52 protein-coding genes and 2 tRNA genes are annotated in these 57,671 nt (G+C 45.6%); 21 read left to right on the top strand and 33 right to left on the bottom strand.

Features of this window, described 5'->3' with window-relative positions; translation table 11 throughout:
* Positions 1-67 precede the first annotated feature (67 nt).
* Complete coding sequence (locus tag QUA57_RS12470) at positions 68-1,264, top strand: Rid family detoxifying hydrolase (RefSeq protein WP_333061159.1); 1,197 nt, start codon at positions 68-70, stop codon at positions 1,262-1,264.
* Positions 1,265-1,623: 359 nt separating this feature from the next.
* On the opposite strand, the gene QUA57_RS12475 is transcribed toward QUA57_RS12470, so the two are convergent.
* Both QUA57_RS12475 and QUA57_RS12480 read right to left on the bottom strand, forming a co-directional pair.
* Positions 1,624-3,777 (bottom strand): polyribonucleotide nucleotidyltransferase, encoded by a 2,154-nt coding sequence (locus QUA57_RS12475; protein ID WP_333037503.1) that lies wholly within the window; start codon positions 3,775-3,777, stop codon positions 1,624-1,626.
* A 51-nt stretch (positions 3,778-3,828) separates the two neighbouring features.
* Complete coding sequence (locus QUA57_RS12480; protein ID WP_333061160.1) at positions 3,829-3,996, bottom strand: hypothetical protein; 168 nt, start codon at positions 3,994-3,996, stop codon at positions 3,829-3,831.
* A gap of 239 nt (positions 3,997-4,235) precedes the next feature.
* Here QUA57_RS12480 and QUA57_RS12485 point away from each other — a divergent pair, with 239 nt between their 5' ends.
* Together QUA57_RS12485 and QUA57_RS12490 are read left to right on the top strand one after the other, a co-directional pair.
* On the top strand, positions 4,236-8,981 hold the full coding sequence (locus tag QUA57_RS12485) for an SNF2-related protein (protein ID WP_333061163.1): 4,746 nt from the start codon (positions 4,236-4,238) through the stop codon (positions 8,979-8,981).
* 219 nt (positions 8,982-9,200) lie between these two features.
* Positions 9,201-10,028: an SWIM zinc finger family protein gene (locus QUA57_RS12490; RefSeq protein ID WP_333061164.1), complete on the top strand. Its 828-nt coding sequence runs from the start codon at positions 9,201-9,203 to the stop codon at positions 10,026-10,028.
* Positions 10,029-10,179: 151 nt separating this feature from the next.
* Here the strand turns inward: QUA57_RS12490 and QUA57_RS12495 are convergent, their stop codons facing one another.
* A complete protein-coding gene (locus QUA57_RS12495) occupies positions 10,180-10,818 on the bottom strand; it encodes an HAD-IA family hydrolase (RefSeq protein WP_333061165.1) in 639 nt (212 codons plus the stop codon).
* Positions 10,819-10,992: 174 nt separating this feature from the next.
* On the bottom strand, positions 10,993-11,958 hold the full coding sequence (gene queG, locus QUA57_RS12500; protein WP_333061167.1) for a tRNA epoxyqueuosine(34) reductase QueG: 966 nt from the start codon (positions 11,956-11,958) through the stop codon (positions 10,993-10,995).
* A 279-nt stretch (positions 11,959-12,237) separates the two neighbouring features.
* On the opposite strand from queG, the gene QUA57_RS12505 reads away from it, so the two are divergent.
* Complete coding sequence (locus tag QUA57_RS12505) at positions 12,238-13,200, top strand: orange carotenoid protein N-terminal domain-containing protein (RefSeq protein WP_333061169.1); 963 nt, start codon at positions 12,238-12,240, stop codon at positions 13,198-13,200.
* Between the two features lie 102 nt (positions 13,201-13,302).
* Here QUA57_RS12505 and QUA57_RS12510 read toward each other — a convergent pair whose 3' ends face one another.
* Positions 13,303-13,530 (bottom strand): hypothetical protein, encoded by a 228-nt coding sequence (locus QUA57_RS12510; RefSeq protein WP_333061171.1) that lies wholly within the window; start codon positions 13,528-13,530, stop codon positions 13,303-13,305.
* A gap of 17 nt (positions 13,531-13,547) precedes the next feature.
* On the opposite strand from QUA57_RS12510, the gene QUA57_RS12515 reads away from it, so the two are divergent.
* Entirely contained in the window at positions 13,548-13,982 is a 435-nt protein-coding gene (locus QUA57_RS12515; protein ID WP_333061173.1) for a nuclear transport factor 2 family protein, read from the top strand.
* A 347-nt stretch (positions 13,983-14,329) separates the two neighbouring features.
* Here the strand turns inward: QUA57_RS12515 and QUA57_RS12520 are convergent, their stop codons facing one another.
* The 3 genes from QUA57_RS12520 to rsmH all read right to left on the bottom strand — a co-directional run bounded on the left by QUA57_RS12520 (position 14,330) and on the right by rsmH (position 18,387).
* A complete protein-coding gene (locus tag QUA57_RS12520; protein WP_006633914.1) occupies positions 14,330-14,752 on the bottom strand; it encodes an ATP-binding protein in 423 nt (140 codons plus the stop codon).
* 496 nt (positions 14,753-15,248) lie between these two features.
* A complete protein-coding gene (locus QUA57_RS12525; protein WP_333061175.1) occupies positions 15,249-16,922 on the bottom strand; it encodes a SpoIIE family protein phosphatase in 1,674 nt (557 codons plus the stop codon).
* A 562-nt stretch (positions 16,923-17,484) separates the two neighbouring features.
* Positions 17,485-18,387, bottom strand: a complete 903-nt coding sequence (rsmH, locus tag QUA57_RS12530) for a 16S rRNA (cytosine(1402)-N(4))-methyltransferase RsmH (protein ID WP_333037517.1) — start codon at positions 18,385-18,387, stop codon at positions 17,485-17,487.
* A gap of 57 nt (positions 18,388-18,444) precedes the next feature.
* Here rsmH and QUA57_RS12535 point away from each other — a divergent pair, with 57 nt between their 5' ends.
* The 4 genes from QUA57_RS12535 (at position 18,445) to QUA57_RS12550 (ending at position 22,122) form a co-directional block, all read left to right on the top strand.
* A complete protein-coding gene (locus QUA57_RS12535) occupies positions 18,445-19,629 on the top strand; it encodes an NAD(P)H-quinone oxidoreductase subunit H (RefSeq protein WP_333037518.1) in 1,185 nt (394 codons plus the stop codon).
* A 232-nt stretch (positions 19,630-19,861) separates the two neighbouring features.
* Positions 19,862-21,076 carry a class I SAM-dependent methyltransferase gene (locus tag QUA57_RS12540; protein ID WP_333061177.1) on the top strand — a complete coding sequence of 405 codons (1,215 nt, stop codon included), beginning with the start codon at positions 19,862-19,864 and terminating at the stop codon, positions 21,074-21,076.
* Positions 21,077-21,317: 241 nt separating this feature from the next.
* Complete coding sequence (locus tag QUA57_RS12545; RefSeq protein ID WP_333061178.1) at positions 21,318-21,650, top strand: DUF6766 family protein; 333 nt, start codon at positions 21,318-21,320, stop codon at positions 21,648-21,650.
* A gap of 238 nt (positions 21,651-21,888) precedes the next feature.
* The gene (locus QUA57_RS12550) at positions 21,889-22,122 is read left to right on the top strand and encodes a KGG domain-containing protein (protein WP_333061180.1); all 234 of its coding nucleotides are present in this window, start codon (positions 21,889-21,891) and stop codon (positions 22,120-22,122) included.
* A 205-nt stretch (positions 22,123-22,327) separates the two neighbouring features.
* Here QUA57_RS12550 and QUA57_RS12555 read toward each other — a convergent pair whose 3' ends face one another.
* The 7 genes from QUA57_RS12555 to QUA57_RS12580 form a co-directional block, all read right to left on the bottom strand.
* A complete protein-coding gene (locus QUA57_RS12555; protein ID WP_333061181.1) occupies positions 22,328-22,975 on the bottom strand; it encodes a hypothetical protein in 648 nt (215 codons plus the stop codon).
* Positions 22,976-23,115: 140 nt separating this feature from the next.
* Positions 23,116-23,724, bottom strand: a complete 609-nt coding sequence (locus QUA57_RS28695) for a deaminase domain-containing protein (RefSeq protein WP_445304473.1) — start codon at positions 23,722-23,724, stop codon at positions 23,116-23,118.
* Positions 23,725-23,733: 9 nt separating this feature from the next.
* Complete coding sequence (locus tag QUA57_RS12560; protein ID WP_333061183.1) at positions 23,734-24,867, bottom strand: DNA cytosine methyltransferase; 1,134 nt, start codon at positions 24,865-24,867, stop codon at positions 23,734-23,736.
* 96 nt (positions 24,868-24,963) lie between these two features.
* Positions 24,964-25,713, bottom strand: coding sequence for a Uma2 family endonuclease (locus QUA57_RS12565; protein WP_333061185.1), 750 nt, complete (start codon positions 25,711-25,713; stop codon positions 24,964-24,966).
* A gap of 273 nt (positions 25,714-25,986) precedes the next feature.
* Entirely contained in the window at positions 25,987-27,264 is a 1,278-nt protein-coding gene (gene hisS / locus QUA57_RS12570; protein WP_333061187.1) for a histidine--tRNA ligase, read from the bottom strand.
* A gap of 144 nt (positions 27,265-27,408) precedes the next feature.
* A complete protein-coding gene (locus QUA57_RS12575) occupies positions 27,409-27,690 on the bottom strand; it encodes a hypothetical protein (protein ID WP_333061263.1) in 282 nt (93 codons plus the stop codon).
* 34 nt (positions 27,691-27,724) lie between these two features.
* A complete protein-coding gene (locus QUA57_RS12580) occupies positions 27,725-28,000 on the bottom strand; it encodes a photosynthetic electron transport-dependent transcriptional regulator PedR (RefSeq protein WP_006633901.1) in 276 nt (91 codons plus the stop codon).
* 443 nt (positions 28,001-28,443) lie between these two features.
* Here QUA57_RS12580 and QUA57_RS12585 point away from each other — a divergent pair, with 443 nt between their 5' ends.
* Positions 28,444-29,421, top strand: coding sequence for a carbohydrate kinase (locus QUA57_RS12585; RefSeq protein WP_333061189.1), 978 nt, complete (start codon positions 28,444-28,446; stop codon positions 29,419-29,421).
* A gap of 325 nt (positions 29,422-29,746) precedes the next feature.
* On the opposite strand, the gene QUA57_RS12590 is transcribed toward QUA57_RS12585, so the two are convergent.
* The 5 genes from QUA57_RS12590 to QUA57_RS12610 all read right to left on the bottom strand — a co-directional run bounded on the left by QUA57_RS12590 (position 29,747) and on the right by QUA57_RS12610 (position 34,464).
* Positions 29,747-30,235 carry a gluconokinase gene (locus QUA57_RS12590; RefSeq protein WP_333037532.1) on the bottom strand — a complete coding sequence of 163 codons (489 nt, stop codon included), beginning with the start codon at positions 30,233-30,235 and terminating at the stop codon, positions 29,747-29,749.
* A gap of 128 nt (positions 30,236-30,363) precedes the next feature.
* The gene (aqpZ, locus tag QUA57_RS12595; RefSeq protein WP_333061191.1) at positions 30,364-31,062 is read right to left on the bottom strand and encodes an aquaporin Z; all 699 of its coding nucleotides are present in this window, start codon (positions 31,060-31,062) and stop codon (positions 30,364-30,366) included.
* A 345-nt stretch (positions 31,063-31,407) separates the two neighbouring features.
* The gene (locus QUA57_RS12600) at positions 31,408-32,166 is read right to left on the bottom strand and encodes a DNA-binding protein (protein WP_333061192.1); all 759 of its coding nucleotides are present in this window, start codon (positions 32,164-32,166) and stop codon (positions 31,408-31,410) included.
* A 553-nt stretch (positions 32,167-32,719) separates the two neighbouring features.
* Positions 32,720-32,860: a hypothetical protein gene (locus QUA57_RS12605; protein ID WP_333061193.1), complete on the bottom strand. Its 141-nt coding sequence runs from the start codon at positions 32,858-32,860 to the stop codon at positions 32,720-32,722.
* 281 nt (positions 32,861-33,141) lie between these two features.
* A complete protein-coding gene (locus QUA57_RS12610; RefSeq protein WP_333061195.1) occupies positions 33,142-34,464 on the bottom strand; it encodes a 3-isopropylmalate dehydratase large subunit in 1,323 nt (440 codons plus the stop codon).
* Between the two features lie 411 nt (positions 34,465-34,875).
* On the opposite strand from QUA57_RS12610, the gene QUA57_RS12615 reads away from it, so the two are divergent.
* The 7 genes from QUA57_RS12615 (at position 34,876) to QUA57_RS12645 (ending at position 40,121) form a co-directional block, all read left to right on the top strand.
* Positions 34,876-35,607, top strand: a complete 732-nt coding sequence (locus QUA57_RS12615; RefSeq protein ID WP_333061197.1) for a helix-turn-helix transcriptional regulator — start codon at positions 34,876-34,878, stop codon at positions 35,605-35,607.
* 113 nt (positions 35,608-35,720) lie between these two features.
* Positions 35,721-36,101, top strand: a complete 381-nt coding sequence (locus QUA57_RS12620) for a hypothetical protein (protein ID WP_333061199.1) — start codon at positions 35,721-35,723, stop codon at positions 36,099-36,101.
* A 41-nt stretch (positions 36,102-36,142) separates the two neighbouring features.
* Positions 36,143-36,490, top strand: coding sequence for a DUF1036 domain-containing protein (locus QUA57_RS12625; RefSeq protein WP_333037567.1), 348 nt, complete (start codon positions 36,143-36,145; stop codon positions 36,488-36,490).
* Positions 36,491-36,896: 406 nt separating this feature from the next.
* Complete coding sequence (locus QUA57_RS12630; RefSeq protein WP_333061201.1) at positions 36,897-37,820, top strand: hypothetical protein; 924 nt, start codon at positions 36,897-36,899, stop codon at positions 37,818-37,820.
* 49 nt (positions 37,821-37,869) lie between these two features.
* Positions 37,870-38,334: a hypothetical protein gene (locus QUA57_RS12635; RefSeq protein WP_333061204.1), complete on the top strand. Its 465-nt coding sequence runs from the start codon at positions 37,870-37,872 to the stop codon at positions 38,332-38,334.
* A 185-nt stretch (positions 38,335-38,519) separates the two neighbouring features.
* A complete protein-coding gene (locus tag QUA57_RS12640) occupies positions 38,520-39,797 on the top strand; it encodes a S8 family serine peptidase (protein WP_333061207.1) in 1,278 nt (425 codons plus the stop codon).
* A 96-nt stretch (positions 39,798-39,893) separates the two neighbouring features.
* Positions 39,894-40,121 carry a hypothetical protein gene (locus QUA57_RS12645; RefSeq protein WP_333061210.1) on the top strand — a complete coding sequence of 76 codons (228 nt, stop codon included), beginning with the start codon at positions 39,894-39,896 and terminating at the stop codon, positions 40,119-40,121.
* Position 40,122: 1 nt separating this feature from the next.
* Here the strand turns inward: QUA57_RS12645 and sfsA are convergent, their stop codons facing one another.
* Positions 40,123-40,860: a DNA/RNA nuclease SfsA gene (gene sfsA, locus QUA57_RS12650; RefSeq protein ID WP_333061212.1), complete on the bottom strand. Its 738-nt coding sequence runs from the start codon at positions 40,858-40,860 to the stop codon at positions 40,123-40,125.
* 422 nt (positions 40,861-41,282) lie between these two features.
* Here sfsA and murJ point away from each other — a divergent pair, with 422 nt between their 5' ends.
* Positions 41,283-42,896 (top strand): murein biosynthesis integral membrane protein MurJ, encoded by a 1,614-nt coding sequence (gene murJ, locus QUA57_RS12655; RefSeq protein WP_333061215.1) that lies wholly within the window; start codon positions 41,283-41,285, stop codon positions 42,894-42,896.
* 78 nt (positions 42,897-42,974) lie between these two features.
* Here murJ and QUA57_RS12660 read toward each other — a convergent pair whose 3' ends face one another.
* The 3 genes from QUA57_RS12660 to moaC all read right to left on the bottom strand — a co-directional run bounded on the left by QUA57_RS12660 (position 42,975) and on the right by moaC (position 44,209).
* The gene (locus QUA57_RS12660) at positions 42,975-43,277 is read right to left on the bottom strand and encodes a DUF3181 family protein (RefSeq protein ID WP_333061218.1); all 303 of its coding nucleotides are present in this window, start codon (positions 43,275-43,277) and stop codon (positions 42,975-42,977) included.
* A gap of 64 nt (positions 43,278-43,341) precedes the next feature.
* Positions 43,342-43,599 (bottom strand): 2TM domain-containing protein, encoded by a 258-nt coding sequence (locus tag QUA57_RS12665; protein ID WP_006633890.1) that lies wholly within the window; start codon positions 43,597-43,599, stop codon positions 43,342-43,344.
* A gap of 88 nt (positions 43,600-43,687) precedes the next feature.
* The gene (gene moaC / locus QUA57_RS12670) at positions 43,688-44,209 is read right to left on the bottom strand and encodes a cyclic pyranopterin monophosphate synthase MoaC (protein WP_333061219.1); all 522 of its coding nucleotides are present in this window, start codon (positions 44,207-44,209) and stop codon (positions 43,688-43,690) included.
* A gap of 78 nt (positions 44,210-44,287) precedes the next feature.
* On the opposite strand from moaC, the gene QUA57_RS12675 reads away from it, so the two are divergent.
* Positions 44,288-44,361, top strand: a tRNA-Arg gene (locus tag QUA57_RS12675).
* Positions 44,362-44,470: 109 nt separating this feature from the next.
* On the opposite strand, the gene QUA57_RS12680 is transcribed toward QUA57_RS12675, so the two are convergent.
* From QUA57_RS12680 to QUA57_RS12690, 3 genes are all read right to left on the bottom strand, one after another.
* A complete protein-coding gene (locus QUA57_RS12680; RefSeq protein ID WP_333061220.1) occupies positions 44,471-45,715 on the bottom strand; it encodes an MFS transporter in 1,245 nt (414 codons plus the stop codon).
* A 179-nt stretch (positions 45,716-45,894) separates the two neighbouring features.
* Entirely contained in the window at positions 45,895-47,082 is a 1,188-nt protein-coding gene (locus QUA57_RS12685) for a glycosyltransferase family 4 protein (protein WP_333061222.1), read from the bottom strand.
* Positions 47,083-47,332: 250 nt separating this feature from the next.
* Positions 47,333-49,057, bottom strand: a complete 1,725-nt coding sequence (locus tag QUA57_RS12690; RefSeq protein WP_333061225.1) for a DUF2079 domain-containing protein — start codon at positions 49,055-49,057, stop codon at positions 47,333-47,335.
* A 53-nt stretch (positions 49,058-49,110) separates the two neighbouring features.
* On the opposite strand from QUA57_RS12690, the gene QUA57_RS12695 reads away from it, so the two are divergent.
* Positions 49,111-50,349, top strand: a complete 1,239-nt coding sequence (locus QUA57_RS12695; protein ID WP_333061228.1) for a histidine kinase — start codon at positions 49,111-49,113, stop codon at positions 50,347-50,349.
* Positions 50,350-50,403: 54 nt separating this feature from the next.
* Here QUA57_RS12695 and mutT read toward each other — a convergent pair whose 3' ends face one another.
* The 6 genes from mutT to ald form a co-directional block, all read right to left on the bottom strand.
* Positions 50,404-50,808, bottom strand: coding sequence for an 8-oxo-dGTP diphosphatase MutT (gene mutT / locus QUA57_RS12700; protein WP_333037605.1), 405 nt, complete (start codon positions 50,806-50,808; stop codon positions 50,404-50,406).
* Between the two features lie 177 nt (positions 50,809-50,985).
* Positions 50,986-51,327, bottom strand: coding sequence for a DUF760 domain-containing protein (locus QUA57_RS12705; RefSeq protein WP_015174476.1), 342 nt, complete (start codon positions 51,325-51,327; stop codon positions 50,986-50,988).
* A 221-nt stretch (positions 51,328-51,548) separates the two neighbouring features.
* The gene (locus QUA57_RS12710) at positions 51,549-52,508 is read right to left on the bottom strand and encodes an RNA polymerase sigma factor, RpoD/SigA family (protein ID WP_333037606.1); all 960 of its coding nucleotides are present in this window, start codon (positions 52,506-52,508) and stop codon (positions 51,549-51,551) included.
* A gap of 542 nt (positions 52,509-53,050) precedes the next feature.
* Positions 53,051-53,827, bottom strand: a complete 777-nt coding sequence (locus QUA57_RS12715; protein ID WP_333061231.1) for an RNA methyltransferase — start codon at positions 53,825-53,827, stop codon at positions 53,051-53,053.
* 73 nt (positions 53,828-53,900) lie between these two features.
* Positions 53,901-53,982: transfer RNA gene (locus QUA57_RS12720), tRNA-Leu, on the bottom strand.
* 263 nt (positions 53,983-54,245) lie between these two features.
* Positions 54,246-55,334: an alanine dehydrogenase gene (gene ald, locus QUA57_RS12725; protein ID WP_333061235.1), complete on the bottom strand. Its 1,089-nt coding sequence runs from the start codon at positions 55,332-55,334 to the stop codon at positions 54,246-54,248.
* Between the two features lie 698 nt (positions 55,335-56,032).
* Between ald and QUA57_RS12730 the strand changes: the two genes are divergently transcribed.
* On the top strand, positions 56,033-57,571 hold the full coding sequence (locus tag QUA57_RS12730) for a DEAD/DEAH box helicase family protein (protein ID WP_333061238.1): 1,539 nt from the start codon (positions 56,033-56,035) through the stop codon (positions 57,569-57,571).
* The last annotated feature ends 100 nt before the right edge of the window (positions 57,572-57,671 follow it).

The following is a 57,671-nucleotide window of genomic DNA, read 5'->3' on the forward strand; positions in this document are numbered from 1 at the left end:
CTGGCACATCTCTTGATGAAGTTATTCGTGCTTATTGTGCAGAAAGAGTGTCTCATACTTATTTGAAATGACTATAAGTGGGGTAGACCTTAAAGGTGCTGACCTGAGTGGGATAGACCTACAAAGTGCTGATTTGACTGGGGCTGATTTGAGTGGCACAAACCTAACAAATGCGATTTTTTACGCTGTTAATTTGAGTCGGGCATCCTTGACAAGTGCAAACATGAGTGGAATACGTTGTGATTCAGCTAATCTAAGTTTAGCAGAACTCAACGGTGCAAATTTGAGTAAAGCAAATCTGAGTAGTTCCAACTTGACTAATGCTAATCTTGACAAGGCAAATCTGAGTGGTGCAAATCTAACCGCTACTAACTTAAGTAGAGCCTCCTTGTTTCACGCAGACTTAAATAGAGCGGACTTGACTAACGCTAATCTGACTGAAGCCAACATAATTCAAGCAGATTTAACTTCTGCAATTTTAAGTGGTGTAAAACTCTTAGAGGCAAAAAATATCAACGGTTCTAAACTTAGGGCAGTCAAATTGCCCGAAAAGAATTTGTCAGGAATGAAGTTGATAAATGTAGATTTAAGTGTGGCAAACTTGGCAAAAGCTAACCTTAAAAAAGCTTGTTTGCAAGGATCGAATCTAGAAAGAGCTAATCTACGAGGAGCAAATTTAAGTAGAGCAGATTTAAGTAGAGCTAACTTGAAAAGGACCGACTTAACTGACGCAATAACCTATGGCTGGAATATTGAAAATGCCGACTTAACTGGTGCTATAATGCCCGATGGAGAAATCTACGAGCCAGAAACCTCTGACGCAGAAATCTACCAGCCCGAAACTTTGGAAAAATTATCCCAAACAGTAATATCTATGACGCGCAAAATTATTCGTACTGACAAAGCACCCGCACCCGTGGGCCCTTACAATCAAGCCATTGCCGCTACGGGCACTATGCTGTTTGTAGCTGGCCAAATTGCGATCGACATTAGACTAAACGATATTGTCTACACCGACGACGTGGCAAAACAAACCGAACAAGTTATGGCAAATCTCGAAGCCATTCTCACAGAAGCCGGCGCTACTTGGTTGGATGTCGTAAAAACTACGGTTTTCCTCAAAGATATGAATGATTTTGCCGCTGTGAATGCGGTTTATGCGAAATATTTTGATGCGGAAACAGCACCGGCGCGCGCTTGTGTGGAGGTTTCGCGTTTGCCGAAAGATGTGTTAGTTGAAATTGACTGCATTGCTGTGATTTGATTTGAGCTTCTTTGAGAAACCAGGCTTTTTAAATAAGTCTGGTTTCTGGATAGTTTGTTTTTTTTAATATTTATGAGTGATTTAACCGCAGAGGGCGCAGAGGGCGCTGAGAAAGAGGGGAGAGAGATGAATAATTTGAAAGTTTATTTATAGCAACCGCCGAGGGTAAAGTGCGCGACTTTATTAACTTCTACAGCCGATCGCACTTTTGTCGATCTGTCGCTGTCGCGCACCTACTCCCAAATCAATCTGAAACAATCAGATTTAATCTCAATTAGCAATTAGCAATTACTAATCACCAGTTAGCAATTAGCAATTAGCAATTACTCTACAAGTAATTACCAATTACCAACCGTAAACTATTTATTCAGCGCTTCGCGGGCGGCTACCGCTTCGTCGGGATGAATATTCAAGCGGGTCAAATTAATTCGACCTTTATTGTCAATTTCTCGCACTTTGACAATCACTTCATCGTTCACAGCTAACTCGTCTTCCACTTTGCCAACGCGGTAGTCCGCTAACTGGGAAATGTGAATCATTCCTTCTTTTCCGGGCAAAATTTCCACAAAAGCGCCGATCGGAATAATTCGAGTTACGCGGCCGACATACACGTCTCCTGCATTCAACTTGCGCGTCATGCCTTGGACAATGTTGTAAGCCCGCTGAGCTTTTTCGCTGTCGTTGCCAGCAATTGTCACGGTTCCGTCGTCTTCGATGTCAATTTTGACACCGGTTTCTTCGGTGATGGCTTTGATCGTTTTGCCACCAGGCCCAATTACCAAACCAATAAATTCTGGATCGATTTTCAGGGTTAGCAAACGCGGTGCAAACGGCGACATTTCCTTGCGGGGAGTGTCGATGGTTGCCAGCATTCTTTCTAAAATGTGCAGTCTGGCTGGTTTTGCTTGGCGGATGGCGGTGGCAATCACATCTAAGGGCAAACCTTTGATTTTCATGTCCATCTGCAAAGCAGTAATCCCGGTGTCGGTACCGGCTACTTTAAAGTCCATGTCGCCTAAAAAGTCTTCAATTGCCTGAATGTCAGTCAAAATTCGGACTTCATCGCCTTCTTTAATTAAGCCCATTGCCGCGCCGCTGACGGGTTGGGAAAGGGGAACGCCTGCATCCATTAATGCTAGCGTTGAGGCGCAAACTGAACCCATTGAGGTGGAACCGTCGGAAGAAAGGATTTCTGAAACTACGCGAATCACGTAGGGGAAATCTTCTTTGGATGGCAAAACTGGCAGCAAAGCGCGTTCTGCGAGGGCTCCGTGACCGATTTCTCGGCGTCCGGGCGATCGCATCGGCTTGGTTTCTCCTACCGAAAACGGCGGGAAATTGTAGTGATGCAAGTAGCGTTTGTCTTGCTGCGGGTGCAAGTCGTCTCCTAAGTCTTGGGCATCGCCTGGGGTTCCCAGGGTAGCTGCGGACAAGACTTGGGTTAACCCCCGATTAAACAACGCACAGCCGTGTACTCGCGACGGCAGCACGCCTACGCGACAAGAAACGGGTCGCACCTCGTCTAGCTTGCGACCGTCTACGCGGATGCCATCTTCGAGGATCTGCTTCCGCATCATTTTTTTGGTAACGTCTTTGAAAACGTTGCCGATCGCCTTGCTGTTGGCAGTGGCGGCTACTTTTACCGGGTCCTCTTCCGGGAGTTCGGCGATCGCAGCTTCGACTTCATTTGCCTTAACTTCGTCCAATGCTGCATTCCGTATTGTTTTGTCTTTTTCAAATCTTGACAAAATGATGCGGATGGGTTCTTGGGCGCGATCGCGAATGAAGGTTTCCAGGGCCGAATCTTGCGATGGGCGTTCCTCTACCACCAAATCGATGCCCAATTCCGCCATAATTTCGCGCTGGGCTTGAATCAAGTCACAGGCTGCTTCATAGCCGAAGTCGATCGCCTCGATGATATCCTGTTCCGGCAATTGGTTGGCGCCGGCTTCTACCATGATTACTCCATCAGGAGAACCAGCTACCACGAGATCCAACTCGCCTTCTTTGATTTCGCTGTAGGTGGGGTTGATGATGAAATCGTCCCCTACCAAACCGACTCGCACCGCGGCCATCGGCCCGTAAAACGGCATTTTCGCCAGCAGTATCGCTACGGAAGCGCCAGTCACCGCCAAAACGTCCGGTGGCACTTGTTCGTCCATCGAAACCGTTGTGGCTACAACTTGGATGTCATCTCGCAGCCAGCTTGGAAATAGCGGACGCAGCGGTCGATCGATCAAACGGCCAGTCAAAGTCACTTTTTCTGGGGGACGCCCTTCCCTTCGCAAAAATCCACCGGGAATTTTACCGCCAGCGTAGAGTCTCTCTTCGTAATCCACCAACAAGGGCAGGAAATCAATTCCTTCTCTCCCCTGCGATCGAGTCGCTGTCACCAAAACCGCCGTGTCACCCGACTGAATCAAAACTGCACCGCCTGCTTGAGGCGCTAGTAAACCAATCTTCAGTCTAATATCCCGTCCATCGAAGGATATTGACTTGTCTATCTCTACCATGTAGCACTGCTTCCTTATCTACCACATTCTTTCTCTGTCGGGATCGTAACATTACCACAGGATGTTTGAGAGTCCGACGCCAAAAGACAGGGATAATCGCCTCGCGATCGACTGTCCCCGCCTCAATTGTAAGCATTTATACTCGATAATTATTTTTTGCAGTCTGGGGTCGATTCTCCGATCGATTCTCCGGTCGATCGCCCGCCAAACGCCTTCCATAGATGGTACGATGAATTTTCGTTTGGGAATTGGGACGTTGAAGGAAAAAGGAAGAGGGATTTAGTTATCTAGGACAGGGAATAAGCCGTAAGGTGCTTATGGCGCACCCTACATATACAGGTTTTACCTAATTCATGTCTGGCTCAAAATCTCCTCGGTTTGTTTTAAATAAAGTTTTCATAAATTCCATATAAATGTAGTCAACATTCCACTTAAATAAAAATATCAGGATTTTAAAAATGGCAATTTTACACGGCAGTTGGCTCCTAGACAATGAAAAAAGTGGCTTATTTATTTGGGGAGAAACTTGGCGAAAAGTTGGGGCAATTGACACCATAGAATCGGGGAGCAATCTACCGCATCCCTTAGCAATGACCGAAGCTGAATTTAAGAGTTTCCTAAATTCCTTACAGCAGTCAGGAAAACTGGATTGGCAATTACCGGAAACCGCAGAAACTCCACCGGAAAAAAGCAAAAAAACTAGGCGATCGCCCAAAACTCAAAACGCAGCAGAAATTAGCCCACCCAACTCCTCAATTAAAAGGGAAATTCGGGCGCTCGCACTTCCCACCCAAATCTCAGAATCGAATACAAATCTGATGCCGCAGCACTCAGCAGCAGCACTTGAGGAACCAGCCAAAATCGAGGAAATTTACCTTTATCCCTGGCAAGTCGAGGGTTTTTGTCTCAACCCTCAAGCAGCTTTTGTGTTCTTGCAATCACTACCGCTTAACAGCACGGAACCAGACTCTTTTGTCGGCTCAGATTTGCGTTTTTGGTCTCATATTGCTAGGTGGAGTTTGGATTTGTTGGCAAGATGCAAATTTTTGCCTGGATTGGAGAAACAGTCCGACGGTTCTGCTATTGCCAAATGGCAACCGTTGTTAGATAGTTCTACAGATACACTCCGCCTTGCCACTTTTGTCAAGCAAATGCCGACGGCTTGCAGAACATATCAATCGAAGGAAGAAGGAAGAAGGAAGAAGGAAGAAGGAAGAGGGAAGAAGGAAGAAGGAAGAGGGGAAAAAGAAGAAGGAAGAGGGGAAAAGGAAGGAGAATCCAGTCAATTGCCTTTAGCGGTGGATTTGCCTATGGGGGCGGAGGAATTGGTGTTAGGTTTTTTGAGTAGTATTGTAGATAGTCAAGTGCGATCGGCTGGTAGCTCTACTTTAGAGATCAAAACAGTCTCTCCTGTGCGCGAATGGCTGCAAGCTTTGCAGCAGGAATCGGGGATTGTGCAAGTAGAAACAGCAGCATTGGAAAACTTGGCAACCAAGCTGAGTGCTTGGACTGCACCGCTGCAAAACCAATTATCTCAACAAAGTCAATTTCGCACTTGCTTTCAACTCATACCGCCAGCGCCCGGTAAAGCCAACTGGAATTTAAATTATTGCTTGCAAGCAGCAGATGAAACCGAATTTTTGGTGGACGCGACAACTGTTTGGAACAACTCAGTCGAGCGTTTGGCTTATGCGGGGCGGACAATAGAATTGCCTCAAGAAACTTTGCTCAGCGGCTTGGGTTTAGCCTCGAAACTTTATCCGTTAATTGAACCGAGTTTGCAAGCACAGCGGCCTCAATCTTGCCAATTAAATCCGCTGCAAGCTTACGAGTTTATTAAGTCTGTAGCTTGGCGGTTTGCTGATAGCGGGTTGGGCGTAGTTTTGCCGCCGAGTTTGACAAAGAGTGAGGGTTGGGCGAGTCGTTTGGGTTTGAGCATTCAAGCGGAAACTCCGAAAGTGACTCCGGCGAAAGGTGGGGTGGGATTACAAAGTCTGCTAAATTTTAAGTGGGAATTGACGATCGGCGGACAGCGCATTTCTAAGGCAGAATTTGACAGATTGACTGCGTTGAATTCGCCTTTGGTGGAAATTAACGGCGAGTGGGTGGAGTTGCGCGCGCCGGATGTGAAAGCGGCTCAAACTTTTTTTGCCAGTCGCAAAGAGCAAATGACTCTTTCTTTGGAGGATGCTTTGCGTTTGGCGTCGGGCGATACTCAGATGATCGAAAAATTGCCTGTGGTGAATTTTGAGGCTACGGGTCAACTTCAGGAATTGTTGAATACTTTGAGCGATAATCAAGCGGTAAGTGCGATCGCAACTCCGGCTAGTTTCCGAGGACAATTGCGGCCTTATCAAGCCCTAGGAGCAGGCTGGTTAGCATTTTTAGAACGCTGGGGTTTGGGTGCTTGTCTCGCGGACGATATGGGATTAGGGAAGTGCATTTTACCACATTCTTTGCTTTTTCTTAATGGTTTTTTACAAAAAGCTGAAAAAATATGGGAAGCTTATGCCGGAAAAACAGAATTCGACGGTGAGGGCTTTTGGTCTGAACCTAACGAGCAATTACTGGTAAATTCCATAAATCAGGAAACAGGCAAAATTGTACAGGCTACTGTTCGACGGCTTTACCGCCAGCAAGTGCAAGAAAAGTTGCGAACCATCAAACTACAAGACGGTAGCAGCATCACAATTACCCGCCGCCACAAGTTGTTAGGACGCGATGGCTGGACAAATGAGTTCAAGGTTGGAGATTATGTTTGCGTTCCTGCTAAATTGTATTGGGAAGGAAAGCCGGAAGATCCCGATTTGGTCAAGTTTCTGGCTTGGCAGATTGCTGAGGGATATGAGCAGCGCGATCGAGCAATCCTCACAATAACGCAGAAAGATGTGGCAGTTCTTGAAGAATTGCGTCTCACACTTCACCGTTTAAGCAAAAAGTATGGGATAGAAATAAATAATCCTGCTGTTCGTACTCCCGGTAAGCAAAGAGCAGCATATTTAGCTGTGTGCAGTCGATCGTACCAAAGCTTTCTTGAGGCTAAAGGCTACCAGTGGGGGAAGCTGTCAGCCGAAAAAAGCTTCCCGCAATTCATCATGCAAGCCAATCTTGATAGCATTCGGATTTTTCTCAGAAACTACTTTGATGCTGAAGGTTCTGTCATTCCTAAAATGCGGACTATCGAAATTAGCACCGCTTCGCCTTTAATCATCCAACAACTTTCTACATTGCTGCGGCGCTTTGGAATTTGGCTGCGTATCGCCACCAGACAGAAATGCGCCACCAATGGCAGCGGGATTTTTCGCACCTATTATATCGGTACTTTCGGCGGTAACTCAGCGCGCATATTTTTGCAGGAAATTGGCTTCGCTTCTCCCGAAAAACAGCGTAAATTAGAGCAGATTTGCGAATCGGCTTGCAACACCAATGTTGAGGGAATTCCTGCTTCCGATATCGTCGCTCGTGCAGTGGAAATTACAAAATTACCATTGCGCCATTTTGGAATGCACAACCCCGTTTACATCAACGGTTCTCAGGAGTTTTCCCACAGGAGCCTGGCAAGGGTAGTCGCTGGGATGGAAAATATTTTAAATGGGTCTGCCGAACAAGAATACCGTCAGCTAAAGCCTTCAAAGTGGACGAATCAGACTCTAGAAGCTTATGCAAATTTAGACACACAACAGCTAGATACAATCAGAGAAGGCTTACAACTTTTTCTAGACCAAGAAGTCTTTTATTGCCGGATAGAGCAAATTGAGGATTTTGAGTACAGCGGGTGGGTTTATGATTTTGAGGTGAGCAAGTATCACAATTTTGTTGCCAATAATATCTTGTGCCACAATACTATTCAGCTAATTACTTTTCTCCTGCATTTACAAGAACAAAATTCTCTAGAAGCGCCAACATTACTGGTTTGTCCAACATCAGTATTGGGCAATTGGGAGCGGGAAGTCAAGAAATTTGGTCCGACGCTAAAAGTGTTAGTTCATCACGGAGACAAACGCGCTAAAGCCAAAGCATTTGCGACGGCAATTAAAGGAAAGGATTTAATCATTACCAGTTACGCGCTGGTGTTTCGCGATGCGAAGGAATTTCAAGGCATTAAATGGCAAGGATTGGTTTTGGATGAAGCGCAAAATATTAAAAATTCCGAGGCTAAGCAGTCGCAAGCGGTGCGACAAATCGAGGCATCTTTTAGAATTGCGCTGACAGGAACTCCGGTGGAAAATAGACTGCAAGAATTGTGGTCAATTTTGGAGTTTCTCAATCCTGGCTATTTGGGGCCGCGCAATTTCTTTCAGCGCCGATTTGCAATTCCGATTGAGAAATACGGAGATAGAGAATCATTGCAGACTTTGCGATCGCTCGTTCGGCCTTTCATCCTCCGCCGCCTGAAAACTGACAAAGAAATCATCCAAGATTTGCCCGAAAAACAGGAGATGACTGTATTTTGTGGGCTGGCGGCTCAACAGGCAGCATTATATCAGAAAATAGTCGAAGAGTCAATAGCGGAATTAGAGTCAGCCGAAGGCATTCAGCGCCGGGGAATGATTCTGGCTTTGCTGGTAAAACTCAAGCAGCTTTGCAACCATCCGGCTCTTGTGAAAGCAGAAGCTAAGCCGAAAGAATTGGAGATTAAGAGTCAGGAATCGGGGAAATTGCAGCGGTTGGTGGAAATGTTAGAAGAGGTGATCGCTGAGGGCGATCGGGCTTTAATTTTTACTCAATTTGCTGAATGGGGAAAACTCCTGAAACCGCATCTAGAACAGCATTTAGGGCGAGAAGTTTTGTTCTTGTACGGAGGAATTCGGCAACAGCAGCGGGAAGAAATGATCGATCGCTTCCAGCACGACCCCCAAGGCCCGCCAATTATGATTTTATCTTTAAAAGCAGGCGGCACAGGTTTGAACTTAACCAGAGCAACCCACGTTTTTCACTATGACAGATGGTGGAATCCCGCAGTAGAAAATCAGGCAACTGACCGCGTATTTCGCATCGGTCAAACTCGTAACGTGCAAGTCCACAAATTTGTCTGCACTGGTACGTTAGAGGAGAAAATACACGATATGATCGAAAGTAAGAAAGCTCTAGCCGAACAAGTAGTCAGCGCCGGCGAAAACTGGCTCACCGAACTCGATACAGACCAACTTCGGAATTTACTAATCCTCGATCGCAATGCTATTATAGAAAACGAAGAAGAATAATATAGCATTTCTCAGAAAGATGAGGTGCTATCGGTCATAGGGCATAGGGCATAGGGCATACCTCACCACGCTTGAGAACCGCTATATGACCCATTCCCAACAGCATGACACGGAAGTCAAGAATACACGGATAGCTGTTTTTTTCTTTCTGAAGTCAACATCCCAATTACCAATGCCCGATGCCCAATGCCCGATGCCCAATTCCCAATTCCCAAATAAATGATTGACAGAGAATGGTGGACACAACAGTGGTTAGATTTAATCAATACCTACCGCTTCAAAAAGCGCTTAGAACGTGGCTGGCAGTATGCGCGCGAAGGTAAAGTTCTCAGCATTAAATTTCCCAATCAAGAAGTAATTGCCATAGTTCAAGGAACCGATCCAAAACCATATCAAGTTTCTTTAGGACTTGATACCTTAAGCGATGAAGATTGGGATTATGTGATTGAAAATATGTCGCAAAGAGCAGTTTTTTCAGCTAAATTACTAGCAGGAGAAATGCCGCACAATATTGAAGATGTATTTGCAGCAGCAGGCAAAACACTATTTCCGTTAAGCTTATCTGATATTCGATCGCGCTGTAGCTGTCCTGACCCCAAAAACCCTTGCAAACACATCAGTGCAGTATACTACTTATTGGGCGATCGCTTCAGCGAAGACCCCTTCGTACTCTTTCAATTGCGGGGGAGAACCAAAGAGCAAATCTTGACAGCGCTCCGTCAGAGACGAGGTACGCAAGGAGAGGAAAATTCCCAAATCAACTCCGGCGAAAATTCTCCCACTACGAATCCTAAATTGCCAAAGGTCGATCGCTTTTGGGAATATAACCAACAGCTAGAATCATCTTTAGTAGTTATTGTACCGCCGCCCAGCAGCGAAACAGTATTAGATATCTTAGGTCCAATTCCGCTAGCAACCGACGGAAAAGGAACCGCTAGCAAATCCTCCCCCGCATCTGACGCACTCAAGCAGCATTTTAGCAAAATCTACCAAGCAGTTAGCCAGCAAGCAGTTCTAGCAGCACTGAAACGGGGCGAAGGAGATTAACATAATTTACTCGCAGAGATGATACTACGGACTCTGGCTGATAACAAATCAGGCTTTCATACCTCTTTTATGCTTTAGTCTCTCTCTGCTGGAACGAGAGTTTGTCTAGAATAGATGTCAACCGACGAGTCTTACTTTTTGCAATTTCAGTTTACACTTCCTGCAAATTACTCATAATCTCTATCAATTCGTGGGGGCGTTTAATCAAAAAATCGGGATTGTGTGCAGCCAAAACCTCCTGAGAATTAAAACCCCAAGCTACAGCCATTACCTTAATTCCTGTTTTTCGAGCAGCGTCTATATCTCTAATCTCATCTCCCACATAAACGACTTGTTTAGGATTTATATTTTCTCTTTTTAGCCAGCTATTAATAACTTTATGTTTGCCAAAAGTTGAACCAGAGTAAATAAATGTGAAAGTGTCTTGCAAACCATTTGTTTCCAGCGATGCCAAGACATTTTCTCGGGAATTAGATGTGATAATGCCCAGTTGAAATCCCAGTTTTTTTAACTCCAGTAAAACTTCTTTAATTCCCGGAAATAATTGAATATTGGGAATTTCGCTGCGTAACTCTGCTTTCAACATTCTAATTAACAGCGGGAATTTGAAGATAGAAATGCCCGAATACTGAAGGAGTTGCCAAGAAGTTAAATTGCTCAGTTGAGCTATTTGCTCTTTGGTCGCAGACTTAAACCCCAATTCTGCTGACAAACGGTTGGTGATGCTCAGAAGAATATCGATTGTATCTGCTAAAGTACCGTCAAAATCAAAAATAATTACTTTGGTCATTGGACAATAGCAAATAAGGAACGGGGGAGCATACAATTTTAGATTTTAGATTTTAGATCTTAGATGGAAATGACTTACTGCATAATGTATTCACTCTTGGCGATTCAGTACATAGCCTAGGGTTTATCTATAGGGTAATGCGCCCCCTAAGCACCCTGACGAACCTCTCAACTTTTAAGGGTTAATTTGATTTGCTTTCGCATTTCGGCGCAGCATTTCGGGTTTTATGCGCCGCAGCGCCGAAGCTGTAAATCTGCGGTTCCATTCCTCGTCGGAAATGTCGGCTAATTCTGCAAGTGTCGGTGCTATATTTTCAGGATAAGGCTCAAACTCTGCCACATCTGTTGGTTTAGCAAATCGCTGATTCCAAGGACAAACATCCTGACAAATATCGCAACCTGCTACCCAACCTTGTAAATTAGATGCAATTTCATCGGGCAATTTTTCGGCTCGATTCTCGATCGTGTGATAGGCTATACATCGATCGGCATTCACCACAAAAGGCTCAGTAATTGCCCCCGTCGGACACGCCTCAATGCAGCGAGTGCAAGTACCGCAATGTTCCGTATGGGGTTCATCGGGCGCTAACTCCAAATTAGTCAAGATTTCGCCCAAAAACATCCAAGAACCGTATTCGCGCGAAATTACATTACCATTTTTGGCAATCCAGCCAATCCCTGCACGCTGCGCCCACATTTTATCCTGAACCGGCCCGGTATCAGCATAATACCGCGCTTCAATTCCCTCGCCTTGCGATCGCACCCAATTTGCCAAAACCTTCAGTTTTTTGTGCAAAATTCTGTGGTAATCCCTTCCCCAACCGTAGCGAGAGATTTTAGCATATTCGATCCCTGCCTCGACCCCCCCCTCACCAGGGGGATTTGAGGGGCGTTGGTGAGGTGTGTAGTAGTTGATGGCGACACATATTAATGACTGCACCTCTGGCATTATTAATCGAATATCCTGCCGTTTCGGGTTTGCCATCCATGCCATATCCGCCTGATAACCCTTGTCCAGCCAAGCTTGCAATCTTTGTTTTTCTAGATCGAAATCCGTGTCTTTTGAGGCTATCCCGACTTTGTGAAATCCCAACTCAAGGGCTTTTTGCTTCACCAAAATGCTGCTAATTGGCGCTTTCATTTGATACCAGGCAAATATTTACCTTTTGTATTGACTATTTTGAGTTTATATGATATGTCAAGCAATTTTTAACGATCGGTTTCCTAAATAACCTAATTCGGCGCACAGTCTAGTGACGGCGATCGCAATTTACCAAACCATTGATCATAGTTTTATAACTCAGCTATATGTAATTTATATTTGCAAAAATTAACAAAACGTTACATGATGTTAATTAAGGGAGCTTGAGGTTTCCTAACTCAAGTACCTCACTAAAACCACAAATCCCACAGCATACACATGGCAGTTAGCATTCAATCCGCTCAATCTATCTTCTCAAACACCGAGATTGCTAGCGTTGTTCCGGCTACCACCGAAGCCTTCTACAAACTCAGCGTTGAAGACCAACTAGCCTTGCTCTGGTATGCCTACACCGAAATGGGTGTTTCCATCACCGCAGCAGCTCCGGGAGTAGCCAGCATGGCGCTTGTCGAAGGCATTCTGAGCGAAATCAAGCAAATGTCGCCTGCTGCTCAAAGCAAAACCATGTTTGACCTAGCCAGCAACGCCGACACAACGATTGGTCGGATTTACACTTCCTTGCGCGTCAACACCAAACTCGGTTTCTGGTACGAGTTGGGGCAGTTGATGAAACAGGGCCTTGTCGCTCCGATCCCCGCTGGCTATCAAATGTCTCCCGAAGCCACCGCAGTTCTCGAAACCATCAAGAAACTCGATCCAGGCCAGCAAATTACCGTACTTCGGAATACCGTAGTTAACATGGGCTATGACCCTGCTTTTAACCAAGAGTACGGCAAACGCTCTGCCCCGCGCAGCACTCCCACCGCTCCAGAAGAGCGGGTAAAAACCACAATTGAGGGTATCAGCGAGCAGACTGTCCTCAACTACATCGACTACATGAACGCCTTCGACTTCACCCCAGCGGTAGGTTTATTTGCTGAAGAAGGTGCTCTGCAACCACCTTTCCAAAAGCCGATCGTCGGTCGCGAAGCTATCCTCAACTATATGCGGGAAGAGTGCGTCGGACTGAAAATGATGCCCGAGCGAGGCGTATCGGAACCCGCAGAAGATGGCTACCGCCAAGTGAAAGTCACTGGCAAAGTCGAAACTCCCTGGTTCGGATCGAATGTGGGTATGAACATCGCGTGGCGGTTTTTGCTCGATCCCCAAGGTCAAATTTTCTTTGTGGCGATCGACTTGTTGGCATCTCCTAAAGAATTGCTCAATTTGATGCGTAAATAGAATATTCTGGTTCGGTCAGTCAAACAGACTTGGCCAGAAACCCAGATGCCTTTAGGCATCTGGGTTTCTATCATTTTAGATTTTAGATTTTAAATTTTAGATTCAAGAATTGAAGGATGGGAAATGACTGATGGTATCAGGGTTTGCAGGTTGGCTACACTTACATTTTTTGAAAGGAATATTGATGTTGGTCGATCGCTCTGAAAGCGGCGATCGACGCTCTGCGGTTCCCGATTCCTCCTTTTTTCGGAGAATTATTTTCCTACCCCTACTTATATCTTTTGAGGGATTTGCTGCGACAAAGAGAATGATTACAGTATACTCATTCATTTGAAATCACTTGTTTTATGACCGCAACAACTCGACCTATTTTAACTACCTCTATAAAGATTGCAGGCCTCACAATGCCAGGGATAGTGCAATATTTTGAAACTTTAAACGCGGGCGATTTTGAAGCGACGGCTAATTTATTTGCCGATGACGGGGTTCTGCACGCGCCGTTTGAAGATCCAATTATCGGCAGCATCTCGATCGCCACTTATCTAAAAAAAGAAGCACGAGGAATGCAGCTAGAACCCCAGAAAGGTGTCAGCCAAATTTTAGAAGATGGCAAAGTAGAAGTTCAGGTCAGCGGTCGAGTGCAAACTTCCGCATTTGGTGTTAATGTCGGATGGCTATTCTTGCTCAATTCTGACCAAAAAATCCTTTCTGTCACCGTCAAACTGTTAGCTTCTCCCCAAGAATTGCTAAGTCTGCGGTCACAGAAAAAATTTGATGCTTAATAAGCTGTTTCAGATTTAAATTCTCTATTTTGGTTTGACCTGTCGATCGCACTTAATAGCTAAAGTTGTGCGATCGACAGGTTAATCGGCTTTTTATCGCCCGAATAAGGCAGAAACCGGGTTTTGATCCAAATCTTTGGTGAAGTGCCACTCACGGTATAAAAAATCGGTTTCGTGGCTATTTGTGCGATCGTAACTTTACCCCTACAATCTTACAGTCTCGCCTTGGGCTGACGCTACTGCACGGAAAATTGGCTGTCACCGCAGCGCGTGCGACAGACAGCCAAAGCGAGTCTAAAAGTGCATTGCCAATCATTAATGACTAATGACTAATGACTAACTACTAATTAAGATTTTTCCGGCAAGCTCGCTTCCAACTTTAGACAGTTGCGACCGTCTATTTGCAAAGTGTAGTCCACCCGATCCATAAGTCTGCTCATAATCAGCCAGCCGTAGCCGCTTTCCTGTTTAGCTTCCGGCCTCGGGGGATTGTAAGTATCCATTTCGTAACCTTTACCGTAATCCCAAATTTCTAAACCAATATCCCTATTTTTTAAATTCAAGCGAATTAACACGGGCAAATTGGGTTGATCTTTGTGAGCATGGCGGATCACGTTAGAATAGGCTTCTGCTAACACCAAGCGCAAACGATTCGACTGACGCGGCCAATCGACGTGCTCTCCTAGCTCTACTTCCAAACTGCTCAGCAACCAATTTTCAACAATTGTTAAAAACCGCAAGTCGCTTGGCACATGAAGCTCAGTATTCATAAAAAAATCCCGTAAGTTTGAAAACCCTGTGTATTCACACCAGGTATGAAACACGACGCGCCGAATGGATTCGGCCTCAATACTTGTCGCTACTTGGGGGATACTAGCCTTTTCTGTTTAAAAATCAGGCATTCATGATTCGGTAGAAGGCAGAAGTTAAGAGTATAGTTGAAAACTTTAGTTATGGGTCTAAAGCCCATTAACAATTGATAATTATACCGAGACTGCAAGCAGCGAGGTATAAAAAATCTTTGTTTCAATCCCTGGCTTTTAAGCTTTGGTTTTTTCTGACCAATGCCTTCTACCTTAACCTTTTACAGGTGTTTAATCCCCCAGGAAAGCGATTCAGGAAACTAGCTGCGCCATCGCCGGCTAGGTTTTTTACTGTTGACGATAACGCCGTCCTTTGCAGGACTACTCTGTGAACCGTCAACCAGCAGGGCTTAAGTTTTTTCGGCTCTCACCCCCGACTATGGGTCGGGAGTCGCTGACAGATTCAAAGAACCTCCAGAGAGAGTATGGTTTGGTCGTCTTCCTGAACGGGATTATCGGCTCGGATGTGAGCCAACAAATTGTCCAAGTTGAAAGAACCAGGTTCCTGAATCAAGAGTTGCCAAAGCCCTTCTTGTTGTAGCATAGAACGGGTTGGTACACCCCCTGCGACCGCTTCAGTGGTCACGCTAGCTTCAGTAATTCCGTCACTCGTCAGCAGAAATACATCTCCTGACTTTAATTCGATCGTACCTGCTTTGCCTCTCCAAACTGGTAGTATCCCCAAGGGAATGCCACGAGCTTTCAGGAAATTCGGCTCGGCTGGCGTTTTACCGCTAGCGGCTTGAGCTTTCACCTCCGAGTGAGACCAAACAATCGGGTAAATGTGACCGGCATTAGCAAAGGCGAGGTGTCCGGTTGACGGAGTGTAACGAGCTACAACCATTGTAATAAAATGGTTGTTGCCGATCAGGTCGTCAGACATACTGCTATTCATGTTCTGCATAACTTGAGCGGGTTCTGGAGAAACTTCTTGGGAAAGTTCCCGCCTCATCACCGAAATCGCGCTCGCCATAAATAGAGCAGCCGGAACTCCCTTACCCGAAACATCTCCCACCGCTATCCAAATATCTCCTTGGGAGTGGACGTAGACTTCAAAAAAGTCGCCACCAACTTCCCGCGCCGGATAGCAGCAAGCTTGCACTCTGACAGTTTCAAAATCCGGCCAACTTTGGCGCAACAAGTTTGTTTGGATTTGGCGAGCCACTTCCAACTCGTTTTGCATCTGCTTGGCTAAATCCAGAGTGCGCTGGTAGAGCTTAGCTTGAGACAGGGCGAGAGCAGCTTGAGCTGCTACACCTTCTATTAACTCTATATCTTCTGCCGACCAAGGGTTAGTGCCGCCAATCTGGGACAAAGCCAGTACCGCCAGCAATTCTTGCTGGTAAGTCAGGGGCACGGCAATCTCAACCGAGTTACCATTCCCCCCACTGTTTGAGTTCACTTGAGTTTGGCGGGTGGCTACAGCTTGAACCAGCAAATTTTCATCAAAAGAAAAGCTACTGGCCTCGTCGGTTTGGGCTTGGTAGGGGAAGGTACTCGGCAATAGTCGATCGCTCTCTACCGGCCGCAGCATACAATAGTTGGCCTCAAAAGTTTGACCTACGGTTTGAACAATAGTTTGTACCATACTAGAGTAATCTAGCGACCCGCGAATGACGCTCATTACCTCATTGAACAGAGATTCCTTGCGTAAAGCGCGGCGCAATGCAACGCTGCGCTGCTTGTAGTATTTGTAAGTATCTGAGGCTTGATTGATCACCAATTTGAGTTCTTCTGGATTCCACGGTTTGGTGATGTATTTGAAAACTTGACCTGAGTTGATGGCCTCAACCAAATCTTCAACATCGGTGTATCCCGTTAGCAGAATCCGAATCGTATCGGGAAATCGCTCGACTGTTTTCCCCAAAAACTCGGTGCCATTCATTTCTGGCATCCGCTGGTCAGATATAATCACCGCCATCTCACCCTGTTCGTCTAGAACTTCCAGGGCGCTGAGGGCGCTATCTGCTTTGTAAACCTGAAAGTCGCGTCGAAACGTCCGGTACAATAAATCCAAGTTGTCGGGTTCGTCATCGACTACCATCAGTTTCAGCTTGCTTCCATCTCCCCGACTCATCTTTCTTCCCCCTTGAAAACCCCCACCATAGCTGTAATCAGCAAGGTGGCGGGAGGAAAAGGGGGGCTGGATATATGCAACATATCAGTTACGTCAAGTTGAGTTAAAGAAACCCGTTTTACCTCAAGGTGAGCATTCCTTTCGCACCATCTGTTCGCACAGATGAGAGGCTTTCGATACTGTAACCCGCCTCGGTAGGCCGCTTCAATAGGGAAAATTCCCGAGTCAGCTTTCACGCTGTGATACGAGCAATGACCTTGTTAGCAGTCGGTAGTTTTCTAAACACACCAGCATTCAAAACTGCTAATTAATGCTCTGATTGCAGAGTTCTTAACTAGCTCGGCACTGTCCTCGGTGTGAATTTTAACACTTACTACTAACGCAGGTATTGCTACCTAAGTCTGGTCAACACCGGCTGTATTTCAAGCCCCACTGTACCCGGAGGGTTAGTGGTGGGTTGTTGGCGCTATTCCCTACATCTTTGCCGCATCGTACTTGATTGCTGCATGCAAGTCTCCCTAATCTCTGAACTTTTTGCAGCAAGCATATTACTACTGCCGAATCAAGTTATTCTTTCTGCCAGTCTGAGCTTAGCAGAACGAGAGCGGGGATTTCTAGCGACTTCTTCGGATTGTGGCCCGATCGGCTTTTTTGTCAGTACCTGCAAATTGGGTGTTCCTCTGAGTTGGTGCTTGACTGGTCGGTCTTCGAGACTGTGAAATGTAATGATTCCGATTCTCCCACCGGGTTTTAACCACCTTGGGGCTTGGTTGAGGAAAGTTTCTAAAGAAGCGAGTTCGGAGTTGACAGCTATCCTTAAAGCTTGGAAAGTACGGGTGGCCGGATGGATTCTGCCGTTGCGCTGCTTGGGGGGGAAGCTGGAGGCGATCGCGCCTGCAAGTTCTGTTGTTGTTTGAAAAGGACGCCCTTGCACAATCCGCCTTGCGATGCGCCGCGACAGTCGCTCCTCGCCGTACTTGTAAATAATATCTGCTAGTTTAACTTCTTCCCAGTGGTTGATAATCTCTTCTGCCGTCAAAGATTGCTGCTGGTTCATACGCATATCTAGTTGAGCTGGGTGGCGAAAACTAAATCCTCGTTCCGGTGTATCGAACTGAGCAGAGCTGACGCCCAAGTCTGCTATGATACCATCAAATTCGGCCTCTGGGGACTGATATTCAGCAAAGTTGCCGTGCCAAAACTCAACGGGAGAGTTGGCAAATCGGGCTTGGCAAAAACGGATGGCTTGTTCATCGCGGTCGATCGCCACCACTGTAACATCTGGCGCCGCCGCTAAAATCAAACTCGTGTGTCCGCCGCCCCCAAGCGTCGCGTCCAAATAGTGTCCGCCTGGACGCACAGCCAAACCCGCAATTAATTCTTGACCCAAAACTGGAACGTGATAGGTGTCAATACTGACATCTGATCCAGGGGTATCCTTCTCAGAGAGCTCGATATCCTTCATAATCTATAAAGCGAAACAAAAATCAACAATAGTCAGTAATCATTAATTCATTTAATTATGTCAAGAATTGAGACTAGAACCGAACCGATGGTGCTCAACATGGGGCCGCACCACCCATCCATGCACGGGGTACTCCGGTTAATTGTCACCCTGGACGGGGAAGATGTGGTGGACTGCGAGCCTGTTTTGGGCTATCTGCACCGGGGGATGGAAAAAATTGCCGAAAATCGCACCAACGTGATGTACGTGCCCTACGTGAGCCGCTGGGACTACGCTGCGGGGATGTTTAACGAAGCGGTGACAGTGAATGCACCGGAAAAGTTGGCAAATATTGCTGTCCCGAAACGGGCTAGTTATATTCGGGTAATTATGCTGGAGTTGAACCGGATTGCTAACCACTTGATGTGGGTAGGACCGTTTTTGGCGGACGTGGGCGCGCAAACTCCTTTTTTCTATACTATGCGCGATCGCGAACCAATTCTCGACTTGTGGGAAGCAGCCACAGGTTATCGCATGGTGAATAATAACTATTTCCGCATTGGCGGAGTCGCCGCAGATTTGCCCTACGGTTGGGTAGATAAGTGCGAAGATTTCTGCGATTACTTCATTCCCAAAATTGACGAGTACGAACGTTTAATTACCAACAATCCAATCTTCCGTCGCCGGATTGAAGGCCTGGGTACTATTTCTCGCGAAGAAGCGATTAACTGGGGACTATCCGGCCCTATGTTGCGGGGTTCCGGCGTAAATTGGGATTTGCGGAAAGTTGACCATTACGAATGTTATGACGACTTCGACTGGGAAGTTTGTACCGAAGCTGCTGGCGATTGTTTAGCCCGGTATTTAGTACGGATTCGGGAGATGCGCGAGTCTGTTAAGATTATCTATCAAGCCTTGAAAGGACTCCCCGGCGGTTCTTACGAGAATTTGGAAGCGAAGCGACTCGAAAGCGGTCCCAAATCTGAATGGAATGGTTTTGACTATCAGTTTATTGGCAAAAAAGTAGCGCCGACTTTTAAGATTCCCAAGGGCGAACATTATGTCCGCGTTGAAAGCGGCAAGGGTGAGTTGGGGATTTATATTATCGGGGATGATAGTGTGTTTCCTTGGCGCTGGAAGATTCGGGCTGCAGATTTTAATAATTTGCAGATTTTGCCTCACATTGTGCGGGGCGTGAAGATTGCGGATTTGGTGGCAATTTTGGGGAGTATCGACATTATTATGGGCTCGGTTGACAGGTAGGTTTTGTCGATTTTTATCTAAGAAATTAACCCGGTTTTTTTAGGGAACCGGGTTGATTTTTTTGAACCCCAGATAAACGCGGATAGATATCGATTAATTTTGCTGTTAAGGTAGCTAAAATATACCTGATTTCTCTCTTCTCTCTTCCTCTGTGCCCTCTGCGCCCTCTGCGGTTAATAAAAAAAATCTCTCCTTCACAAATGAAATAACATCAACTTTGATTCGATAAATTATGAAAGTCCAGCAACCAGATATCAATGACCGCAATCCGGATCTCTGTGCTTTAATCTGCGAAAGAATTGCCACCAGTCCGCAAGGGCGTATTACTTTTGCTGAATATATGGACTTGGCATTATATCATCCGCAGCACGGTTATTATAATAGCGATCGCCAGTCGATCGGCAAACAAGGCGATTTTATCACGTCGTCTCATTGGGGGGCTGATTTTGCGGAGGTTTTGGCAGAGCAGTTTGTGGAAATGTGGGAATTGCTCGATCGCCCTTTCAATTTCGCGATCGTAGAAATGGGCGCTGGGCGGGGAATTTTTGCCGAAAATTTGCTGAAATATCTGCAACGGCAACATCCCGACTTATTTAAAAATTTAACATACATAATTGTTGAAATTTCGCCAAGACTTCAAGCGGAACAACGCCAAAAGTTAGGTGATATCAAGTGCGTTAAGTGGTGCAATTGGGATGAGATAGTTAATAATTCAATAATCGGTTGTTTCTTTTCTAATGAGTTAGTGGATGCTTTCCCCGTGCATCAATTCATTCTGGAAGAAGGGCAAGTTAGGGAGATTTATGTTGCCGCAGAAACACCAAAAAATGAGCAAGAAGAAATAAAAATTGTTGAGATATTTGGCGAAGTTTCTACGCCTAAAATTGCTGAATATTTTGATTTGGTGGGACTCGATTTGTCGGCGAGTGTTTATGGGAATGGTTATCGCAGTGAGGTAAATTTGGCGGCTTTGGACTGGATGAGTACAGTTGCTCAAAAGTTGCAACGGGGATATTTGTTAACTATTGATTATGGTTATCCGGCGCACCGCTATTACAATCCGAGGCGCAGAGAGGGGACGCTACAGTGTTATTATCTGCACCGATATCACAATAATCCTTATATTAATGTGGGGCGGCAAGATTTAACGGCTCATGTTAATTTTACAGCCCTAGAAAGGCAGGGTGAATTGTGCGGTTTGGATGTGGTAGGGTTTACTCAGCAGGCTTTGTTTTTGATGGCGTTGGGTTTGGGCGATCGCCTTGCTTCTCTGTCTACAAATGATGCGGAAGCATTGGATTTGGCAACGTTTTTGCGGCGCCGGGAGGCTTTGCATCAGTTGATCGATCCGATGGGTTTGGGGGGTTTTGGGGTTTTGGTGCAGTGTAAGGGGTTGAGGGAGGAGGAAAAGGGGAGAATATTGAAGGGTTTGATGGTGCCTGATTAATTATTTTGGGGAAATGTACGTGTTCTCATATTGAGGAACGATATAGGCTTCGTCCATAAGAGCCTCCTCCTCCTCTGGCTAGATGATGACCCAGAAGTTTTCCTCATAACCTCACGTTAGTTAAAGCAGGCATTGAGTAGAAGGAAGGATAAAGGCTGTACGCCGTAGGCTTTCCAGTACGGTAAGCCCGATCGCACTTTATCCTTATCCCAGCCCTGTAGCAAAACATCAACCCACTCCTATGGGAGGTTTTTTTCGAGAAAACAGCCTCAGCCTACTCATGTTCCGGCTGTTATTTTTCTCACTGGTAGGTCAAATCATCACGGGTTATCACGACTACAGTCAAGAACTAAAAGATCGCCAGCAGCACCAGATTTGTGTTGTTGAGTATCTTGGAAGCGGTCAATTTATCGAAGCGCTCTTTGAAAACTGGGAGAGCGAGTTTCTGTCGAACGTCACACTCACAGTTTTGTCTCTTTTCTTGCGGCAAAAGGGTTCGCCCGAATCCAAACCAGTCGTGAAGCGAAGCTATCCCGAAGGGAATCGCCCGAAGGACCCAACAGGAAAAGATTAACAAAGCCTTTTGGGGCGTTTAACTGTTACCTAAATTAGTAGAGCTAGGTAAAATAAATCTGTTTTGACAGCGACATCATCATTAGTTCAAAACTACTCTTTTAGGTAGAGGCATCCATATTTTTAGTTTTTTTAGAATGACCTATAACTTGCAAGTAATTACTATCACTAAAACAGGTTTTGCAAGTTTTTTAACCTGTCAACCAATAGGAAAAAGTTGAGTATAAAGGAGTTGCATCATGACAGATACAAGCAACCGTGGATTCGCATCAATGGATGAGGATAAACAGCGGGAAATTGCCAGCCAAGGCGGAAAAGCTGCCCACGAAAAAGGAACAGCACATGAGTTTACTTCCCAGGAAGCGAAAGAGGCTGGTCGCAAGGGTGGCGAAACAGTCAGCCAAGATCGGGAGCATATGTCAGAGATCGGTCGCGAAGGCGGCAAAAGTTCTCACAAAAAGGGAAATAAGTAGTTCTTGAGTGCGTGTCCTGATTCTTTTCCAAGCGAGACTAGAAGTTTCAATCCGTATTGGAACTTCTAGTTTGGTGAGTTTTGGGGTTTTGGTGCACTGTAAGGGGTTGAGGGAGGATAAGGGGAGAATCTTGAAGAGTTTGATGGTGCGTTAAGTTAACTTGAAGCAGCCACACGCACTCTTTTTCAATTACTTTTGTCATCACTTAAGCGCACTGACTCAGTGGCGGAAATTCCCATTTTCCAGAATATAAAGTAGATGGTAGCTTTAAACAATAGGCAGCAGGAACAACCTCGATCAACCACCAATTAAACATATCTCGTCGGGCTTCAGTAAAACCAGAAATGGCGTCCCCGGTAATGGCATCATACAAAATATCCAAGATGGCATGATATGCTGTTTTGGTGTTGAGTGTTTGCAGCAAGCCGTAGAAAATATTATAAGCTTCGTTACTAGCTTGATATTTTCCAATTTTGTTGATATTAGGAAACAAGGTATCTGCCCAAGTTTCTGGGATTTCACAACTATCCTTCAGCCAACAAGATACAATTCCTTCAACGATATCAGCTTTGTGTTCTTCAGGAAAGTAATGTTTAATGGTCGCTTTAGCTGCTAATGCTATTCCATAAGCCATATAGACGTATCGCTGATGGGATATTGGATCATTAGGCATTCCAAAGGCTGTCATTACTTCTACAAAGGCTTCTTCTACATTGCACTTTCCACCTGTTTCGTATAAATCGTCATATTTTCTGTCCCAAACCGTCTGAAGTGTTTGCTGTAATTGCTCTGGAATAGTTGAGTTGCTGGGCAATTTAAAATCGGTGTAGTGACCTAGATCAAACTTTATCATTGGCTTTCCCTCCTTATGTATTTCCCTTGATAGTCAACCAAGATCAAGCTAATTTTAAGATTCATATCACCTCCATTCTACCTTACCCAGAGATGCCAGTAAAGCCTTCCTTGACTCTACTGGCTTTTTATCCTCTATTTCTACGGATATGGTTCCTTGTAGAAGATAATCACTTCAATGTTCGGGAACAACCTAGCAAAGTCTTCATCGCAGGTAGTGTTGCAGCCAGAACACATCTCCATCTCCGTGTAAAGGTAAAGCCTTCCTGTCGCCTCAGAAGGTACACTATCTCCTTCCAACTCTTCTGCAAGTGCATTGAAGAGCTTGTACTCGGCGTGTTCTTTGTTGTAATTATTATGGAGTGCTGCTCTGTCAATCCTTTCCTGAAAAAACAACTTTGGCCCATTGTCTCTGCCTGGAATATTGAGAGGCTTTTTCTTGCTGGTAGCTTCTTTGCTATAAACTCGGCCAGTTTCTAGTTCGAGTTTGGCAGCCGCAGCATTACCAGAACTGGGTTTTCTAATATGGAGCGAGCGAACCTCTTGAGCCTTAGTCCGTAGTTCCTCTACGATGTCCGCAAACTGCTCAGGTATGTCTTGAGGATCTTCGTAATGAGGTGTGTTTCTCGAGGGGTTTCCTGTAGTTAAGTTTTTTTTCAGGCGATTAATATTTGATTTAAAAATAAAAATATATATAACCTGACTTAGACATAAGCTTAAAGCCCCGTCAGACTCAGGTATTTTAATTATACTACACTTTCAAATTAACTGCAAACTCTGCTCGGACACCTCTTCTTCAGCCCATTTTAATCGTTCCTGAATAGACATCCCCTGCAACTTTTTACTCATTTCATATAAATCAACTTGGGGATAATCCCTCTTAAATAACGGAATCAAAGCCTCAACAACAGCAGCGATTCCCTGCGGCGGCACTGCATTGCCAATCTGCCGCCGCACTTCAGTCGTAGAACCTTCAAAAACAAAATCATCGGGAAATGTTTGCAATCTTGCCCTTTCACGATTCGTCAAAGAACGCGGTTCTAAATAATGATAACCCCAAGTTCCGCCACCTCCACCAGCAATGATTGTTGATGATGGTTTATCTGGATGAATTCGCCGATAAACGTGACTGATCATGCCTTTGACATAGTATGGACTGTCCTTGGGAATATCAGAAAAATTGCCTCCCGGTTTAATCCGATTTAAAATTTCCACGGTGCGGGATTGAATTTTATGATGTTTGTTATTGTCAAGAACTGCTTCCACATTTTTGAGCGCTTCGCCCGCAGTTCGATAGGGATTATTGCGATTTGGCCCGTATTCTGGCTGAGGATGCACAAAGTTAAATCCTGTATCCATCCGAATGCCAACTAATAACACTCTTTGGCGAAATTGGGGAACTCCGTAATCAGCAAAGTTGTAAAGTTTAGGTTTAACTAAGTAGCCTGGAGCGATACTTTCAAAGTCAGAAATTATTTGTTTTATTGCTTGATAATTATTTGCACTTAATAAGCCTTTGACGTTTTCTGCTACAAAAACTTTGGGCTTTTTTTTATTTACAAAATCGAGAAAGTATGTATATAAATTACCTCTGGTTCCTTCAAGTCCCGGACGTTTCCAAATTAGGGAGAAATCTTGACAGGGGAACCCTCCTATACATATTTCTGCTTCGGGAACTTGTACAATGTCTATATTTTCTATGCTGTCGTTGATGATGACATCAGCGATGTTTCTGCTGAATGTTTTGCAGGCGTATTGATTGGAGTCGATCGCCCAAACTACCTCAAATCCGGCTTGGTGGAATGGCAAATCCATGCCGCCGCAACCAGAAAATAAGGAGATGAGTCGCGGTTTTTTTGTCCAGGCGATCGGCTGGAGAGGTTCGATTAACATAGGAGTGTAAAGTTAGCCAAGGGCGGGCTGGATGCCCGCACCACAAGAGTGTCATCATACCAAAACCCGATCGAACTCGACTCATCAATTGATCTTTCACTCTTCATCATCTAACTCGATCCCCGCTTGACGCAGTTTTTCGGCCAATCTTTCAGCGCGGAGTCGTTCGCGATCGGCTCTTTCTTCCGACCACAGCAATAACTCGCCTTCTGCATCCCACCACCTCAACCAACAGCCTGTCCTTCCTTCGTGGGTTCCTTCCCAAACTCCTAAAAACAAGTTTAATCCCGGTATCCAATAACGTCCATTTTCATCGGGTTTTTGCAAGTTGTAGTGCTCTGATTCTAAATCGTAAACTTCTAAATGAGCTGTTTTTGCTCGGAATATGACGTATCTCGGTACTTTGATTACTTGCTCGTAAAAATACCACTTTCCCACCCGCGAGGTAAATTCAACGGAGTATTCTTCTCCATAGGTTTCTGAAAGAAACTCCATCACAATTTGGGGGATGGTTCCTTCTGTGTGTGGCGTGTAACTACGGCGTACTTGAGAGACATTTTTTGGATTGACGGGTTTCACGTACATCCAATCGGGTGCTTTGCAGATAATGCGCTGTTCGTCGCTGCTTGAACCTGGGAAACTTAGGCCGGCACACAATGCAAAGTTGGAAACAATTAAGGCATCCTGCATTAATTCTGGAAATGCTGTTAGCGGCTGGCGCAAAGCTGCGGCTAATAATGGTTGGCTTTCGTCTTCCACGGGGTCGTCTGGTAGTTGAAAATCTTCTGGTAGTAGCGGCCAAGTGATTGTGAGTTTTGTTTCTAGGTTTTTAGTTCCTACCGACATAGTTTATCAGAGGTTAAATGTTTTAATGCTTAAATTATATCTCTTGGTTTTTGGGATTAATGTTAATGGCTTAATGACGAGGCAGAGCCTCTGGATATGCGTTACCGGGCAGAGCCAATTAGTAACGACTTAAGCCGACAGTCCGCCAGGGGTTTCAACCCCTGGCTAATAGCGAAAGTCCTCTTAAGAGGACTGAGAAGAAGACTGTTAAAATAATTAGTCCTCATAGCGAGGACTTTCGCTTTGAGGCAGGGAATTCATTCCCTGTCGGACTTAATATGCAGCTACGATCTTCTGCTTTAGTTCGGTGGTCATTGCTAGCAGTTCTGATTGTGCGATCGCACTTTGTTCACCACTCGCCAACCACTTCAATTGTACCGTCTCGTTTTCAGCTTCCGCATCTCCCAAAACTAAACACCCAACCGCACCGCTGCGATCGGCTCTTTTAAACTGTTTCCCGAAAGCACTACCGCTCAAATCTATCTCGACACTAAACCCCGCACTTCGCAATTTTTGAGCTAACAATACCGATTGCTGTTCTGCTTTTTCGCCCCTGGATACCAAATAAAAATCTAACTTTGGCACGGGCAAAGGTTGCAACTTTTGCAGCAGGATAATCAACCTTTCGATACCCATTGCCCAACCGACTGCCGCCGTATCTGGGCCGCCCAATTCCTTTACTAAACCGTCGTAGCGGCCGCCTCCGCAAACTGTTGCTTGCGCTCCCAAATCGTCGGAGATAATTTCAAATGCGGTGTAGGTATAGTAATCTAAACCGCGCACTAATCGAGGATTTAACTGATAGCTAATTCCTAAATTTGTGAGCATAAGCTGCACTTGCTCGAAGTGCGATCGCGACTCCTCTCCCAAATATTCTAAAATGCTCGGCGCACTAGCTACAATTTCTTGAGTACGCTGATTTTTGCTGTCCAAAATCCGCAGCGGGTTTCGAGTCAAGCGGTCTTGGGAATCGGCGTCTAATTCGGATTTGTACGGTGTAAAATAATCTATTAATGCTTGCCGATAATTTTGTCTGTCTTCCTTATTTCCGACAGAGTTAATATCTAGTCGCAAATTTTTTAAACCGAGAGTTTGCAGGATGTCGCAGGCGATCGCAATTACTTCGACATCCGCACGAGGATTCGCACTCCCCAAGACTTCCACGCCAATTTGATTGAACTGCCGCTGTCTTCCCTCTTGCGCGCGTTCGTAGCGAAACATGGGCCCCGCATACCACAGACGCTGTACGTCTCCTGCTGCGTACAAACTGTTTTGAATAAAAGCTCGGACTACCCCGGCGGTGCCTTCTGGGCGCAAAGTAGTCGATCGATCGCCCTTATCCTTAAAAGTGTACATTTCTTTGCCTACGACATCGGTAGCTTCGCCGATGCCGCGTTCAAATAAAGATGTCTGTTCAAAAATTGGCGTCCGAATTTCTCGATAAGCCGCTTTTTTCAAAATTGTTCTAGCGACTTCTTCTATATTTTGCCAATATTGAATTTCAGCGGGCAAAATATCCCGCGTTCCCGGTAAAGTTTTAATTGCACTCATTTTGTTAGTCAGTAGTCAGTTGGCAGTAGTCAGTTGTGATTAGTAATTAGTCATTAGTCATTAGCCATGAGTCATTAGTTATTAGTCAAGAGTTAACAGTTAACAGTTAACAGTCAACAGTCAACAACTAACAATTCCCAATAACTAATGACTTAATAATTCCCACGCTCCGTAACGATCGCCATAATAAGCCAAAATGCGATCGACCCGCTCGCGACCTGCCAAATCGAACCCTTCAGGATACTGTATCCACAAACCCCCAACTTGGCTGTCGTAGTAATCAAACCGCTGCGACTGCTGCGGAATTAAACCGGTTTCCACCCCTTCAACTTGACGCAAATGGATCGCCACTTCGCGATACACCGCCAGTGGCAATCCAGGGCATTGAATTTGATAGCGGAGTTGTTTTTCTTGTGCCGTTTGCATCATTTCTTTGCCTGTCCCCAACCAAAATCCCTACTTAAGATACTTCTTTATCGATCGGCCGCGGTAGAGGACAGCAGTTAATATTGTCCAAACATACCTTTCCCCACTGCAACGCCCAGCGTACAAGCGTAACTCGATTGTCAGCGCGCGTCTTGTTCAAGATATTGCTAATGTGGTTGTCAACTGTACGCTTGCTAATCTCTAACTTTTCGGCGATTTTCTCATTAGTCAATCCGGCCGCTACTAACTCTACCACTTGCAATTCTCTGTCCGACAGGGTGACAGGGGTCCCAGAGACAATCCCACTCATAAATTTTTCCTATGTCTGCATATTTACCTATCTACAATTCTAAAGGATGAGGGATCGAGTATGAAGAGAAAATTAAATTTGCTGTGCTACTCTTTCGGGCCCGAAGCACAAACTCGCTTGTAGAATGGCCAGGAGTGCAAACCCAGCGCGCACACGGCAAGACGCGCAGCCACCACTGCTTGTGCGTCGGGTGGCAGATGCTGCCTTTACCTACGCGCATCTGACATCCGGGCCCAACCTGCAGATGTTTGCGCGTAAAACAACTAACTTATAAGACCGCACTATATTTCAGCCTTTAGGGAGTAACTGCCAATATCAGTAAGTCTGATATTATAGGAGCAGCCATAAAAAAATAGCTTGCAATTTTTCTGGGATGGGTTAAAAATCATTATTGACCTGTCTACTGCTGGTCTAAAATCTCAAATCTAAAATCTCAAATTTCTATGACTTATCCTCGCGTTCTGTGTCTGGGTGAAGTTTTATTTGATTGTTTAGCAGACAAACCAGGAGTATCTCTCGAAGAGGTAGAATCTTGGACGGCATATCCCGGCGGTGCTCCTGCTAATGTTGCCTGTGCTTTGGTTAAATTGGGGACGGCGGCGGGATTTATCGGTGCTGTAGGTGGGGATGAATTGGGGAATTCCCTAGTGCAGGTATTGCAAGAAGTAGGGGTTGATATCGCTGGAGTGCAGCGACATCCAAGTGCGCCGACGCGGCAAGTTTATGTCTTGCGGAATGAAGCGGGCGATCGAAATTTTGCCGGTTTTGGCGAATTTGATACTGCGGATTTTGCAGACACCCGCCTCCTTGCTGCAGAACTACCCGAAGTGTTGTTTGAAAATGCCGAATATTTAGTGCTAGGTACTTTAGAATTAGCTTATCCTGAAAGTCGAGAGGCGATCGTCCGAGCGATCGAACTAGCAGAACAGTATGACGTTAAAATTATACTTGACATCAATTGGCGTCCCGTGTTTTGGCAAAATCCAGACGAAGCAAAAGCGCGCATTAGAAAAATTTTAAAAAAAGTTGATTTTGTCAAGTTATCTGAGGAAGAAGCCGAATGGTTGTTTGACACTACCGATGCTGGAGCTATTACCTACCGTCTCGATTCTGTAGAAGGCGTTTTGGTGACTGCGGGCGAAAAAGGTTGCGCTTATTGTATCTCGGAAAATGAAGGAAAAATCCCCGCATTTACAGTAGATGTTGAGGATACAACAGGGGCTGGCGACGCATTTCTAGCTGGTTTTGTGCGACAGTTGTGCAAGCAGGGAATTAAGAATTTAGCCGATCCCAAAATAGCCCAAACAATTGTAACTTATGCCAGTGCGGTAGGTGCCATGACAGCGATGAAACCGGGCGCAATTAGATCTCAACCTACTGCGGCTGAAGTAGAAGCTTTCTTATATTTGTACAAAAATTAAGGCCGCAAACCTATCAGCATGGAAACGGAGAGGGGGCTAAATTTGGTTCAGAAACTCGGTTTATCAGAAAAAAAATAACTTTTATACTAAATCCGCCTTAAAAAACCTCAATCCGGCTGTTTGAAATCCATACTCTATAGCAATCCTTGCAGGAGTAGTAAATTTTTCCCCCCCGCGCAACCCTCCCCGAACCAGCTCGCTCGGGAGTAAGAAATTCACAAATGATGCGAGGATTTCTATACAAACTCTCCTTCTAGCTGAGAGAAACTAAGAAATCAAGGGGTATTGAAGCCAGATTTGGTATCACAGGTTTTATTGTGGGCAATTAACCGCACATCAGATGAATTCTAATTTGGCGCAAGATTAACTCTAACGGCTGCGAAGCATCTATGATAATTGCATCTTCAGGTTCTTCGAGACTGTCTAACTGACTTAACAGCAAGTCTGCTTTCATGTAGTGATTTTCGCGATTTTTTAACCTTGTGGCTAATAGCTGAAAAGAACATTTGAGATAAACTATCTTCATTCGCTTTTGGTCTCGGTAGAGCATTTCGCGGTAGGATGCTTTTAAAGCAGAACAAGCCAAAACCACATTTTTATTTTCTAACAGCCACCTGTCTATTGCGGCTTGCAATTGTAATAGCCAAGGAAGGCGATCCGCATCTTCTAAAGGAATGCCCCGACTCATTTTATCGATATTAGCTGATGGGTGAAAATCGTCAGCATCGCTGAAATCCCAGTTGAGAGATTGCGCCAGCAACTTACCAACAGTAGTTTTGCCAGAACCTGAGACTCCCATCACGATCGTAATCATGGCACTTATTTACCGAATACTTGCAATTTTATCAAGTTGTGCGATCGACAAACCGGGTTTCTTAAGTTGCCGGATGAATTCTACCACCCTAAAAAATTCAATAAACCCGGTTTATTTTTGATTCTAGATCAAATTTCTTCCATAGTGGGTCTAATGAAATTATAAGCCAAAACGCCGATAACTCCACCGATCACTGGGAATACAATAAACGCCCATAACTGTTGGATTGCCCATCCGCCTTGAAAAAGTGCGACACCGATACTTCTAGCGGGGTTAACTGAAGTATTGGTTACGGGAATTCCGATTAAGTGAATCAACACCAGCATTAAGCCGATCGGAATTCCGCCCAAACCGACGGGATATTTGGGATGGGTAGTACCCATGATTGTAAATAACAGAAAAGCAGTCAGTACAATTTCCGTCAAAGCTGCTGCCAAAAGTCCGTAACCAGTGGGAGAATGTTCTGCAAAACCGTTAGATGCAAATCCAGAAGCAGCCGCATCAAAGCCTGGTTTTCCTGATGCTATCATATACAAAACAAGACCGCCTAAAATTCCCCCTACAATCTGACCGCCTATATAATAAGGAAGCAAAACAGCATCGATCAGTTTGGCAACTACTAAACCGATGCTTACCGCCGGATTAATATGGCATCCAGAGATAGGGCCGATCGTATAAACCATGATTAAGAGGGATAGACCAAAAGCGATCGAAACTCCCAAAAAGCCGATTTTGTCTCCAGCTAAAACCGCACTGCCACATCCACCTAATACCAACACAAAAGTACCAAAAGCTTCAGCAACCCCAATCTTTATTCTTTTGTTCATACTCACAATTATCTCAAGTTTCTAATCGGTCAATTTCACACCCATACGAGTTCTATTTATAAAAACTATAAATAGAATTAGTTTCACTAAGCGCAACAATACTAATCAAAATCATTAGCAACATATAGCTCTAATTTTCATAAATTGTATGAGCTTAACTGAGAATGCGAAATAGGGAATCGATAAATTAGCTCAAACATACTCTATTATGTAAAAAATGTCAACACTTAGCTAATTATTCCTCTAAATGGTGCAATTTTCTGTATTCAATCTGTATTCAATTCACAATAATTAACTTGACTTCTTCCCTAATTATGAAATTGTAATTTTACTTATTGTTGCTGATTATCCGATCGCACTTGCAGCTAAAACATCACTCCTAACCGGCTGGTACATCGGGCCTTGGAAAGGGCGAAAGTCTCGCCAATCGGCGGTCATTTTGCACAGCAAGCGGAACTGTAGCGGCGTTGGGGGTTGGTTGAGACGATCGACTTCTACGCGAATCAATTCTGGATGCTGCGAAATAATTTCAAAAATATCATCCACAAGATAGCGCTGACAATAGCCGACAATCCAGTGATCTTTAGTACACAGAAGCAGACGGGAAGCGCGCGGATTTTTAAATTCGTGGGCTAAATACAAAAGTTCGCCCACTTGAAGCCGATTAATCCGTTCAATTGCCGACTTTGAAAGGTATCGCAGTCCATCTGCAAAAAAATGGATAAAGTAACGTCCATTTTCATCTGGTTCGGGACAAGGGAACACCTCAAATTTATCAGTTGCCCGTTTACCTCCGCTGCGCGCCAATAAAGCAATTAAGTCATGTTCGTGTTCAGGGATATTCAACCACTGTACAAATTCAGGGTAGTCAGGGCGCGATCGGGCCATCACTCGATTAGAAAACAACGCAAACAGTTTCTGTGAAGTGTAAACCTTCTTGAAATCCGGGAAAGATGGTAAGGGTTGAAACCCGCACTTAAGTTTAGCTTCTAGAACACCATTTGTATAATTGAACTGGTATTCTTTACCGTTAAATGTCAATCGACCAATCGGAAACCAAGAACCGCTGTCCGGGCTTTGCCAAGCCAAAAATAGTGTTTTCAAAGCAAATCTCCTTTCAATTCAAGCAGTGCACACCTTACACAAGGATAGGGTTGCGCCCTACGGCGCACCTTACCGCTATAAGTAGCCTGTCAAACCAATTTTTACGTAAGCCCTGTGAATTTATTCTCCTAGTCTATAGGAAATGGCATCAAAATTTAGTATTTTTGACTTTCTGCCATGACGACAACAGCACCAATCAACTGAATAAACATCTTTTTTAACCATAAGCTCAAGCTAGAATAATACCACAAATGCGGACACTAACTTAAATTTTGCTTAACAGGATTGTAGTGAATATAGTTTAAATGCTGTTCAAAATCATCTTGTTTGGAAATAGGATATCCCCAAAAGCGCCGCTCCAAAACATCCCATCCTAGACCCTTTCGGTCAGAAAATGAGACATTTTGACTCACAGTTACTTGACCTCGAAAAGATTGTGTAAATACAACTTTTATATCTCTAATAAGCTTGGCATAGGCAGTATGATTAGGAAGTAATTTTTACCAAAAATGGATGTGGTTGGGCAATACAACAGCCCAATAATTTCAAAAGGTTATTCTGATTTAATCGCCCCTACAGCCTTGCGGAGTTGCGAGACATTTTCTGACTCTGAAAATAGCGGTGTGCGATTGTAGGTAACAAGCGTTAGGAAGAAACTTCCACCAGGAAGGTAAAATCGGCGATAGTTTGGCATTAATATCGTCCTCCTACTTTTTTATAGGGCATTTTATATCATTTCCGGTTACACCGGAATGATGTTGAGTGTTGACGGTTGACTGTTGACTGTTCACGGCGTCAACAGTCAACCGTCAACACTCAACTCGAATTTACTATTCCGATGCTAAGGAATTTGATATTACACGCATTTTTGCGGGTGCGCCGCAGAACACCTTACATTCATCTCGTAGGGTACTCTTCGGCGCACCTTCCAGGGACCTCCGGGTGCGCCGAAGATCACCTTACGTCAGCTACTTTCTAACACAGGAATTCCCGTGGATCGGTGACATACCCAGTCAGGGCAGAAGCCGCCGCCGTATAAGGCGAAGCTAGATAAACTTGCGCTTCTTTATTCCCCATCCGGCCGGGGAAATTGCGGTTAGTTGTAGATACACAAATTTCGGGTTCATTCATCCGCCCGAAAGTATCTTTCGGGCCGCCCAAACAAGCGGCGCAAGAAGGCGCTGCGGGTTCGATGCAGCCGGCAGCTAAGAAGATTTCCGAAAGCGTTTGACCGTCGTATTTTGTCACAAACAAATCTTCGTAAACTTTCTGAGTTGCTGGTACTAAATAAGTCGGAACTTTGACTTGATTTCCTTTGAGAATGCGGGCGGCATTAAGAAAGTCGGAGGTTTTGCCGCCGGTGCAGGAACCGATGTAAACTCGATCGATCTTGACATCGCTGCAGTTGCGGGCTAAGTCGCGGTTGTCGGGAGAGTGCGGTTTGGCGACGACTGGTTCTAATTGGGTGACATCGTAGGTGCGATCGCTATAAAATTTAGCATCCCCATCGCTGTAAAATGAATCGAAGGGTTTGTCAGTCCGAGAAGTAACGTAATCAAACGTAGTTTTGTCCGGCGCAACCGTGCCGTTTTTACCGCCAGCTTCGATTACCATATTGCACAGCGTCATCCGTTCTTCCATCGTCAAATGCTCAACTGTATCGCCGGCAAATTCCATCGTCCGGTAGTTAGCACCAGCCACGCTAATATCACCAATAATCTGCAAAATTAGGTCTTTTGCTAACAAATAATCCGGCAGTTCACCGTTGAACACAAAGCGCATGGTTGCGGGAACTTTGATTAACAGTTTGCCGGTTCCCATGATAAAAGCCGCGTCTGTATTGCCGATACCGGTGGCAAATTGTCCGAAAGCGCCGGCATTGCAGGTGTGGGAATCGGTGCCGAAGAGCACTTCGCCCGGTCTGGTGTGACCTTCTTGTGCTAGGGCGATGTGGCAAACTCCTTTGTAGTCGGGATTTGCTTTGAAGTCCGATCGATCCGTGATGTCGTAAAAGTATTTTATCCCTTGTTCTTGGGCAAAATCGCGGAGAATATCGACGTTGCGGTTAGCGCGTTCGTCGTTGGTGAAAATGTAGTGGTCGGGAATGAGGACGATTTTGTCTGGGTTCCAGACTTTAGCATTCTCACCGAATTCGCGTTTGAAAACGCCGATGGTACCGGGCCCGCAGACATCGTGGGTCATCAATACGTCTGTTTCTACCCAGATGTTTTCTCCGGGCTCGACTTTAGTGCGCCCTGATGCTTTGGCTAATATTTTTTCGGTCAGAGTCATTCCCATAGTGCGATCGCTCTTTTTTGTTAGATGCTACATAGTGTAATTGTAAGCGAAACATCGCCTGATGTTGACAGGTAATTTATCAACTAAACCTTTTCTTCAATCTCAAATCTCAAATCGGTTGACTTTCACTTTCTTTTTCGCCACTAATCTCTACAATAGCCTCTACTTCGATTAACACAAAAATAAAATTTATGCAAGTCACTCGATTATGCGACTGGTAACTAACAGCTAGTGACTGTTATTGTTAGTGATTACTTAAGAAAAGCAATTTAAATCAGGGACTGTCAAAAAATCTCAGAGTGCATTTCTACACTTGTATATCTTAACAACAGTGAAATGAGCTAGATACCCCCACCGCAAGGGTATCTGGTTTCGTCATTCTCACCCTGTATGCCAATGGAGATACTTCCCATGAATTCACAGACACCAAAGCGTCAGCGCGCAGTTATGTTGACATCTGAAGGTATTGATAAATTCCCAGCAACAAACGCTGATACCAAAAGTTACGAAAATTGCTACCAACATTATACTCTCGAAGTTTTAGGCGATCGCACTAACAAAGAGTCAGATAATTTCATTAAGGTATTAGTCAAGCAAATCTTGGATCGGGTAGGAGCCATAGTTGTGGAGATTGCAGGGCAGGTGCAATTCATGACTCAACGCGCCGAACAACTGTTGAACCAGTATTTTTTATCCCGCGCCCCGCACTCATTGCCAGAACTCTTACAACATTGGTTCAAGGAACAGATATCGCGACTCACATTCAACGGCGATATTCCATCTAGCTGTTTACCATTGTACATTCAGCAAGCAGGAAGACAGTTGAGCGTCCGTCTGATTCCAGATCCAATCAACCAGCAATATCTCTTGCTGTTGGAGGAAGAAGAACTGCAATCATTCTCTATTTCGACCCTGGAATCGCTAGGACTCACCAAACGCGAGGCGGAGGTTTTATTCTGGATTGCCAAAGATAAAAGCAATGCAGGAATCGCTAAAGTGCTCGGTTGCAGTGAAGGAACAGTGCGAAAACATCTGGAGCATCTTTACGGGAAACTAAGCGTACAAACCCGGACGGCTGCTGTGATGGTTGCTCTGGAAAAATTGGGGTTGTTCAACGGGGAATTTGTTGCAATATCTTCATAATCCTATACGCGGATCGTCGTATTGCTCTCCAAGTTTATTTTGAGGACTATGAGATCAAACGCTATACGGAGTCTGTAAACTGTGCCAAACAACAATCCACTACGGAGGTAAAAATGGAAACCAATAATGTAGATGCAACGGTCGATTTTGTCGATATCGGTGTTCAGAAACAGAATTCGGCAGCTAGCGAAGGTCAATCTGATGCTAAACCGGGCATCGAAAATGAAACCTTGCTTCACACGCTACGCGCATCATCGATGTTCTCTGTGGAAAACAAAGAAGTTTTACCTCAAAAAAGCCAAGAACATGCAACAGTCGATTTTGTGGATGTCAGTGCAATAAAACAAGATTCGGTAGCTCGCGAAGGTCAATCTGATGCTAAACCGGGCATCGAAAATCAAACATTCCTTCACACACTACGTGCATCATCAATCTCCTCTGTAGAAAACAAAGAAGTTTTACCTGAATTTACCCGTTCCAATACAGAGACATAGAACCGTATTCATTGGCAATTACTCATTGTAAGAGGTGGAATATGCTCACAATTTGCAACAAATATACATCTGGTGTTTGGGTAGCTATTATGTACTATCGCCCCAACTGTCCAGATGGTGGAAATTGGGCAAAAAAAGGTTGGTGGCGGCTCAATCCTGGCGAATGCAAAGTGGTATATGGGGGTAGTTTGCGTAGTCTGAATCGCTACTACTGCTACTATGCTGAGGCTGATAACGGAGCAAATTGGGCAGGGCCTTACGTGAGGCCTGTCCCTCCACAAGCATTTGACTGGTGTGAGTGGACAAGCAGCACCCAAGCAACTAATGTAGGCTTCCGGTTGCTTGATATTAACAGTTACGACAATTTCACGCTGAATTTGACAGCATAAATCTGAGTGGCGTTGTCAAGTTAAATTTTAATTCTAAATTTAACGTGACAACTTAATCCACATAGGAGCGGAATTAATCGACTATTAACTCGAATTTACTCAATATTATTGCACGGACTCCCATTTATGGGATTTTTTTTTACTTGCTATAACAGAAAAAAAGCAACATCTCTTGATAAAAGTTGCGGTTATTCTATGGAATTTTGTTGCAATATCTTCATAATCCTATACGCGGATCGTCGTATTGCTCTCCAAGTTTATTTTGAGGACTATTAGATCAAAAGCTGTTATCCAGTTTTGAAACTCAGCTTAAATAACACTCACGACCAAGGTTGTCTTCTCTAGCTATTAAACAACTTTAAGGTGGAGTTTGTTTGCTGAAAACTACTCAAAAAAGAGGTTAAGTATGTTACGGATTACTGCCGATATATTTTCCGGAAGACCCGCTCCAGAGTGGATTATTACGGACGAGGAAGAAGCTCGAACTACGCTCAAAGAGATTGCTAACAATCGTAGCATTGTAGCCGAAGCAGCTTCTGCTGATGCTGGATTAGGGTTTCGCGGTTTCACCATTGAACCCCTCTCTGACGAGCTTGCCCAAGACTTTGAACTACCCGCTAGTATGTATATGGCAGCAGGTGCGAGTGCTGCTAGCGATAAAGCGAACGAGATTGCTGAGCGTTTGATCGGCTTAATGAGCAGTGCTGAATCATCTCCAGAAGCATCGGCTTTCGGAGAAGAACTACCTTTAGATGAAATGTTGCAGAATTTCTTGCAACAACAACTGGAAACCAGCAGCCGACTTTCAGTCTCTGATGTTGAAGACTTACCAAACATGGCGGTAGAAACCTCAAGTGAAGTGGCTGCTACCTGCTTTTATGATACTTCGCCCTATAACCCCGGCTTCTGGAACAACAACCCCGTAATCCGGCAGAACAACAACTGCTATAACTATGCGAGCAATAAGCGCACAGATACTTTTGCCCAACCAGGAAAAGGATGCGGACATCAGTACACTGCAATTAATTGCGTAGAAGTTACCAAAGCTTCTCTGTGCGATGGATTGCACAAACGCTACGATTGTTTCCCCGCCTCACAAGCCCCTCGCTATTTAGTAGCACTGGTTATTGCCCCTGGTCCGGGCTTTGTTGATTTCCACTGGTATCGCAAAATGCGAGAAGGATTTTGGGGTCACAAACCGGGTTCGACAGCGGCTCGGAATACAGATAACAGCGGCGTAGTCATCACTAACCCAGCTACCTGTAACCGTGGGCCTTACACCATCTTCTGTGGCTACTTTTACACTTGTAAGAGCCAAAAGATTAAATAGAATCTATAGCACTGCGGAATGTGGGTTCCCCACACTGGAGAAGAAGACCATGCAACGGGCTTATTCACTCACAACATATCTAGAAAGGATAATTGGCTTGGGTTTTTTAATGTTTTTGGTGACTTTGCTTGGATGTTCGGTCACAGCTTTAGGAGACAAAAAGATGCAAGTAGAAGTGGATATGTTTAGTGGCAGACCAAACCCACATTGGGAATTGACAGTGCAAGAATCTCAGCAGTTTACACAACGACTTCAATCATTGTCTACACATCAAGGAGAAGGAGCTGTTAATGAAGGATTGGGGTATCGTGGTTTGATTGTCCGAGAAAGTGGTGAAGAGGTAGAGGGCGATCGGGAAATTGTGATTTGTAATGGATTTATCGTGGCTAGACGCAATGGTAAATCCCAACAATTTACCGATAAAAACCGTACTTTAGAAAAATGGCTGATCCAGACAGGAGAAGGACGGTTAGATGACGAACTTTACCATCAAATTAGCAAATTAGCCGAGTAAACAGCACAGGACTTACGCACAAAGTGTATCTGTAGGGCGCAGCACACCGCACCTTACCCCACAAATAATGTAAAAATTGCTCTTTTGCGTAAGTCCTAAATAAGTCGAGTCAGCATCAAAAAAAGTAGAAATTCATGTCAGAAAAACTGTCATGGATTTCTAATAACACTCAATAAGAGGTATTTATGTCTGAACAACCTAGTTTTTCCATCCCAGAAACTGCCCAAGCTGATGAAACGACAGGGCGTTACATTATTACTTTCCGCGATGATGCGGTGATAGAAGGGTTAGACCTTCTGAACGACCAAACTGGCATCAGAGACCTGGCAAATGCTGCCGATTTCCCGGACTCTGCTCTAGACTTGAGCCAAATTGAAGCAGCAGGGGGAGCGGTGTTTCCCACTCTCGGCGTGGCCGTCGTCTCGTTAGACGAAGGGGGTTTCAGCAGCATCATGACCTCAGCGGGAGAGGATTCGGCTATTCTGGCGATCGAACCGGAGCGCACTTTCTACGCCATTGGTGATGGGTTGTCGGCAGACTATTTGCGGGGTTATCGCGATGCGGTGAATAACCTGTACGACAAAGCCACTACTACAGAAGCAGCAGAAATCGAGAAACAAGAATGTTTTTCCGATGATAGCGAGTCTACCTGGGGCCTGAAGGCAACGAAGGTGATGAACTCTCTGTTGACTGGTAGTGGAATGAAAGTTGCTGTGCTGGATACGGGGATGGATCTCCAACATCCCGACTTCGCAGGTCGATCGATCGTATCGCAGTCCTTCGTACCAGGGGAGGACGTACAAGATGGCAACCGTCATGGCACGCACTGCATCGGGACAGCCTGCGGGTTCAAGGATCTTAACGGCCGCAGGTACGGGATCGCTTACGAATCGACCATTTATGTCGGTAAAGTGTTGAGTAATGCCGGTAGTGGCGCTAGTGGCTGGATTCTGGCTGGGATGGAATGGGCGATCGCCAATGGGTGTCAAGTGATCTCGATGTCATTAGGAAACACCAATCCAAAGCCCTCTACGGCCTACGAAACTGTCGGTCGTCGGGCACTACAAAATGGGTGTCTGATCGTGGCGGCCGCCGGCAACCACGGACCAACCAAAACCGTTGGACAACCAGCGAATAGTCCCTCGATTATGGCTGTTGCAGCCGTCGATAACTGCGTCCAAGTGCCTGACTTCTCGGCTACCTCTGACCTAATTCAAGGAACTAAAGTCGATATCGCCGCTCCAGGAGTGAAAGTATACTCATCAGTGCCTATGGATAAAGGGCGTTATGCTGCTTACAATGGCACTAGCATGGCTACACCGCACGTGGCTGGGCTCGCTGCCTTGTATGCCGAATCGACTGGTAAACGAGGTGCTGAACTTTGGCAATTGCTGACTGCCTATGCTATGGCGCTACCGTTGCCAAATACTCGTGTCGGAAGCGGTTTAGTACAAGCTCCGTAATGCAGAATACTCAAATCCCCGCAGCACTAGCCTGCGGGGATCTAACAGAAGACAATTTATAATACCGCAATGGATTTGCTCCAAAGGATGCTAAATATGTCTGACGAACAAGTACAGCGCATCATAGTAACTGTTGACGACCAAAACATATCGGTAATTCAATCGGTTGTGACTGCCTTACAATCGGCGGGAATGAAAGTGGAGCAGGTGCTAGCTGTTACTGGCATCATTACTGGAGAAGTGTCTCAGTCGAAGCTAGAAGGACTAAAGAGCGTACCGGGCGTGGCTAGTGTCGAGATCGATCGAGAAATGCAGGCAATTTAAACTAATCATTTAGGGTTAGTAGATCTAGTTTTGCTAACCCCAAATAGCGAATGCCTTCTGGCGTCACGTCAAAGCGACAGGGCAAAATCTCTACACCTTCACTAATCGCCTGTCTGAACAATTCTCCGTAAAGGCGATCGGCACTATCCCCCGGAGCAAAATCCGTACAATCCCCGCGATTAATAAAATACAGCATTACAGCCCTCGATCCCTGCCGCACCACTTCTATCAATTCTCTCAAATGTTTCTGCCCCCTCTCCGTCACTGTATCGGGAAATAGAGCCAACTCCTCTTTTACCCAAGTTGTATTTTTCACTTCCAGAAAAATCGGTTTTTCCTCACCAGTTAGCCAAAAATCGACTCTACTTTTTTTATCAGTGCCATAAACAACTTCCGGTTGAATTAAACTATAATTGCCTAACTCAGGAAACAATTTCAATTCCAAAGCTAATTTAACTATTCGATTTGGCAGCCCAGTATTAACTCCCACCCAAGTTGGCACAGTGTCGCAAACTTTAATTAATTCCCAAGTATAAGCTAACTTGCGTTTAGGATTGTCGCTGGGAGATACTAGCACTGGATTGCCCGGAATGTAAACACCAGTCATTGGGCCAGTATTCGGACAGTGGGCGGTGATTATTTCTCCCGAATCTAGTTCAATTTCGGCAAAAAATCGCTTGTAACGTTTGATGAGAATTCCGGGTAAAAGAGGAGGATATTTGTAAATTAAGCCAGTCATTCGATTTTAGATTTTAGATTTTAGATTTTAGATTTTAGATTTTAGATTCTCGATTGTAGATTTTACCTATAACCGAATACCTGGCTCCGCACTTTTGAAAGAAGTCTGGGAACTAACACAATCGATCATAAGTTATCAATTATATGTTATTTATCTGCTTTTCTCAACTCATTATATTTCATCATTTTTAAAGGGTAGATTTTAGATTGTAGATTTTAGATTGACGCATCCTAGCACGAAACGGCGGTTTGTAGTTAGGACGAATAGTCCCGATCGATTATTGAATTTCCGCAAGTCAGTAATATCGATAAAATTGGTATCAGCGCAATTCCCCCTAGAAGTTTTATGAGTTCATGATATGATTCTCCCGATTCGCGATTAAAATAAGTGAATCCTTTTAGCATTAGCGTTTGTAACCATTTGTGTCCCAATTACAGAAGCCCTCTCGTTCCCTCGCAGGGATTGCCGGCATTGTCGCAGTCGCCACTCTAATTAGCAAAGTCTTTGGATTGGTGCGCCAAATTGCGATCGCCGCAGCCTTTGGAGTCGGTGTCGCCGTCGATGCCTACAACTACGCCTACGTCATCCCTGGTTTCTTATTTATTTTGCTCGGAGGGATTAATGGGCCATTTCACAGCGCCATAGTCAGTGTTTTAGCCCGCCGGGATAAAAAAGAAGCAGCACCCTTAGTCGAGACTATCACCACCTTAGTCGGGGGCTTGTTGCTGTTGGTGACAATCGCTTTAATTATTTTTGCCGATCCGCTGATCGATTTGGTGGCACCGGGATTAAATAGAACAGCAGAAGGTTTACAAATTAAAGCAATTGCCGTCCAGCAATTTCGGATTATGGCGCCGATGGCATTACTTTCAGGCTTAATCGGCATTGGTTTCGGCACTCTCAACGCCGCCGATATGTACTGGTTGCCATCAATTAGCCCTTTATTTTCCAGCGTTGCACTTGTTGGCGGTTTGGGGATTCTCGCAATGCAACTCGGAGACAAAATTATTCAGCCGGAATACGCACTAATGGGTGGCTTAGTGTTAGCTTGGGGAACGTTAGCGGGTGCAGTTTTGCAGTGGTTGGTGCAACTGCTGGCGCAGTGGCGCGCGGGGTTGGGAACATTGCGTTTGCGGTTTAATTTTAAACGACCGGGAGTGCAAGAAGTAATTAAGGTGATGGTTCCTGCTACCTTATCATCAGGAATGCTGCAAATTAATGTTTATACTGACCTATTTTTCGCATCCTACATCCCTCAAGCTGCCTCTGCGTTGGGTTACAGTGGCTTGTTAGTCATGACGCCTTTAGGCATCATTTCTAATGTAATTTTAGTGCCATTTCTACCCATATTTTCTCGCCTCACCGATCCGAGAGATTGGCCGGAATTAAAAGATCGAATTCGTCAATCTTTAGTTTTGACCGGCCTTACAATGCTGCCGCTGAGCGCTTTAATGATAACGCTGGCTGGGCCGATCGTCCGCGTTGTTTACGAACGCTATGCTTTTGATCGATCAGCCTCGCAGTTTGTCGCGCCGATATTGATGGCTTACAGTATTGGAATGTTTGTGTACTTGGGACGCGACGTTGTGGTACGGGTATTTTACGCTTTGGGAGACGGGGAAACCCCTTTTCGCATCAGTATTATCAATATCTTTTTAAACGCTCTTTTGGATTATTTGTTGGTTGGAGCCTTTGGGGCGCCCGGATTAGTTTTGGCGACGGTGGGAGTGAATCTTCTTTCGATGATTATGCTTTTGTACTGTTTAGATAAAAAGCTGGGTGGCCTGCCTTGGGGGGAGTGGAGTTTACCTTTTCTGGGGTTAACTTCTGGCAGTTGTTTAACTGCTTTCGTTACCTTGGCTACTCTGCAAGGCTGTCAAAGAGTTTTGGGTACTGAAGGTTTGGTCGTTCAATTAGTGCAGTTGAGTGTGGCAAGTTTTGTAGGGTTAGGAGTTTTTGCCCTGTTTGTCAGTCAGATGAAGTTGCCGGAAGTTGATATGTTTGTCGATCGCATTCGCGGCCGTTTTCGCAAATAAATAAAATTTTCGGGGCGGGTTAAGGGCGAAATACCAGACACAACGCCCACAATCTGCGTACAAAACCCGCCCTTTCCTTTACATTTTCCGCTGAAATTCCTCAAGAACATCCATCAATTGAACTTGACACTGCATCGGAATTAAATCTGCCAGTGGCACTTCCCGCTTGCCGCCGCCCAACTTGACTGCAATTCCTTGCAAAACTTGTCCAACTTTGTCAGCATCTAAATTGCCATCTTCCAGCATGGAATAAAGTTGTTCGGCAACAACGGTATGCAGGTGAGCATCTCTCAGATACAAATGCCATTTGGCAATGTCAATGTAGACATTTTCGCCGATTTCGGCTGCTAAGGATTCGATCGCCTGTGTAGTATTAGCCATATCAAAAAAGCCGAAAGTTATTTGTTATCAATCAAAAGACTTAACAAATCGCCGCCAACTGCCTTCAGCCAGAATCTTTGGTGAGGGGCGAATAATCGGCGATCGCAAAATGGTAAATCGCGTGGGCCAAAACTACTAGAGCCCATCCACCCGTTACCGAAATTGCCCAAGGCCAATCAGCCTTTTGCAAATTGTGAACAAACCACAAACCTGAATTGGTAGCAGAAAAAAGACCGACGTGGATAGCAAAATTCATCCGGTCATCTAACCGGCGGTATTCTGGATCATTGCGATCGGGTTTGCGGGGCCAACGAGGAGGCATAGTTTTTCACTTGATATTAGTAGTTCAGTGCCTATTTTAATCATAAGTGCAGCTTTTTGAATGCTGCATCCCTCTTTCGGCATGAAACTTATGCCTCTACATTTTCATAGTCTCCAGACTTGCCGCCACTTTTACTCACCAAGCGAATTGACTCAATGGCGATCGACTTTTCCAATCCTTTCGCCATATCATACAAAGTCAGCGCCGCCACCGAAACCGCCGTCAGCGCCTCCATTTCCACCCCAGTTTCCGCCTTAATTTTCACCGTCGCTCGAATTTGATACCCCGGCAACCCAGCATCCGCTATCACCTGCACTTCCACACTACTCAACGGCAGAGGGTGGCACAGAGGAATCAAATGTGCAGTCTGTTTCGCCGCCATAATTCCAGCCAGCCTTGCAGTGCCCAACACATCACCTTTCGGCGCATTCCCCGCTTCAATCGCCACAAACGTCTCCGGCAGCATACGCACCCTGGCAGCCGCCACAGCTTGCCGCACAGTGGGCTCTTTCGCCGAAACGTCCACCATTTGGGCTTCCCCGCTGTTGTTGAGGTGAGTTAGCTGTGCCGCATCGGGCAATTTAGAAAAAGTTTGCGAAAGGTCTTGCATTATTTTGGTAATGGTGTTACTGTTAGATTCTGTGAGAAAAGAACTTAATCAATTTTAGATTAAATCTTAACTCAACAGGGGCTTGTAGCTTAGTTGGATAGAGTGCATGGCTACGAACCATGAGGTCGGGGGTTCGAATCCCTCCAAGCCCATTTAAAAACGTTATAAGCTGTGAGTTCTGAGTTTTGAGTTTTGAGTTTTGAATTAATAAATTAATTCAACTCACGACTTAAAACTCAGAACTTTTTTAATTGGGTACGTTTACTGATGCAAAGCATAAATATCTTTGCCTCGACCGATCGCAAATTTCATCGAATTAGATAAGCCCTTGCTAGACTGAGTAATAAAAACCAGCAAAGCCAAACCAGCGAGTCCAGCCGCAAAACCAAACATATTTCTGTAGCCAACTTGTTCAGCCACAAAGCCTAAAGTCGGCCCCGCAATCGCAATGCCCAAATCAAATCCGCCAATACAAAGGGAAAACAAGCGGCCCCTTTCATGAGGTTCGCACCTGTCCGACATCAGCGTTACCATCATCGGCAAAACCGTACCGCCCGCGCAACCTTCAACCAAAGCGGCGATTAAAAAAGCACTGCTGGTGTTAGCAAAATACAACAATAACATCGACACGGCATAACAGATTAAGCCTGCAGAAATAAACAAGCCACGACCGTATTTGTCCGAAGCCCGTCCCGTGAGCAACCGTATACCGAAACTGGCGATAGCCGCCGTCGAATAAAATAATCCTGGATTCAAATTAGTCTTAGTTTCTTGGATAAACAAAGGCATAAAAGTGCTCAAAGTTCCAAATACTAAACCAACCACCAATAACACTAAAGCCGGAATCCGCACTCTCGGATTCCAGAGCATTTTCCAGTATTTTTGGCTATTTTTGTCCTCAGATAGCGAGTCCGAGAGTGTTAAATCTGCCAAATTAGGTTCCGCAATTTTGCAGGTAAAAAATACAGCCGTTGCAGCGAACGCCGCCGACATCGCAAACAGAGGAGTATAACCAACCCAAGCTTGCACAAATCCGCCAATAGCCGGCCCAACTGCTAGACCAATAGGGTTCACCAAGCTCATGTAACCAATTAATTCGCCCCGCTTTCCTGGCGGCGATAAATCTGTTACCAAAGCGCTGTAAGCTGTAGTAAAAGCGGCGATACTAATGCCGTGAAAAACGCGAATAAGTAACAGTAAGGGGATAGATTGAGCTAACAGGTAGCCCAAAGGGGCGATCGCAGCGACTGACGCGCCTAGAAGCAAAACTTGTTTTCGCCCCCTGCTGTCGGCTGTTTTACCCAACTGCGGCCTCGATAGCAAAAGTCCGATCGCAAATGCACCCATCACAAAGCCAATTTGCTGTTTTGTGCCGCCCACAAATTGAACATACAGCGGCAAAGTTGGCAGTAGCGAAGCCAAACTCGACCAGAATAGCAGGCCTGCAGTGAATAAAATCAGTAAGCTGCGTCTGGGTTGGGGATCGATTTCCCTAAAAATATTCAAGATGCTAATTCCCTTTAAATCTTCCGATTGCACTCAAAGTAAGTTCGAGTGTCTCTATCATTGTGTTACAAATTCTTAAGATTTGCACCAAAAAAGTTGATATTCGACTCACTGTCAACTCTCAACCGTCAACCGTCAACCGTCAACTCTCAACCGTCAACCGTCAAAAAAGAGCATTCTTACCAATCAACCTCAGCCCTTTCCTCCACCACCCGTTCATAAACCCACTGGGTTTCTATCGCCAACTTCGGCCAACTAAACCGGCGTTCCAAATCTTGATAAGCATTGTCAACCAACCACTGCGCGTAACCCGGATTTTTCAAAACCTCCAAAATTCCCCAGGCCAAAGAATCCCGATTGTTTGCCTCAGTAACAACGCCAGTTTTAGTGTGCAGCACCACCTCTGGAAGTCCGCCCGCATCCGAAACCACCACAGGCACTCTTGCAGCAAAGCTTTCTAACGCTACAATCCCAAAAGGTTCGTAAAGACTGGGGAAAACCGCGCAGTCAGCCACCGTCTGGAATTTGTCGAGATGTTCCTCAAACATGAACCCAGTAAAATAACACTTATTCCAAATTCCCAAATGCCAAGCTAAATGTTTAAGATGGTCTGTATTGCCGCCGCCAACAATTACAATTTTCGCTTTACCCCCCATTTCCCAAATTACTTTAGGTGCCGCATTTAGAAATACACCAATGCCTTTTTCATAGCTAATTCTTCCTACATAATAGACAATTTTCTCATCGTCAGCAGCAAACCTTCTGCGGAAATCCATCGCATCAAATTCGTGCCAACGGGGCTTTTTATCGGGTCTAATTCCGTTGTAAATTACCTCTATTTTGTTCCACGGAGTCGCTAGTACCCGTTCGGCTTCCCGCCGCATATAATCACTGCAAACAATTACTCGCCAAGAATTGTAAGCGAGGTCGTTTTCCTTGGCGTTAATGTAGCGCTGTCCTTCATTGTGGATGCCGTTGAAGCGCCCGTATTCGGTGGCGTGGATGGTGGTAATTAGCGGTACTTTAAAGGTATGCTTGAGGGCGATCGCCGCATCTCCCACTAACCAATCGTGAGCGTGGATGATATCAAAGGGGCCTTCCTCAAGCATCAGTTTCCCGCCTTGGTGACCCATGCTTTGGTTGAGGTTCGCCACCCAGTGAAAAAAGTCCCTGGCGTGCCCCACCACCACCCGATGCACACGTATTCCTTCCACCACTTCGTACATCGGCGCGTGGCCGAACTCTACTGTAATTAAGTGAATATCGTGCCCCAGCTTCACTAATTCTGGATATAGTTCCGATACGTGGCGGGCGATACCGCCTACGATTCTGGGAGGAAACTCCCATGCCAATACCAAAATTTTCATCTTTCTCCCTCCAAATAATTTATATAACTTAATGTTTAGAGTTAACAGATTTATTGTATAATGATCACCCTTAAATTTAAGTTGATCGCAAGTTGATGCCCAATGCCTGACTTTTGGCAGGAACAAAGACAGAAAATCATGCCTAAAGCTGGTTTTTGCATGAAATTGCTCGATCGCCATTACCTGAAAAAAACAGGTTTCCTCAAGATTTGAGGCACTGAGGCAAGCAATGGCGATCGTAACTACCCGCTTACCGTTTCTTCAAAATCGGCTCCAATTCACCGCGAAAACGGGTCCAAGCAGCAGCCGATGCAGAATTAGAAACAGCACCCTGACGCATCAAAATCGCGCCGTCTTCAAAGCCAACAATTCCGTACTCTCCAGATTTGGACATTCGATCGATCGCCGGTACGATCTCCCGCAACTGTCCCCGTTCCCCGCGAAACGCAGCCTGATACTGCTGCAACTGCCAGAGATCGGCAATTACATATTGCATCTTCACTGCCTTCCCCGCATCATTGCGGAGTTCAAACATCGGAAACCTGAGAATTTCCCGCCTGCTTGACAAAATCGGCACAATAGTATTCGTCGCTGCCACGCTAGCATCAGCAGGAATTTGAGCCAACAGCGGCCGCACTTGCAAAACGTGCTGCCATTGTCTGACGAGAGGAACCTGCACCCAAGGATCGATCGCATCGGGCAAAATCCAAGAAAAAGTCCGATTTGGGTTAGAAGTGAAGGTAAAAAATAGCGACAAACAGATGCAAAACGCCCAAAAGCGGCGAAACTTTGAAGATGAAGGCAGAGGAAATAAAGCAGAAGGAAAACGCAAAAACATTCTTTCCTCTCTCACCATTCTATCTTCTTCCTTTTGACGCTGGGCCCACCACAGAATTGCCCCATAAAAAAGCCCTGGAACCACAGTCATCGCATAGCGAATATTAATCGCCAGCACCGACTCTCCTTTCGCTAAAAATAGCTTCAGCAGCGGAAATCCAGCTATCATCCAAGACGCAGGCGCGAAAGCAGGAACCAAAGCTAATGGCAACCACTGACCAAGCAGGTATCTAATCTTACCAAAAAACGGCGTAAATAATTGAGCCACCAACCGCCCGGGATTGCTCACCATTCCCCAAATAATTTCTAGAGTAGAAGCTTCATCTCCATCGGCATATTGGCCGAAGCGCTCCATCATAAACCGCTGGGATATATCAGCAGAAAACAAAGGCATAATCAGATTGGTCATGACGATCATATAACCAAAACTGAGTATGCAGACAGCCAAACCAGTCCGAGGGTAGCGCCGGCTCAAAATCAGGTAAACTCCGACGCCAAATAAAACAACTCCCCCATCTTCTCGCACGGCCAAAATTAAAGTTGCCAGAATCCCAAACAGCGGCCACCAGCGCTTCTCCATCGCCAGCAGCAAGCCAAAGACATAAAGTGGGATTTGACAAATATCGTGAAAATTGCCCAAAGTCGGGCCGATGACCGCGTTAGCGCAGTAATAGCTCACAACTATTGTCGCCGACAGCCTCGGTTCCAGATAGTGTCTGGCGAGAGCATAGAGCACTCCTCCAGCCGCCGTAATTAAAGTCACCTGCAACACCGTCAAAGTGACGGGCGAGGGAAACAGCGAGTAAATTGGCAGCCACAGCATTAGCGCCGGGGTGAAATGCTGCCCCAACCGGTAGTAAGATACGGACGGGAGCTGGTTTTGGTGAACCACATTAGTGGACAAAGCCGAAGAGAGGGAACTCTCAAACAAGTGACCCTGAGTGCCATTCCAAAAAAGTTGATTGAAAATGCCTTGGTCGTAAGTAGCGTAAAAGCTATAGTAGCGGTGCAGCGTCAGCAACAGGCACAGCACAAAAAAGGCGGCCGCCACTTGAACCACCACCCGCAGCGACTCATTTTTCTTCCATCTCAAAAATATCATCTGCCCGCCTGTAATGAAATTATCGGACAATAGCATAAATCTAAAGTAAGTATTAAATTAAAGTAGAAGTGAAATAACTCGGCTCGGCAATGCTCAATTATTTTCACCCGATCGAAAAGCTCAACAGCGTCCATCCAACACCAGGCACCAGCGGCACTGACTGTTCTCCCGAACAGCCGGTAAATCCCGCACCGCTTTTACAGCTTTTGCTGTTTGTAGACAAGCGTTCCTCTTCCCGGGAACAGACCAGACACATCCGCAAGTCCCTAAAGGATTTGAAGGCAGAGTGCGACTTTGAGCTTCAAATCATCGACGTAGGAGAACAGCCCGATTTAGCCGAACACTTTAAACTTGTAGCCACTCCCTCGCTGCTCAAAATTCATCCCGATCCCCGACAAACTCTCGCCGGCAGCAATTTAATCGCCCAACTCGAACACTGGTGGCCGCGCTGGAAGCGTTCTGTAGAAGAATACGCAGCTCAGCAGCAGTCGGCCTCAGCTCTCGCGGAAACCCTGACTGACGCAAAACCAATCTATTCCGTTGCTTGCGCCGCCGAAATTGTGCAGCTTTCCGATGAAGTTTTTCGCCTCAAACAGGAAAAAGAACACCTGCAAGAGCAGTTGCAGTTGAAAGACCGGATTATTGCGATGCTAGCTCACGACTTGCGAAATCCCTTAACGGCCGCATCTTTGGCTTTGGAGACTTTGGAGTCAAGTCAGAAGGTGAAAGAGGGGGAAAAGTCACGTTTGACACCGAGTCTGGCAGCTCATTTGATGAAACAAGCCCGCCGCCAAATCCGAATTGTCGATCGTATGATTACAGATATCCTGCAAGCAGCCCGGGGTACAAACGCTCAACTCCACATTGAACCCAAAAGTATCGAACTGGGGGCGATTTGTCAAGATGTAATAGGGCAATTTCAAGACAAATTTCAGGCAAAAAGTCTGAACTTAGAAACAGACATTCCCGCAGATTTGCCCTTGGTTTATGCCGATCCCGATCGCATCAAACAAGTCATAGTCAACCTGCTTGACAACGCCAGCAAGTACACCCCAGACCGAGGAACTGTTAATCTTTCAATTCTCCACCGCACCGCTTACAAAGTTCAAGTCAGCATTTGCAACAGCGGCCCGGGAATTCCTGAAGAAGATTGCGCGAGCATTTTTGAAGACAGCTTTCGCTTGCAGCGAGATAAATCAACAGACGGTTACGGCATTGGACTGTCTCTGTGTCAAGGCATTATCCGCGCCCACTACGGTCAAATTTGGGTAGACTCTGTACCCGATAGAGGCAGTTGTTTTCACTTTACTCTGCCCGTCCAAAAATAAAACTTAGCTGTAGATTTGTCAGTTGTCAGTAGCAACCGAGTTTGATATTACAGCTCAACTTTTCCGCAGTGCAGCAATAATCTGTGCGTTTGCCTTGGGAAAAGTAAATTGGTCAATTTCGTCGAGTGTCACCCAGCGAATTTCATCGCATTCGATCGTTTGCGGTTCCCCGCTGACGTGGCGGCAGTGGTGCACGTATAGTCTAACTGTAAATTTAGTGTAGTCGTGGTCAATTGTAATCAAGCGATCGCCAACTTCTACGACAATCCCCAACTCCTCCATAATTTCCCGTTTTATGCAAGCTTCGATTGTTTCCCCAGGCTCTATTTTTCCGCCCGGAAACTCCCAGAAACCCCCGTGCAGTCCATGTTGTCGGCGCTTGTCAATCAAAATTTGTTGGCGATCGTTCCAGATTGCAGCAACGCCGATAACTTTGTGGGCAAAAGGAGGAAGAGACATATTAATTAGGAATGGGGAATGGGGAATAGGGAATGGGGAATGGGGAATGGGGAATTTAAGAATAATATCAATAATTATTCAATTATTATTTAATCTAAAATCTAAAATCTAAAATATTAAGCCCCCATCTTGCGAGGGGGGGCTTGACACTTGGATCACTTAAATGTTAAGAATCTACTAATCGTCCGAGCCATGTCTCTCACTGGCTTGTATCGACTTTTCAAAAGTCATTCGCTGTTCGGCATTTTTGAGAAAATAACCGCTAATCATAGCCGAGGCGAGCAATCTACCCAAATGTTCGCGACTGGTAGTCACTGTCACCCCGAAGTGTTCCGAAGGCAAATTCCCCAAAAGTCCAACAATATTTCGCTCCATTACTTGAAACACTTCGTGAGAAGTCGGCTTAGACAACTGAGAAACTGTGTCGGGAGCCATCGACTGCACGTATTGCCATAATAAGTTGGTATTTTCTCCGTCTTCTTCAAAGAATTCTGGGGATTTATTAGATGAGTTGCTCACGAGTACCTCCGTTTCAGACACAGCTTGTTATGTTAGACGCGGGCGGTTAAATTAAATAACCCTTATCTGATGGCTGCTGATCTTTATTACTAAGTAATTACTAATGTAGCAGGACAGTCATAGCAACCAAGTGGGCACAACCGAATTAAAAGCGGCGGTTTTTACGATTTTAGATTGGGGATTGCAAGTGGGGGGAACCCGATCGCCAATCCCCAATCTAGCTAGCTGGCTAGATAATCGTTGATATCTTGCTTGCGCTTGCGGAGTTTGGTTAAAGCTTCCCGTTCTATTTGCCGCACTCGTTCCCGACTGATGTTGAGACGATCACCTATTTTGGCCAAAGTTAGGGTTTGCCCGTCTTCTAAACCGAACCGCAAGGCGAGCACTTCTCGCTGTTGCTGAGTCAGTTCCGCCATCAGGTGGTCTAAGTCAGTCCGCAGGGAAGATTGCAGGGCAAAATCTTCTGGCGTAGTACCCGTATCTTCCAACAAATCGCCCAACTCTGTATCTTGATTGTCTCCCACACGCAAGTCCAGAGAAAGTGGCAGGCGCGCGCGATCGAGATATTCGCGAATCTGTTTGGGAGTCAATTCTAGCTCTGATGCCAATTCAGCAGCCGTGGCCGCGCGACCAAGCTGTTGAGCAAGTTGGCGCTGAGCTTTTTTAATTTTGTTGAGCTTTTCGGTGATATGGATCGGTAAGCGGATGGTGCGGCCTTTTTCGGCAATGGCCCGAGTAATTGCCTGACGAATCCACCAATAAGCATAAGTAGAAAATCTATAGCCCTTAGTCGGGTCAAATTTTTCTACTCCCCGCTGCATCCCGATCGTGCCTTCCTGAATTAGATCCAGTAAATCTACGTTGCGCTTGATATATTTCTTGGCAACAGAGACTACCAGGCGGAGATTCGCTTCCACCATTTGGCGCTTTGCCCTTTCCCCGTTTTCGATCGTCCGCTGCAACTGTGCCTCAGACAGCCCAACTGCCTGTGCCCATTCAGCCGCCGTCGGGTCGCGGCCTAACTCTTCGGCTAAAATATCTTTCTCCTGATGCAGTGCGGTTGAGCGCTGTACCTGTTTCCCGTAGAGTATTTCTTGCTCATGGGTCAACAAGGGAACGCGGCCGATTTCCCGCAAGTAAGCGCGAACAGAATCTGTATCTGAGGACTTAAGAGTTTTCATGAGCTTTTCCCGCTGAGGATCTGTGCCTCTAAAGGTTTGCGGTAGTCGCAAACCCCTAGCTTTAGCTGGGAAGGAAAGCGGGCGGGGACTTGCGCTTTCCTTCCATTTAAAGAGGCTTAATTTTATGGTAGCTAGCTACTACTCCCAGTCAGCACCGTCTCAGGTTAGGTTTTGGTTGGGGCGTGCACAATACTACGTTATGTTAAGAATCTTAACATTTGTGAGAGCACTTGGCTACACTTCTTCATATTTATTTCATACCAGCCTGGACTGTTGATACGAGAGTACCCGCTTTCCTGGCTTTACAGTTTGCATCAATATAAACAACATCCGCCACATCTCAGAGGGGTAGATTGGTAGAGGGGGAGATGGGGGGGAATGGGGAGAGGGGGAGATGGGAGGGAATTTGATCCTTTTGGCACAGTGCAAGAAAAAAATACAAAAAATACAATTTAAATGCCCAACAGCTTTTCAATACCCTGAATATGAAGTTACAGATATTGATGAACCCGCCCCAACAGATAATGACTAATGACTAATAACTAATGACTTCTTTGCCGTTGAGCTTCGTACAAGATGAGGGCTCCGGCGATCGACACATTTAAAGATTCTACGCCACGACTCAGGGGAATTTGGATTTGTCGATCGGCCAAACTCCTCAATTCTTCCGACAAACCAGAGCCTTCGTTGCCCAAAACTATCAGAGTCGGCACTCGCAAATCTACTTCCCAATAACTTAAACTGGCCCCGGCGACGGTTGCTAAAATTTGCATTCCTCGATTTTTATACGCGGAGACTTCGGCGGTTAAATCTGGACTGACTGCCATTGGCAGCTTAAACCAAGCTCCTGCCGAGGCGCGCAGCACTTTGGGATGGTCTAAATCGGCGCTGTCTGCGCTCAGCAGCAAACCGTCGGCATTAGCAGCCGCAGCCGTGCGGACGATCGCCCCCAAGTTGCCGGGATCTTGGATTGTTTCTAGGGCTATTCCTAAAGTTGATAATTTTGCGGGCTCTGTTTTAGTGCGGGGTGCGGTGGCGACAATGCCGTCGGGTTGGACTGTAGTGGCGATCGACTCTAATACTTTCGCACTTACTAATTCTGTGCGATCGGCTAAATTACCAACTTGCTCCCAAAGTTCCCCGTGCTGATCCAGCCATTCGGGAGTGCAGCAAACAGTTGCTAGCGGGTATTTGGCAGCGCAAGCTTCTTCGAGCAAGTGCGTCCCTTCGAGTAAAAATAATTGTTGTTCCCTGCGTCCCTTCGAGCTGTGCAGCTTGCGAATTTCTTTAACTAGGGGGTTTTGAATACTTGTCAGCATTGTTTAATTCAGCAGAGCGAATGGGGTTATTGCCTGTATCGGGTTAACCCCAAACTTCCTTCTGCCTTGGGAATGCGGAACCCGGGACTTGAACCCGGAAGGCTTGCACCACATGAACCTGAATCATGCGCGTCTACCAATTCCGCCAGTTCCGCATCGGTCACGAATTAATACTTTGCCATAAGTTCGCGAATCTGTCAAGTGTTTTAGGGAATTTATTTTTTTGTGAGCTGCGAGTAATATTTTGCACAAATTACGGTTCGGGTTGAGAAATGCTTTAGTTTCGAGGATTTACTGTTAGCCAAACATCGCAAAACGCTGTGTAGTTGAGTAGGGTGTGTCAGATCGCGTCGGGTTATTAATAATCCACAAGCTTTGATCTGACGCACCCTACGGGATTTGCTGAAAAAAGGGGAATCTAATCTGCCAAATCGGGGAAAACCTCGCGCACGGCCGGATGCACCAATCGGTGATTTTGCACGTTCAATCCCTTCGCCAAACTCGGATTCATTTCCAAAGCTTTAATCCCGCTATTTGCCAACTGCAAAACATAAGGCAAAGTGCTGTTATTCAAAGCTTGAGTCGCAGTCCAAGGCACGGCACCGGGCATATTGGGCACGCCGTAATGCACAACTCCTTCCTCAACATAAGTAGGATTTGTGTGAGAAGTTACCCGCAAAGTTTCCACGCAGCCGCCTTGGTCAACGGCTACGTCAACAATCACAGAACCGGCGTGCATCTTCGCAACAAATTCGCGAGAAACCAGAATAGGAGCTTTTTTACCTAAGACCAAAACCGCACCAATTAACAAATCAGCATCGGGAACAACTGCTTCTATTTGCAAAGGACTGCTGTAGAGGTATTCTATTCGGGAACCGAACAGAGTTTCCAAATAAGCTAAGCGATCGACATTTACGTCTAATATCTGCACTCTCGCGCCCATTCCTACAGCAATTCTGGCTGCTTCTGTGCCGACAATGCCGCCGCCCAAAATCACAACTTTACCCGGTCTTACCCCCGGTACACCACCCAAAAGTACGCCCCGACCACCTTGCTGTCGTTCCAGAAACCGAGCTCCGAACTGCACGGACAAACGCCCTGCAATAATGCTCATCGGCGTCAGCAGCGGCAATTTTCTGTCCGGGAGTTCGACGGTTTCGTAGGCGATGGCCTGGACTCCGCTGCTGATTAAATGCTCGGTTAATGTGCGATCGGCCGCCAAGTGCAAATATGTAAACAGCAACTGCTCTTTTTGCATCAGCGGATACTCAGCAGGCAGCGGTTCTTTAACTTTAACAATTAGTTCGCGATTCCAGACATCTGAAGCCTTTAAAACAATCTTAGCCCCTGCTTCAACGTAGTCCTCGTCCGCAAAACCGGCCCCAGCACCAGCATTCGTTTCCACAAAAACTGTGTGGCCTTTGTCCGAACAAGCCCGGACACTTGTGGGGCTAAGCCCGACTCGAAACTCTAAATCCTTGATTTCCTTGGGGACGCCTATTTCCATCTATAACCTCTAATCTCAGGCATACATAGATCGAATCTAACCTAAAAACCATCCCCAACGGGACAATACCATTGTAGATTTTAGATTTGGCAATCCGACTGGGCTAGGATAATTTTTGTGGGATTTTCCGCCAGTGCGATCGCAATTTCCCAAATTGATCGTTTTCCATCCAGTCGATCGTCTTTTTAGCTTGTTCCTACTTTATTTGATATGCGTGGTCGGCATTGATATACCCTAGGTCAAAATACTCGTAAGTAAAACCACTTAAAATGGTTACTCTACATTTACCTTTTATACCCCTTTTTTTTCCTTTTTTGTGTGACTTACTTTTTCTTTAAATGACTCCAAATTATAATCAATGAGGGGCCGTTTTTTGGGCTAGTAAGAGAAATTATTTTTTAGACCAAGCACCCGTATTGAGTTCCCACCTCAGCAACCATACTATCTTTAGATATTCCAACATCTTCGCCAGACTTTCAACTAACTAGGTAGGTGGAAATGAACTTTTGACATTTAGGGAAACTTATCTGCTAAAAAAAATGGTAAAAATCTCAACAAACAAGCCGAAACGGTATAAAGTAGATGGTGGTTCTAGAGATTTGCTTAAAAAAGAACTAACTTCTAGAGAGTTTGATGTCAATATATTTGATCGGTCACTTATAATTTAACAGGCATAACTCACCCCCCTATCTAAACAAATGCCACGCATACCTACCTTAACATTCGATCGCGGAACTCTATTGCTGCACCCGCCGCCCAAAGGCAGAGACTGGGTGGACTTTGCCACTTGGGACGATCGCGTGGAAAAATACCGCATTCGGGCGATTCACTACCGCCCGCTGGTAGAATGCCTCCAAGCCGAGTGCATTCACTTCACCGACGAAGCTAGGGGATACGAACTACTCGAACTCGTACCCAGCGTGGAAATGCAGCCTTACCCACATCAAGAACAAGCCCTCGCAGCTTGGCAGGAAGCAGGAAGCCAAGGAGTAGTTGTCCTCCCCACCGCTTCCGGCAAAACTTATCTGGCACAATTAGCCATGCAAGTCACTGGTCGCAGTACATTAATTGTAGTACCAACTCTCGATTTAATGCACCAGTGGTACGCTAATTTAAAAGCAGCTTTTCCCGACATAGAAATCGGATTGTTGGGCGGAGGTTCGCGGGACAAAACGCCAATTTTAGTGGCAACCTACGACAGTGCAAGTCTTCATGCAGAAACCTTGGGCAATAAATACGGCTTGCTGGTTTTTGACGAATGCCACCATTTGCCAACGGACTTTTATCGAGTAATTTCCGAATATGCGATCGCGCCTTTTCGACTCGGACTGACAGCCACACCCGATCGCACAGATGGCCGCCACAGCGATTTACATTTCCTGATCGGCCCGACAGTATTTAGCAAAAGACCCGAAGATTTGGCAGGCGATGCTTTAGCAGATCATAAAATAGTTCAAATCATGGTAAAACTGTCACAAGAAGAAAGTGCTCGCTACGCAGAATTAATCCACATTCGCAACGACTTCTTAAAACAGTCTAACATCAAAATATCCAGCCTCGAAGGTTGGAAACAGTTTATCATGGCAAGCGCGCGATCGCCCCTAGGACGGCGCGCCATGCTAGCCCACCGCCAAGCCAAAGAAATCGCCCTTTGTACCGAAGGAAAACTGCGAATATTAGCCCAAATACTAGCAGAACACTCTCCCCAGCGCACCCTAATTTTCACCGGAGACAACGCCACAGTTTACCGAATTTCCCAAGAATTTCTCATCCCCACAATTACCCACCAAACCCCAGTCAAAGAACGCCACGAAATCCTCGATCGCTTTCGCAGCGGCGAATACAAAACCCTCGTCGCCTCCCACGTCCTCAACGAAGGAGTGGACGTTCCTGACGCCCGAATTGCTATCATATTGTCAGGAACTGGCAGCGAACGCGAATACATCCAGCGTTTGGGTAGAGTTCTCCGCAAAAGCAGCGATGTAAATAAGTTAGCAATTCTCTACGAAGTCGTCACCGAAGACACCAGCGAAGAAAGAACTTCTCAACGCCGCCGAGGAGGAATGCAGCCTCACAAACCCCAAGTAAAAACACTAATTGAACAGCCGCAGCCAGAAGATCAGGAATTACAAACTATCAAACCGACACCCATTTACGGAGTCAATCGGGAGACAACCAAAAAAGCAGCAGAATCACCAGCCACATGGGGAGAAGACAATGATGAAATTCCCTGGTAGTAAGCCTAAATAAGTTAGTTGTGGGATGGGTAGTCTTAGCGAAAAAATGGCTATATAATTAAATCACTCCTAGGTCTATTTAAAAACTACAATCTACAAT

It is taken from the genome of Microcoleus sp. Pol7_B2, from assembly GCF_036701035.1.
Lineage (GTDB): Bacteria > Cyanobacteriota > Cyanobacteriia > Cyanobacteriales > Microcoleaceae > Microcoleus.

Bases quoted from the DNA above. Each gene is read 5' to 3' on its own strand.
- queG (WP_333061167.1), bottom strand. From the start codon at position 11,958: ATGAAAGCGCCAATTAGCAGCATTTTGGTGAAGCAAAAAGCCCTTGAG.
- QUA57_RS12695 (WP_333061228.1), top strand. From the start codon at position 49,111: ATGCTCAATTATTTTCACCCGATCGAAAAGCTCAACAGCGTCCATCCA.
- QUA57_RS12640 (WP_333061207.1), top strand. From the start codon at position 38,520: ATGTCTGAACAACCTAGTTTTTCCATCCCAGAAACTGCCCAAGCTGAT.
- QUA57_RS12605 (WP_333061193.1), bottom strand. From the start codon at position 32,860: ATGCCAAACTATCGCCGATTTTACCTTCCTGGTGGAAGTTTCTTCCTA.
- QUA57_RS12635 (WP_333061204.1), top strand. From the start codon at position 37,870: ATGCAACGGGCTTATTCACTCACAACATATCTAGAAAGGATAATTGGC.
- rsmH (WP_333037517.1), bottom strand. From the start codon at position 18,387: ATGAAGGATATCGAGCTCTCTGAGAAGGATACCCCTGGATCAGATGTC.
- QUA57_RS12550 (WP_333061180.1), top strand. From the start codon at position 21,889: ATGACAGATACAAGCAACCGTGGATTCGCATCAATGGATGAGGATAAA.
- QUA57_RS12535 (WP_333037518.1), top strand. From the start codon at position 18,445: ATGTCAAGAATTGAGACTAGAACCGAACCGATGGTGCTCAACATGGGG.
- QUA57_RS12510 (WP_333061171.1), bottom strand. From the start codon at position 13,530: ATGAATGAGTATACTGTAATCATTCTCTTTGTCGCAGCAAATCCCTCA.
- QUA57_RS12580 (WP_006633901.1), bottom strand. From the start codon at position 28,000: ATGAGTGGGATTGTCTCTGGGACCCCTGTCACCCTGTCGGACAGAGAA.
- QUA57_RS12620 (WP_333061199.1), top strand. From the start codon at position 35,721: ATGGAAACCAATAATGTAGATGCAACGGTCGATTTTGTCGATATCGGT.
- QUA57_RS12560 (WP_333061183.1), bottom strand. From the start codon at position 24,867: ATGTTAATCGAACCTCTCCAGCCGATCGCCTGGACAAAAAAACCGCGA.
- QUA57_RS12540 (WP_333061177.1), top strand. From the start codon at position 19,862: ATGAAAGTCCAGCAACCAGATATCAATGACCGCAATCCGGATCTCTGT.
- QUA57_RS12575 (WP_333061263.1), bottom strand. From the start codon at position 27,690: ATGCAAACGGCACAAGAAAAACAACTCCGCTATCAAATTCAATGCCCT.
- QUA57_RS12485 (WP_333061163.1), top strand. From the start codon at position 4,236: ATGGCAATTTTACACGGCAGTTGGCTCCTAGACAATGAAAAAAGTGGC.
- QUA57_RS12475 (WP_333037503.1), bottom strand. From the start codon at position 3,777: ATGGTAGAGATAGACAAGTCAATATCCTTCGATGGACGGGATATTAGA.
- QUA57_RS12625 (WP_333037567.1), top strand. From the start codon at position 36,143: ATGCTCACAATTTGCAACAAATATACATCTGGTGTTTGGGTAGCTATT.
- QUA57_RS12525 (WP_333061175.1), bottom strand. From the start codon at position 16,922: ATGAGTCGGGGAGATGGAAGCAAGCTGAAACTGATGGTAGTCGATGAC.
- QUA57_RS12585 (WP_333061189.1), top strand. From the start codon at position 28,444: ATGACTTATCCTCGCGTTCTGTGTCTGGGTGAAGTTTTATTTGATTGT.
- QUA57_RS12665 (WP_006633890.1), bottom strand. From the start codon at position 43,599: ATGCCTCCTCGTTGGCCCCGCAAACCCGATCGCAATGATCCAGAATAC.
- QUA57_RS12590 (WP_333037532.1), bottom strand. From the start codon at position 30,235: ATGATTACGATCGTGATGGGAGTCTCAGGTTCTGGCAAAACTACTGTT.
- QUA57_RS12515 (WP_333061173.1), top strand. From the start codon at position 13,548: ATGACCGCAACAACTCGACCTATTTTAACTACCTCTATAAAGATTGCA.
- QUA57_RS12490 (WP_333061164.1), top strand. From the start codon at position 9,201: ATGATTGACAGAGAATGGTGGACACAACAGTGGTTAGATTTAATCAAT.
- QUA57_RS12630 (WP_333061201.1), top strand. From the start codon at position 36,897: ATGTTACGGATTACTGCCGATATATTTTCCGGAAGACCCGCTCCAGAG.
- QUA57_RS12610 (WP_333061195.1), bottom strand. From the start codon at position 34,464: ATGGGAATGACTCTGACCGAAAAAATATTAGCCAAAGCATCAGGGCGC.
- QUA57_RS12710 (WP_333037606.1), bottom strand. From the start codon at position 52,508: ATGAAAACTCTTAAGTCCTCAGATACAGATTCTGTTCGCGCTTACTTG.
- QUA57_RS12730 (WP_333061238.1), top strand. From the start codon at position 56,033: ATGCCACGCATACCTACCTTAACATTCGATCGCGGAACTCTATTGCTG.
- QUA57_RS12685 (WP_333061222.1), bottom strand. From the start codon at position 47,082: ATGAAAATTTTGGTATTGGCATGGGAGTTTCCTCCCAGAATCGTAGGC.
- QUA57_RS12690 (WP_333061225.1), bottom strand. From the start codon at position 49,057: ATGCTATTGTCCGATAATTTCATTACAGGCGGGCAGATGATATTTTTG.
- sfsA (WP_333061212.1), bottom strand. From the start codon at position 40,860: ATGACTGGCTTAATTTACAAATATCCTCCTCTTTTACCCGGAATTCTC.
- QUA57_RS12660 (WP_333061218.1), bottom strand. From the start codon at position 43,277: ATGGCTAATACTACACAGGCGATCGAATCCTTAGCAGCCGAAATCGGC.
- QUA57_RS12555 (WP_333061181.1), bottom strand. From the start codon at position 22,975: ATGATAAAGTTTGATCTAGGTCACTACACCGATTTTAAATTGCCCAGC.
- QUA57_RS12715 (WP_333061231.1), bottom strand. From the start codon at position 53,827: ATGCTGACAAGTATTCAAAACCCCCTAGTTAAAGAAATTCGCAAGCTG.
- QUA57_RS12495 (WP_333061165.1), bottom strand. From the start codon at position 10,818: ATGACCAAAGTAATTATTTTTGATTTTGACGGTACTTTAGCAGATACA.
- QUA57_RS12480 (WP_333061160.1), bottom strand. From the start codon at position 3,996: ATGGAAGGCGTTTGGCGGGCGATCGACCGGAGAATCGATCGGAGAATC.
- QUA57_RS12505 (WP_333061169.1), top strand. From the start codon at position 12,238: ATGGCAGTTAGCATTCAATCCGCTCAATCTATCTTCTCAAACACCGAG.
- mutT (WP_333037605.1), bottom strand. From the start codon at position 50,808: ATGTCTCTTCCTCCTTTTGCCCACAAAGTTATCGGCGTTGCTGCAATC.
- QUA57_RS12520 (WP_006633914.1), bottom strand. From the start codon at position 14,752: ATGAATACTGAGCTTCATGTGCCAAGCGACTTGCGGTTTTTAACAATT.
- QUA57_RS12615 (WP_333061197.1), top strand. From the start codon at position 34,876: ATGAATTCACAGACACCAAAGCGTCAGCGCGCAGTTATGTTGACATCT.
- QUA57_RS12470 (WP_333061159.1), top strand. From the start codon at position 68: ATGACTATAAGTGGGGTAGACCTTAAAGGTGCTGACCTGAGTGGGATA.
- QUA57_RS12645 (WP_333061210.1), top strand. From the start codon at position 39,894: ATGTCTGACGAACAAGTACAGCGCATCATAGTAACTGTTGACGACCAA.
- moaC (WP_333061219.1), bottom strand. From the start codon at position 44,209: ATGCAAGACCTTTCGCAAACTTTTTCTAAATTGCCCGATGCGGCACAG.
- aqpZ (WP_333061191.1), bottom strand. From the start codon at position 31,062: ATGAACAAAAGAATAAAGATTGGGGTTGCTGAAGCTTTTGGTACTTTT.
- QUA57_RS12565 (WP_333061185.1), bottom strand. From the start codon at position 25,713: ATGTCGGTAGGAACTAAAAACCTAGAAACAAAACTCACAATCACTTGG.
- ald (WP_333061235.1), bottom strand. From the start codon at position 55,334: ATGGAAATAGGCGTCCCCAAGGAAATCAAGGATTTAGAGTTTCGAGTC.
- hisS (WP_333061187.1), bottom strand. From the start codon at position 27,264: ATGAGTGCAATTAAAACTTTACCGGGAACGCGGGATATTTTGCCCGCT.
- QUA57_RS12545 (WP_333061178.1), top strand. From the start codon at position 21,318: ATGGGAGGTTTTTTTCGAGAAAACAGCCTCAGCCTACTCATGTTCCGG.